This window comes from Niabella drilacis (assembly GCF_900101395.1).
GTDB classification, from domain to species: domain Bacteria; phylum Bacteroidota; class Bacteroidia; order Chitinophagales; family Chitinophagaceae; genus Niabella; species Niabella drilacis.
In genome coordinates this window covers 173014-230684 of record NZ_FMZO01000006.1, presented here as the reverse complement: position 1 = coordinate 230684, position 57671 = coordinate 173014, and the positions used below count along the sequence as shown (strand labels likewise).

Here is a 57671-nt window from a genome sequence, read left to right as displayed (position 1 = left end):
TCTTTTTCTGCCATAGGTAATATATAACGCGGCGGCTGTAAATAACAACGCGCCCACAATATTACCCACTGTTACCGGGATCTGGTTATACAGCCACCAGTCTGCAATGCTTACCGGGGCGCCCAGCAATATACCTTCGGGGATTACAAACATATTTACCACGGCGTGTTCAAAACCCTGTGCAAAGAACATAAATACGGGGATCCAGGCGGCCAGGATCTTGCCAATGACGGAGGAGGAGGTAAGGGCCAGTACCACACCCATTGTAACCATCCAGTTACACAAAATTCCTTTGGTAAAAGCGGTGGCGATCCCGGCGCTGCCCAGCTGTCCGTAACCAATGGTCTTTGCTTCAGCGATCTTTATAATTGCCGGTATCAGTGGTGAAGCATGGGTTTGCCCAAAGCTGGTCACTGATGCCCAGAACAGGAATGCATAGACCAGCGCTCCAAATAGGTTGGCGCCATAAACGATGGCAAGGTTGCGCAGGAGTACGGGCATCGGCAATGTTTTGTGAAAATAGGCTGCCGGCAGCAGGGCGAAGCTTCCGGTAACAAGTTCCAGTCCCATCAATACTACCACCACAAAACAAATGGGAAATAACAGCGCCCCTATAATGGGTACGCCGGTTTGCGTGCTGCCTGTAACAGCAAGGGTGGTACCAATGCCCAGCAGCATACCGGACAGGGTGCCTCTTACAAAAAGATCAGTGGTGTTGAGCCGGCCCTTGTCGGTTCCGGACTGGATCATCAGGGCAATAACTTCTGCGGGTTTCTTGTAATCCATAATTTAAGTTTTTGTTGCGTAAGGGGTGTGCTGTTTATGATTTATAATAAGTGCGTTTAGAATTTATAACCCAGACCAACACCAACGTTCCATTTTCCATCGGCGCTGGCTGTTTTGGCATTATAATACAGGGGCACCTGCAGGGCCAGGTGCTTATAAGAAGCGCTGAGGCCGAAACCGAGGGAGGGTGTGATCGTTGCATTTTTTGAAACATTGGGAGCAACCTTGTCTTCTTTAATACGTAAAGAAGGCAACATGCCCAGGCTGATGCAAAAGGGCTTGTGTGTCCATTTAACGGCCGGCCCTCCAAAGTTTAAAAAAGCGCCCTTGTCAACATAACCGGCAACGGCCATGCCATCCCAAAGGGAAGCGCTGGTTTTGGAAGTGGTTGTTTGTGCAGTAGTGGTTTTTGTCAGCAGCAGGATGGCTGCCAGTGTACAGAGTTTGTTTTTATTGTGGTTCATATGCGATGGGGGTTGATGAATGAGGTGTAAGAATGGAGGCTACATTGATGAAAATATTTCCTTCGTGTACTTTAACGGGATAGGTTTTGATGGCACTGCAGGCTTCATCATTCAGGCACTGCCCGTTTTTGAGCGAGAAGGTTTTTTTGTGAAACGGGCAGGCCACCTTGGGTTCGCCCTGCTGTGAGCCCAGCATGCCCCGGCTTAATGCCATCTGTTTTTTATGGGGGCACAGGTTTTGGGTGGCATACCATTCATTGCGGTGGGTAAAATAATAAAGAGCGATCTGCTCTGTTCCATACTGCACGCACACGCCTCCGTTGTGCGGCATGTCAGTAGCCTTACAGGCATAGATCCAGTTGTTTTTATCCATAAAAAAATGTTTGAAAAAAATTACCACTCTGCGGCTTTCTTTTGCGTGCGCAGGGGTTCAAATAGGACGGTAGGGTCTTTAGCTTCGGGGGCATTGATAAAATGCGTAAAGCGTTTCCGCAGTTCAGGGGTTTCCACGGCCTTTTTCCATTCGCATTCATAATGATCTGCGAGCGTTTGCATCTGCGCTTCCAGTTCGGCGGCAATACCCAGGCTGTCGTGCACGACCACATTGCGCAGGTAGTCGATACCGCCTTCCATTTTATTGAGCCAGGTAGCTGTGCGTGTAAGCGGATCGGCTGTTTTAATATAGAACATCAGGAACCGGTCGATGTACCGGATACAGGTTTCGGAGTCGATATCGGCAGCCAGCAGCAAAGCATGCTGCGGTCTGGAGCCGCCGTTGCCGCAAACATACAGGTTCCAGCCCTTTTCGGTAGCAATAATGCCAAAATCCTTAGACTGGGCTTCCGCACATTCACGGATACAGCCGGATACCGCGGATTTGATCTTGTGCGGGGCTCTCAATCCCTTATACCGGTTCTCAACACGTACGGCAAAACTTACACTGTCGTGCAGGCCAAAACGGCACCAGGTGGAGCCTACACAACTTTTTACGGTACGCAGGGCCTTTCCGTAGGCATGGCCGCTTTCAAAACCTGCGGCGATCAGTTCTTCCCAGATCAGGGGAAGGTCGTTCAGGTGGGCACCAAAAAGATCGATCCGTTGTCCGCCGGTGATTTTAGTATAGAGGTTGTATTTTTTGGCAATGGTTCCAATAACAATAAGCTTTTCAGGTGTGATCTCCCCGCCGGGGATACGCGGTACTACAGAGTACGTACCACCTTTTTGAATATTGGCCAGAAAGCGGTCGTTGGTATCCTGCGAGGTAGCGCTTTCATTTTTGATGACCAGGTCGTTCCAGAGGCTGGCGAGGATAGAGCTGATGGCCGGCCGGCATATCTCGCAGCCATCACCTGTGCCAAGGGTATCCAGCACCTCATCAAATGCATGCAGTTCTTTGATCCGGATGATATCATAGAGTTCCTGCCGGGAGTACGCAAAGTGTTCACAAATGATATTGCGTACAACCTTGCCTTGTTTTTTCATTGTGGCATTGATGATGTCTTTTACCATCGGTGTGCATCCGCCGCAGCCGGAACCGGCGCCGGTACATTTTTTTACCGCATCAAAGGATGTGCAGCCGCTTTGAACAACGGCATCTTCAATGGCCTGCTTTTTTACCCCCTCACAGCTGCAGATCAATGCACTGGCAGGAAGCTCAAAATCGCCCGGATCATCTGGCGTATTGCCGGATGCAATGATCAGGCCTGCCGGAGCGGATGGAATAGTTAATTTGCCGGCACAGATCTGCTGTAACTTATTATAAGCTTCCGCATCGCCAACCAGGATGCCGCCCAATAGCTCCGTTCCGTCGTTGGAAATATTGATGCGTTTATAAATGCCCTTGTGGTTATCGTGGTAAACAATAGAGCGGGCTTCCCCGTGGCCAATAAAGGGGTCGCCAAAGCTGGCCACGTCAATACCGATCAGTTTCAGCTTGGTGCTCATGTCAAATCTCCCGAACGTCCTGGTACCCCCGGTTAGCTGATGTACGACTACTTCCGCCATTTCATAGCCCGGTGCTACCAATCCGTAAACGGTACCTTCATGTACGGCACATTCGCCAATGGCGTAAATGGAGGGATCGCTGGTCTGCATGCGGTCATTAACGGAAATGCCACCCCGGTGACCGGTAGGGAGCCCGATCTTTTTAGCCAGTTCATCGCGGGGCATGATGCCCGCAGAAATGACCAGCATATCTGTGCTGAGGATGCTGCCATCTGTAAACATCAGCCCGGTGATGGTTTCATTACCCAGGATCACAGCGGTATTCTTTTGGGTATGTGTGGTAATGCCCAATGCCTTTAGTTTTTCTGTAAGCACCTGGGAACCGCCATCATCGATCTGGCGTGGCATCAGGCGGGGGGCAAACTCAACAACATGGGTATCGGCAATGCCCAGGTCCAGCATCGCTTTTGCCGCTTCCAGGCCTAACAGACCGCCACCGATAACAACAGCAGATTTTGCAATCTTTGCATGACGCCAGATCAGGTTCAGGTCCTCGATCGTACGGTAAACGAATACGCCATGTTTATCAACCCCCGAGATCTGTGGTACAAAGGCGGCGGAGCCGGTGGCAAATACCAGGTAATCGTAGGAAAATTGTGCTCCTTCAAAAGAAGTGACGGTTTTCTGAGTACGGTCTACATGGATAACGGGGTCTCCAAGATGGAGGTGGACGCTGTTTTCCGCATACCAGCTCATGGGCTTCATACAAAGATCCTGTACCGTTTTACCTGCGAAATATTCGCTCAGGTGTACCCGGTCGTAGGCGGGGAGGGTTTCTTCCCCGAATACCCTAAGTTCGAGGGTCTCAATTTTTTGGGCGACCAGTTTCTCGCAGAATTTTTGGCCCACCATGCCATTTCCAATAACAATAATTTTCATATCCTATTATTTTTTGAGCGAGGATGGCAGGCAATTATCATATATAATAAAAATATAAATATTAATTATTTAATAGTTTATTATAATAATTATGAGCCAAATTTACTAAAAATATATTTTATTTGACAATAAAAATTGAAAAATATTATTTTTACTTTGAAATTAATTATATATCAATATTTGTAATATAAAATATGGCTAAATTAATTCTTGTAGGAGCAGGACCCGGTGACCCCGAGCTGATCACGTTAAAAGCGATCCGGGCACTCCGGGAGGCGGATGTAATATTATATGATGCATTGGCAAACGAGGAACTGTTGGTGTATACCCAAAATGTGGCCATCAGGCAATTTGTGGGCAAACGTTTTGGGTGTCATGCATTGAGTCAGCAGGAGATCAATGATCTTATCATCACATACGGACGGCAGTATAAAAATATTGTACGGCTAAAGGGAGGGGATCCGTTTGTATTTGGCCGTGCACAGGAGGAGATCGATGCGGCTGTTGCAGCGGGAATGGAGGTGGAGGTGATCCCGGGCATTTCCAGTGCACTTGCGGTGCCGGCATCGGAGATGATCCCGTTAACCAGCCGTGGGATCAACGAGAGTTTTTGGGTGGTTACCGGCACTACCCGGTCCGGCGGTATATCAAAAGACCTTTACCTGGCCGCACAGTCTTCTGCTACGGTGGTGATCCTGATGGCCATGAGCAAACTGGAAGCTATCGTGGATCTTTTTATAGCAGCAGGTAAAAGCGAAACAGCCGCTGCCATTATACAGGACGGCACAAGATGGAACTCCAGGATGGTGACCGGCAAAGTGAAAGATATTGCCTGTCGTGCGCAGTACTCTGGATTGGGTAACCCGGCTGTGATCATAATCGGGGAAGTGGTAAACCTGAACCGGGACCTGGCCGGCCGGATAGCAGCGGCCAATCATACAGGTAACCTGGTACACCAGCGCGTTTAATGCAGGCTGATTTATGCCTGCGGAGCGGGCGTCTTTTATTTTTCTAACTTTATCGCATGAAACCGGAAGTAGTAATTGAGTATTGTCCAAAATGTAAATGGCTCTTACGCGCGGCGTATATAGCACAGGAGTTACTCACAACTTTTGAAGAAGAGCTGAAGGGAGTAAGCCTGCAACCCAGTGCGGTCAGTGGCCGTTTTCAGATCAGCCTGAACGGGGAATGTATTTTTGACCGGAAGCGGGATGGCGGTTTTTGTGAAATAAAGGAGTTAAAACAGAGGGTGCGGGATCGCGTGTGCCCGGGTAAGGACCTGGGGCATAGCGACCGCAAAGCGCAGGATGAAACGCATTTTAATACGGAGCTTTAAAGGATGAAATGTGCAAGGTACGTTGCCCGGGAAAAGCGTTTTTTTTTTGCAACGCGCGCTTAATGATGGATCTCTTTTTTGATGGCAGCAAGAAATTCAGGAACACTTTTGACCGGATCGTAAGGTTCGCCCTTGCTGTTGGTATTGTTGGGCCCCGATAATGTTTCGATGGGAATATATCCCCGGTAGCCCGATCTTTTTATAATACCGAGCACCCGCGGTATATCCGTTTTTACGGGGCTTTTTGCTCCAAAGGGACTTTCTTTAAACTGGAAATTAACAGCATAAGGCATTACTTTTTCAACATCGATATAGGGGTCCGGCGTTACAAAACTTCCGATATCCACTACCACACCCAACCACTCTGAATTGACGAGCTTCAGCAGGCGAATGGTTTCGTCCGCGGTTTTCAGGAAGTCTGCATGATTTTGTACGCCAATTAAAATGCCTTTTGTTTTTGCATAGGCCACACATTCCTTTATACAAGCTGCCATATAACCCGCAATGCTGTCCCATTTGTGCTCGTACCCCGGTGGTATATTCCCGGAGAAAATCCGTACAATGGGAGCGCCCAACTGCTGTGCCACATCGATCCAATCCTTCACCAGCTGAACATCGGCCGCGCGTTTTGAGGGATCCGGATGTGCAAAGTCATTTTTAACACCAGTACCACTGATATCCAATCCCAATAAAAAGGCTTTACGTTTGATCCGGTTAATAAATGCAGTCGGTGGTTTTTTGGGGTACCCGGGGAAATAATAACCGGTTATATCGATGGCATCAAAATGCTGCGCTGCTGTAAACTCCAGGAGCGCCTCCATACTCATCCCGGACGTGGTATCTTTAAGATGATCGTTGAGCATTTTTGAAAAAGAGTAGGCATTGAGGCTGGTTTTGACATAGGCATTTCCCGGCCGGTGTTGAACGGGTTGCGTCCATGAAACACCGGCAATAAAAAACAAGGCAAAACAGGATAAGAGGCTTTGCTTCATATGGATCGTTTTTTAATAAAGCGGGGTATACAATGCATTAACCAGGGTCATATAAGCGCATAAAACGGGGAACCTATTTTATGCGCGGCTGCTGAACATTTTAAAAGTATTGACAAATCCTTCGGGGTCATCGGGGCTGATCACAATTTTTTTATGCTGCTCCGTTTCTATAAGCACCGCCGTATCCTTCCGCGTCATAAACCATTTCATCGTACCCAGCTGCCTGTTGCTGAAATTGCCGTAGTACCCGAACATGCCTCCGCTTCCGAATATCCGCCAGGACCAGCGCAACAGTTTTGGATCAATGACCACCGCCGACCGCAGTGTCGTTAACAGGATGTGTTTGTTGCCAAATGGGCGGCAGATGACCAGCTCCTCGTTGCTGAGCTGGTATTTTTTCACAGAAAATCCATAGGGCATCAGTACCGCTAAAAAGCTGACAACCGCCATAAATGAAAGCGACAACCAGGTACCCGCTGCTTTCAGGCTGAACCACATGGAGGTAAGCACCGCCAGCATCAGCACTGCCACAAGCGTTGTAATGGTTTTGGTGGTTCTGTCGTATGATGCGCTGAAGTCCATAGTGCCTGTTTTGATGCTACAATTTAATATTTTAATCCGGCATTTTTTAATAGCGGGCTGGCTCCGATGTTTTAAAACGTTAACAGCAGCGGGTAAAGCAGCATCCGGTAAATGACCTCTGCAAGGATCAATGCTGCTGCAAAAAGCACATAGTGGATGGCTTTCCTGGCATGTACTGCGGTCCGGAATCCGTTTACCAGCAATACAACTGCGTAGACAAAAAATGCAAGCATCAGTAAACTTACCACGGTTGATATCCACAAAGTAGAACCGGGTAATGTTTCTATGCGGTTACCTTTAACCGCCTGCATGATTTGATCCATAGCGGCCTTTATAAATGGAAGCTGCAGGACGAGGATCCCCAGGGTTAATGGGATGCGATGGATCAGCGTGGCATTCAGGATGTCGATAACCCTTGTCCTGGGATTGATGGCCTTACCCAGGCCGGATAATAATATACCGACCAATAACGTACATACAACCGCTTCCGTTATTGCACCGGCCAGGGATACATTTGCCCTGGGCGATACATGATACACGCCGTCGTTGGTTTGTTTGGCCCACCAGAATAATAGTATGGAAAGCAGGAGGCCAATGATTCCGGCGATCGCTAAATCCCTCTCCGGGTAGCGTTCAAAGGGGTTGAAGACAATCTTCCAGTTTTTAGACATCAGGAGGTCATTTTTTTTATTTTTTCAATCATATCATCCATTTTATTGCGCATGGTCGGGTAGCTGATCCCGGCCTGCTTCGACATCTCTTTGATACTGCCGCTGGCCAGGAAAAAATCCATAATAAAGTCCTGCTCTTCCCGGCTCAGCTTCAGGTAAAAGGGCAATTCATAATTACCGCTTACCGCTGTAGCGCAAACCTCGCATTGAAGCTGGCTTACGTTTAATGCATGTTCGCAACTGGGACAATAAATTGGAAGTTTCATTTAATAAAGTTAAATATAATTTTAATAAAATTGATTTTTTATTTAAAAATGATAAATTGTTTGACCCGGACCGGGCTCGGAGTTGGCGAGCGGGGTCCAGTTTAAAAGCGGCGGCTTTTAGCGGGCCATTACAGGGGTAATAATAAAATTACAGGGTGATGGTCTGGCCATCGAATGCGAGGTTCCTGCCTGGCGGCAGGGTGGCTTCAATTTCCTGGTGCAGGCCCATCTGGTGTGAGATATGGGTAAAATAGACCTGTGGTATCTCCAGCTCATCTGCAAGCGCAATGGCTTCCTTTAGAGTGAAGTGGGAGATATGGGGCTCATGGCGCAGGGCGTTCAGCACCAGTATCGCTGATCCGCGTATTTTTTCTTTGGAGGCTTCATCGATCCGGTTGGCATCGGTGATATAGGTAAAGCTGCCAAACCGGAAACCCAGCACGGGCATGCGCATATGCCATACCGGGATGGGTTCGATCTTAAGGCCGCCGGTTTCAAAGACCGTTTGCTCATCAATATAATTCAGTTGGATGGAAGGTACGCCGGCAATACGGCGCTCGCTGAAAGCGTAGTCAAATTCCATTTTAACCCGGTCAAGGGTAGCCTCCGTAGCAAAAAGCTCCATGGGCTTTTGCTGAAAATAATTGAAGGCCCGCACTTCATCCAGACCCGCAATATGGTCTTTATGCGAGTGGGTGAGAAGGACGGCATCCAGCTTTTTTACTGAAGAGCGCAGCAGCTGGGTGCGGAAATCCGGCCCCGTGTCCACCACCAGGGTGGTTTCGGGTGTTGCTACCAGGATGCTCGATCGCAGCCGCTGGTCTTTTGGGTCTTTCGACCGGCAAACCACACAATCGCAGGCCACCATGGGCACGCCGGAGCTGGTTCCGGTGCCAAGAAAAGTGATATGAATGGGTGGATAAGACATGGTAAGTGCTGAATGCTAAAGGCTGAAGGCTAAACGCTGAATGCTGAACGCTTAATGCGCAACGCTTGTGCTTTATTGTTTGCGGATGGCTTTTATTAAGTTAATTAATTTAGCCTTTACTTCATCGATGATCAATCCCAGGCGTTGATATTTTTCGTTGCCGATATACTCCAGGTCATGCGCCAATAGGCCAGTATACTCCAATTCCTGCAAGGATCCGAATGAGTTATCCAGAAAATGTGCGAAATCTTTGTCAGTATTCCGGCCGCAGCCTTCTACAAAGTTCAGCGGAACAGAATAGGCAGCCCGTTTCATCTGTGACATCAGGTCGCGTTGCTCAGCTGCCGGAAAACAAATGAGTATTTCCCGGTATACAAACAATACCAGTTTGTGGGCTTTTTCCCAAACATCGTAATTCCTGTAATTTCTCATAATTGCGTATTTTAAGGTTAACAATTCAGAATAGCGTTCAGCATTCAGCGTTCAGCATTCAGCGTTTAGCCTTCACCCGCTTCCCCGCCCGGTGCTGCATTCTCCACAACCTCCGCATGCAATTTTTTGGCACTGTCATCCAGTAATGCAGGGTCAATATCCAGTTGCGGAATGATCTCCAGCAGAGCATTGATGCGGCCTTCTGTTTGCAAAAATTTATTCAGCACGACAACTTTCTTGTTATCCAGGATGCAGTACCCGCTTTGAAAGGTACCCCTTTCGTAGCGCAGCACGTAGCCGCACTGTTCTGGGATCGCCTCCAGTTTGTTCAGGGTATTTTGTGTGTACTTGATCATGTTTTTACTTCAATACCGGCAAAGATAACCTTCGTTCCGGGAATCTCGTTTCTCGTTTCCGGATTCTCGACTCCGGATTCTCGATTCCGGAACCTTTTCCTAACTTTGACGGCAATTAAAAAAATGGCAAACGTTCGCAAAATCATCAACGACCCGGTTTATGGGTTTATTACCATTGATCATCCGCTGCTACTGGCCATCATATCCCATCCGTTCTACCAGCGTTTACGAAGCATTCATCAAATGGCTTTTGCCCACCTGGTATATCCAGGTGCTGTTCATACACGTTTGCTGCATTCGCTGGGAGCGTATCACCTGATGTGCACGGCGCTTCAGGAGTTAAAGGGAAAGGGTGTAGCCATTACACCGGAGGAGGAGCTGGGTGCCAAAATTGCCATACTGCTGCACGATATCGGCCATGGCCCCTTTTCTCATGCCCTGGAGCACGAACTGATTCCCGGTGTGCACCATGAAAAGCTTTCATTAGCCATTATGCAGGAGCTCAACCTGCAGTTTAACGGTCAATTAGAAACGGCCCTGGCTATTTTTACAGGAACGCATCCCAAACGGTTCCTGCACCAGCTGGTTTCCGGTCAGCTGGATGTAGACCGGATGGACTACCTCAACCGGGATAGTTTTTTTACAGGTGTGGCGGAAGGTGTGATCGGCTACGACCGCATATTAAAAATGCTGGCAGTGCACCGGGATAACCTGGTAGTGGAGGAAAAAGCGATCTACTCCATCGAAAAATTCCTGTTGAGCCGCAGGCTGATGTACTGGCAGGTATACCTGCATAAAACGGTAGTAGCCGCAGAAAAGATGCTGGTGATGATCATCCGCAGGGCAAAGGAGCTGATCGCCGCCGGGATAAGGATAACCGCGGCTACAGAGGCACTCGAACATTTTTTACATCATGGTGCTGCCAATGAGGATAAGCACCAGTTGCTGCTGGATTTTTGCGGTATGGACGACCAGGATATGGCGGCTACTATTAAGAACTGGAGCCGGCACCCGGACAAAGTGCTTTCTTACCTGTGCCAGGCACTGGTAGAGCGCAGGATCATGCACATCCGCCTGCAGGCCCAGCCTTTTGAAGAGGCTTTCCTGTTGCAAACCCGGAAAGAAATGGCCGTGAAAATGAATATAAGTGAGGACGAAGCGGCCTATTTCGTTTTTTGGGGAGAGGCCAGCAATAGCTTATATAACCCTAAGAACGAGGCCATTACCATTCTTTATAAGGATGGCCGTTTAAAGGATATTTCGGAAGTTGACAATGCGCTCATTAACGTAAAAACAACGATGCCTGTTAAAAAATATTACATTTGTTCATTTAGGATTCATTAAAATCATTCGTTTTAGAGTATGACATTTACTGCTTCGCAGATTGCTGCAATGATCAATGGCCGTATTGAGGGAAACCCGGACGCAGCTGTTGGCAACTTTGGAAAAATAGAAGAAGCCCGGGAGGGGCAGCTGAGTTTTCTGGCGAACCCCAAATATGAAGAGTACCTGTACGAAACCAGGGCCAGCATCATTATAGTGAATGAGGCGCTGGAATTAAAAAAAACAGTGGCTGCTACCCTGATCCGTGTTAAAGATGCTTATTCTGCTTTTGCCACCCTTTTGGGAAAGTATCAGGAAATTGCACAGCAGCAGTTAAAAGGGATCCAGGAACCTGCTTATATTTCAAAAACAGCTCATTACGGTGCCGATATTTTTATCGGCGCTTTCGCGTACCTCGGCGAAAATGTGAAGGTAGGCGATCATACCAAGATCCATCCCCAGGCGTATATCGGCGATAATGTGTCTATCGGGGATCACACCATCGTTCATGCCGGCGTCAGGATCCTGCACAGTTGCGTCATCGGCAGTCATGTTACCATACATGCGGGAACGGTGATCGGCAGTGATGGTTTTGGATTTGCGCCGCAGGCGGATGGTACTTTTGCCAAAGTGCCACAGATCGGCAATGTGGTGATCGAGGATCATGTAGAAATCGGCGCCAACGCAACTATCGACCGTGCTACCATCGGCTCTACCATCATCCGGTCCGGAGCCAAACTGGATAACCTGATACAGATCGCACATAATGTGGAGATCGGGAACAGTACCGTGGTAGCAGCGCAGGCCGGTATCAGCGGTAGCACCAAAGTGGGTAAGGGCGTAATGATCGGTGGACAGGTGGGCATCGTGGGGCACCTGCATATCGGTGACGGGGCCCGGATCAATGCCCAAAGCGGGGTAAGCAAGAATATTGAGCCGGGCAAGGCCGTGACCGGATCGCCGGCTTATGACTATACATCGGCACTCCGAAGCCAGGCGCTGAACCGCAGGCTTCCGGATCTTGAAAAACGGATGAAGGAACTGGAAGACGAACTGACCCGCTTGAAGAAATAAGGATAACTACAACATTATTAATGCTTTATAGGATTACTACCGTTCATTATTGCGGCCCATTGATTTTATAAATATATTTGCGCCCACAAATTACTTACATGGATAATCAATTCAACCCCGACAAACAACATACACTGAAACAACCCGTTAGCATCAGCGGAACCGGTTTGCATACCGGTGTGCTGGCGGATGTTACACTGAAACCGGCAAATGCGGGTTTTGGTATTCAGTTTCAACGGGTTGATTTGCCAAACAAACCGGTCATCAAAGCCGATTGTGACCTGGTTACCGACACCAGCCGGGGTACCACGCTGGAGACCAACGGAGCCAAGGTAAGTACCGTGGAGCACCTGCTGGCTGCCCTCGTAGGAATGGGGATCGACAATGTGCTCATCGAGATCAACGGACCGGAAGTGCCCATCAAGGATGGTAGTGCAATGGCGTTTATCGAAATTATTGAAGAGGCCGGGATCGAAGAGCAGGATGCAGCAAAGCTCTGGTACTCCATCGATGAAAATCTGTACCTTACCGATGAGGAAAAGCGCGTGGAAATGGTGATCATGCCGGCGCGCGAATACCAGATCACGACCCTGATCGATTTTAATTCACCGGTACTGGGAACGCAGCATGCCGAACTGAAGACGATGCGGAACTTTAAAGAAAAGGTCTCCAGCTCCCGCACTTTTTGCTTTTTGCATGAGCTGGAAATGTTGCTTCAGCATAACCTGATCAAAGGCGGGGATGTAAACAACGCGATCGTGGTGGTGGATAAGCCCATCGGGGATGAGGAATTGGGCCGCCTGAAAAAGATATTCAATAAGGATGATATAGAAGTAAAAAGCGAGGGCTATTTGAATAACCTGGAACTGCGTTTCCCCAATGAACCCGCACGGCATAAATTGCTGGATATTGTGGGCGACCTGGCGCTGATCGGCTATCCTGTAAAGGGGCGGGTGATCGCCAACCGGCCGGGACACAGCTCCAATGTAGAGTTTGCCCGCCTCATCAAAAAACATATCAAGGCCAATAAGCACCTGAAAGGTGTGCCGCATTATGATGCGAGTGTACCCCCGGTATATGACCTCCAGTATATTGAAAAAACGCTGCCTCACCGTTTCCCCTTCCTGTTGGTGGATAAGATCATTGAGCTTACCGATGAGCGCATTGTAGGGGTTAAGAACGTGACCTTTAACGAATGGTTCTTCCAGGGGCATTTTCCTCAAAACCCGGTAATGCCTGGCGTATTGCAGATTGAGGCCCTGGCGCAATGTGGCGGGATCCTTGCCATCAATCTTGCCGGCGAGGGACAGTACGATACTTATTTCCTCAAAATAGACAACTGTAAATTTAAGCAGATGGTGCGCCCGGGCGATACCATGATCCTGAAAATGGAGCTTACGGCCCCCATCCGCCGGGGTATCTGCGAAATGCGCGGAACAGTATACGTGGGAGGCAAGGTGGCCACTGAGGCCGACCTGGTGGCACAGATCGTAAAGCGCTAAACGCCGGAGACCGTTGAGGTTTCTGGTTAATGCCGTTTACATGCCTGGAGGGCTTGTTTGGGTTTAGAGTTCAAAGTCATTGGTGTCCGGTTAAAAAATTATCCGGTTGTCTCAAACCCTTATCTATATTGAGTTTTAGCTCATTTTTAGCTTTTACGGCTCCTAAGCCTGAAACTCAGTTCCAGCAAGGGCTTTCGTATATTCCCTGGACGCCAATGGTTCAAAGTTCAACGTTGGATCTGGCTTCATGCTCGATATATTCCCACATTTTCACATTCTCAAATTCCCCTGTCGCAAACTGCCTTTTTAAATGTCGTTTTTACACAGCAGATCTCTTTAAACACGATGCTATGTTTGCATCGTGATTGCAACAGATCTTAAACAATTAAAAACGATAAAAATGAAAAAGACAAAGATCCTCTACTGGACATTTACCGGGCTGATCGTATTATTGGACGGTGTGATGCCTGCGCTTACTTCCCATACGGAGCTGGCTAAGCAAGGCATCAGCCACCTGGGCTATCCCGACTATTTCAGGGTATTGCTGACGGTGTTTAAAGTTACAGGCGCATTGCTGCTGGCATTGCCTTTTGTAAAAGGACGTATCAAAGAATGGGCCTATGCCGGTTTTACCTTTAACTTTATCAGTGCCGCCATTTCGCATACGGTGGTGGATGGTTTTGGCGGGCAGACATTGTTTCCTGTGATCATGTTGGGTCTGCTGGCTGCGTCTTACCATTACTATCATAAGCTGAGCAGGATGGCAACAGGGCAGGCTACCCGCGAAAAATTGCTGTACAGCGTTGGCTAAAGCCACCGTTTTTTGTACCGTTATAAATAGGTATCTTCAAAAAATCATAAAAAAAAGCATTATGGAAACAACAAAAGTTACAATAGCAGCAACGATCAATGCGCCGGTAGAAAAAGTATGGGAATGCTGGACCGGTCCGGAACATATAAAAAAATGGAACAGCGCATCGGATGACTGGCATACGCCCCGTGCTGAAAATGACCTGCGGGCAGGTGGCCGTTTTTCATCAAGGATGGAAGCGCGGGACGGTAGCATGGGATTCGATTTTGGAGGAGTGTATGATGAAGTGAAGCAGCATGAGCTGATCCGTTATACCATGGATGACGGACGGCAGGTGCAGGTCCTTTTTTCCGGAGATGGCAGCAGCACTGCTGTTACCGAAACATTTGATGCCGAAACAACAAACCCTGTTGAAATGCAGCAGGCCGGCTGGCAATCCATCCTGAACAATTTTAAACGCTATGCAGAGGCACAGTAAATTGCCGTTTTGCATGCGGGCTGCCTGTTTGCCTGGAACAGACATTATCTGAAAAGCTCCTTTTGTCCTGCTGTTTTTTATCGCTCACCCCGCAAGGGTTTTATTCAATGAACCGCCGGTTTAAAGTGCATGCTTTTCCGGGGCGGGGTAAAAAAGTTTTCAATTCTTTTTGAGCAATAAGCCCTGGGCAACATCACGGATCTGAGCGGGTTCCGATAATGGCGATAAACCAGACGCCCTCTCTTAAGGAAACACCATCGGGGCATTATTGACCATTCTTCATTCCTCCGCCGGTCACCGGTCCTTCAAACGGCTGCAGTCAAACGTCCACAGCGCCCAAAAGTTGCCTGAAATGCAACAGGGGCGCTGCTTTAAGTGCTTTTTGCAGTTATACACATTTGGGGCAAATAATGCCCTGGAAACGGGTATTTTTTCGTAAATTTGTAGACTACGGAAGGAACATATATTAAAAATTTCAATACTATATGAGTGAAGAACTAAAGGATGTTGAAGCCACGGCCTCCCCGGCATATGGAGCAGACAGTATACAGGTTTTAGAGGGGTTGGAAGCGGTGCGGAAACGTCCGGCCATGTATATCGGTGATATCGGTGTAAAAGGGCTGCACCACCTGGTTTACGAGGTGGTGGATAACTCCATAGATGAGGCGCTGGCAGGCTACTGTAAAAATATTGTTGTAACGATCCATGGAGACAATTCCATTTCTGTTGAGGATGACGGTCGCGGTATTCCCACGGGCATTAATCAAAAACAGGGGGTAAGCGCTTTGCAGGTGGCGATGACCATATTGCACGCAGGGGGTAAATTTGATAAGAATACTTATAAAGTATCCGGTGGTTTGCATGGGGTAGGGGTAAGTTGTGTGAATGCGCTGAGTACAAAAATGCACTCCATCGTACATCGCGAGGGAAAAATATTTGAGCAGGAGTACCATATTGGTGTGCCGGATTACCCGGTGCGGGAAATAGGTACTACAGATAAACATGGTACCATCCAGCATTTTTGGCCGGATACTACTATTTTCACCACAACCGAATACAAGCGCGATATACTGGAAGGCCGCCTGCGCGAACTGTCATTCCTGAATAAGAAGATCAGCATCACCCTTATCGACAAAAGGGAGAAGGATGAAGAAGGGAAGGATGTTACAAAAGTGTTTTACAGTGAGGGCGGTATTACGGAATTTGTGGAAATGCTGGATAAGAACGGGGGACGAACCCCGCTGATCCCGAAAGTGCTGTATGTGGAAGGACTTGATGAGAATACCCATGTGGCGGTGGAAGTGGCATTGACCTATAATGATTCGTTCAATGAGCATATTTTTTCCTACGTAAATAATATCAATACCATTGAGGGCGGTACGCATGTTACCGGGTTCCGCCAGGCGCTTACCCGTATTTTTAAGACCTACGGCGATAAAGAGGGCCTGTTTGAAAAAGCAAAAGTGACCATTGATGGAGATGATTTCAGGGAAGGATTAAGTGCCATCATTTCCGTAAAGGTTCCGGAGCCTCAGTTTGAAGGGCAAACGAAGACGAAGCTGGGAAACAGTGAGGTGAGCGGGGTGGTGCAGACCACTGTGGCGCGGGTATTACAGACCTACCTTGAAGAAAACCCCAAGGATGCGAAGAATATCATCAGCAAGGTAATACTGGCTGCACAGGCCCGCATTGCCGCACGCAAAGCCCGCGATCTTGTACAGCGGAAAACAGTGCTGAGCGGCGGCGGGCTGCCGGGTAAGCTGGCAGATTGCTCTGACCGGGACCCGGAACGTTGTGAGTTGTACCTGGTGGAAGGAGACTCCGCAGGTGGTACGGCCAAACAGGGCCGCGACCGGGGATTTCAGGCTATACTGCCCTTAAGAGGTAAGATCCTGAACGTGGAAAAAGCCATGGAGCATAAGATCTATGAAAACGAGGAGATCCGGAATATCTATACAGCGCTTGGCGTAACCGTGGGGACCCCGGAAGATCCTAAGGCGCTGAACCTGGTAAAGCTCCGGTATCACAAACTGATCATCATGACGGATGCCGATGTGGATGGAAGCCACATTGCTACATTGATCCTCACTTTTGTATACCGGTATATGAAAGAACTTGTGGAGCAGGGCTATGTATACCTGGCACAGCCACCGTTGTACCTCGTTAAAAAAGGAAAAGAGTCTGCTTACGCCTATAATGAAGATCAGCGGAAAGCATTGGTAGAACGCCTGGGTGCGGGCAGGGAAGACTCCGTAAACATCCAGCGGTATAAGGGGTTGGGAGAAATGAATGCCGAACAGCTGTGGGAAACCACCATGGATCCCGACCGCAGGACCCTGAAACAGGTAACGATCGAAAGCGCTGCGGAGGCGGATCGTGTTTTCAGTATGCTGATGGGTGATGAGGTAGCTCCGCGTCGCGAGTTTATAGAAAGCAATGCCAAATATGCAAAACTGGATATTTAAGGTATAGATAAAGTTATGAAAGAGGCGGTTGGAAGACCGCCTCTTTTTTGGGCCATCCATAACCGAAATACAGGATGCTGAAAAATGGCCGGCTCGTCTTTTGGAGAGGGGCGGAACTTAAAAGTCGAAAGCGGCCCATAAGCGGAGCATGCGCGGACGAAGGGCATAAGAGGCTGTATATACCACATTGTCGCTGATACGGAGGGTTTCAAAATAAGCCGTACCCGCGATATTGGTGCAGCTTAAGCGGAGCAGTAATTTTGTTTTATCAAAATTATATTGTGCGTAAACATCCATAAACAAACTGGAGGTGACCGGATTCCCCTTTTGTACAAAATGATAATATTGGTTGGTGAAATTAAAGCTCAGCCCTTTTGACGGGTAAATAGTAACGCCGGACTGTTGTTTCCATTGGCGGAGCTGTTGCAGCTGAAAGTTTGCCTGGCCGGACCAGGTGTGGTATTGCAGGTAGCTGGAAGACAGGTCCAGCTTAAGCCATTTTAAAACAGTGGGCGTAATTGAAATACCGGCGCTTTTTGTAAGAGAGCGTGTATCAAATAATTGCTCATTTTGCAATTGTTGCGACTTCGAGGTATTCAGGGCCCCGCTTAAAACAAGGGTAGTGTTCAACGAAAAAATATATTTTCCTACCCGTATGGAGGTACCCCCGGTTTCGCTGTTATTAATGATGGGGAGTGCCTTTACCACCGTCAGGTTATCCCGTATCAGCGTGCTGTACATAAAAAAGTTTTTTGTTGCAGCATATTGTACGTCGAAATCTGCAAACAGCAATTTGATCACTCTTTTATACCCGAACCCCGCACGAATGTTATGGTTGCGGCTCATGAGAAAAGGCGTTTCATAAGATGCAAAATTGCGGTAGCCGGAGATGATCGGGCCGCCATATACCTGTTGAATGCCGGCTGTTTTATAATCTAAGCGGTAATCAAGAAACAGGCTGTGCTCCCGGCCGACCCGGTATTCCCAGTTGACGGATGGCTCATGGGTGAAACGGCTTCCCCGGTCCTTATTGGCCGTCAGCGAGTCGTTGGTATACTGGTAGTGCTGCCATTTGGCCGGCGCACTTAGGGTCAGGTGGATCCTGTCTCCGTTATAGGTAAGCGAAGCCCCGGCAAAGAGTTCGTTTTTTTTCCAGTAAAGCGCGTTGCCAAACCCGGGTGGAACCGTATGCGAGCTGTCGTTTTGCAATAGTGCAACGCGGGAATCCAATTGGTGTTGCTGAAGGTTAATACCGGCATTGAAACCCAGTGTCCAGTTGGCCAATACCTTGTTATAGCCCAATACCGTTCCGTTATTAAAATACTGTAACCGGCGGTACTGAAGGGTTTGCAGGTATGAAAGGCGGTTGTTGAGCAGGTCTGGCAATGCCCCGGGCTCAAACTGAGCCTGCTGTGGATTTTCGGTATAGTTAAATGCATTGCGATAGCTCAGCAGGTGTTTTTTGCGGATCATAAGATAGCCGCTGATCGCATGGCTGAAATCCGTAGTGGTATACTGGCTGGCTTCTGCAATCCTGTTTGGGGTGCGGGTGATCATGTTGCCCGTATTCCGGCTGTGGTTTAAGGCACCGGTGGTGTTGAAGTACGCTTTCGGGCTGTTTACGGTGTAATTCAAATCCAGGTAAAGCGCGCCGGTTTCAAGCTGGTTCTGATTTTGCTCGGTATAGGCAACGCTGTCCCGGCCCGGCAAATAATAGCGGGTCCGGAACATATTGCTGGTTTGCTGATGGTCCTTTATATAAAACCCGTTTAGTTTGATGCCGGTATGAGGGTTTAGTTTATAGAGGTTATTGATGTTCACCATCTTACTGTTATTGAAAAGCGCTCTTGCCGCATCAATCGCTCCGGGTGTCTGTAACCCGGAGATCCCGGACTCTCTTGTATACGTAACGCCTATGTCATTAAGCTTTATTTCATTGATGGCTTTAAATTTTGGCTTAAATGCCATACTCTTACCCTCTGCAGCATAGGCTTTGGGCAGGGCGCCCGTTAGCTCAGCATTATTGATCAGTTTGAGTTTGCTCCGGTTCTTCAGGATGATGTTCACCCCGGCCCTGTCTGAAGGCACAATGCCATTGAGCATTTTAACGTCCTGGTTGTGCTCAATGATCTGCACTTTGTCCACATCAGCCACATTGATATTATCTGTTGCGATGGTATAGCGGTCATCCAGCAGGTTATCTCCCTCGATGTAAAATTTATTGATCATTTTCCCTTTGTATTTGATCACACCGCTCTCATCCATTTCCACCCCCGGAAGTTTCTTGATAATATCGCCCAGCCTGCGATCGGATTTTTCGGTAAAATGGGCAGCATCATAGCTGAGTGTATCTCCTTTTTGAACGAGGGCTGCCTGATTGCTCACCGTTACATTGGGGAGCAGGCTGGCTTCCGCTGGCTGCATCGTAAAATCGATGACCGCAGTATGCGGACCTGTATGCTGCTGGTTCTTCAGAAAGCCCGCGGCAGTAACCTTCACTGCAAGCGAATCTTTTAAATACTCCGGTAATAGCTGGAGGATATACGTACCCGAAGCGTTAGCGGTTGTGAATAATAACCCGGCCTGATCTTTTAGCCGGATCAGCGTTACGGTGGCGCCGGGTACCGCGTTACCCAGGGTATCCCTGACAGTGCCCGATAATTCTCTGGCTGTTTGCCCGGATGCGGCAAAGGCCGGGATCCAGTACAGCAGGAGCAGCAGGACCCTGTTCATACAACGGCGGACCATTTATAAGGAATCGGTTACGAGGTCAATCGGGTTGTTGGCCTTAATGCCTTTCGGCTCTGTTGAGGTCTTCTTTACATTTATGCTTTTGATCTTGGAGACGTCGAAACTGCCGGTAATGCCGGTGGCCCGGCCGGTGGTGGCCCGGCTGCTGCGGGCATCTATAAAACCCTGGGGGTTCCGTTTAAAGGCCTCTTCGGCCCGGGCAAAAGCCGCATTGGTGGTCATTTCTGCATCGGCGGGCAGCCCGATCGGTGTCCGTCCTGTAGTAAGGTTCTCAACACGGTTCAGGCGATAGACCACTTCCATCCGGTCATCATATGCTTCCAGGATAAGACCGGGCAGCCCGTTTAATCTCCGCGGACCAAAACGGTAGGGAAGATCGGTACAGAACCAGGCCGTATAGTGCCGGCCATAGCTGCTGCCTGTCGCTTTCTGGCATACATAGCCCTGGATGGTTTTGGTTGAGTCGATGATCTTCCAGTTGGTGGGCGTGCCGGCATCGGGAATGATAAAAGAAGCACCCACCAGCATCTTGATAGCGTAAACCCGGGATTGCGGATGCCTCTCGGTATAGAACTTATCAGTTGATGTTGCGGCACTTCCGGTAAGTGTTATTTCTACATGATCGGGATCGGGCGCATTTTTAAAAGCCATTGCCATCTGGTTTTTCATAAGCGTATCATTTTGTTTGGCGGTATAACTCGTAAAGTAACTGCTGGTTTTTGCATAATCCAGTTCGAATGTTTCGGTATAAATATAATCACGACGGCTGGTGTCTTTCACATAGTTAAAGTCGTACAGCACGCTGCCCATAACAGGCTGTGGGTTTTTAACCGTGTGTGCGGTGTTCGTGCGCAGCGTTATCTGTGCCGTAGCGGATGTGTGAACCCCGATCAGCAAAAGAATATAAATGCAGGGATGAAGATGTATGTTCCGGGTCATAATGTATTAATTTTTCGCAATTATACGAATATATCGTAGATTTACGTAATTGTAATAGTTTTTTTACCGGCTTTTTGTTGTCCGGAAGATCTGCTGCTTTTATCAGGCCTGGGGTATCCCTAAGAAAATATTTCTGGTGCGAAGGGCGGCGGCAGCTACAGGGGGGCATGGCAGGATTTCATAAGGCGCCTGTGCCCAGGCGGAAAGATTGCTAAGGCGTTGTTTCATAAGCGGCCCCGGAGCAGCATCTTCAGCCCGGAGCAGACGGCCTGCTCCTGCCTTTCCCGGACGGCCTTTTTCGTAAGCGTTCCGGGCTGGCTGGTTTCCGCTGCGTATTCCCGGCAGGTATCCATCACTGGTTACCGCAGTTCCTGCCGTTTTGCAAAATAATGATAAGGATCCGGTTATGCAGTCCTGCAGTTGCCGGTTATTACCAGGGCAATAATAATGGTATCCGTAAACGCCCGGCGCATTGCGGGTGATAGGCGTTTAGCCTTACTGCTGCAATAACCGGATATTATGCTTCTTGGCAAATTGCTGCTGCGCATCCAGGAATTTCCTGTCAAGCGCCACACCTTCCTGTTGGATGGCCTTTACGGCCTCGGCTATTTTTTGACCGGCTTCCGGATCCTGGCCAAACTTTAAAGAAAGGATCTTATGATAGTCTCCCGAGTAGGTCCTTTTCATAAAGGCAAATGCTTTGGAAAGCGCTGCTTTCATGCCAAAATCGTCGCCGTTGAATTGGAGTGCATCCAGCTTCTTTTGCTCTGCTTCGATAGCCTGCAGCGCTGCTGTTAATGCTGCACCCGAGCTGCTGCTGTCGGCAGCTGCAGCAATTTGCTGCTCTGTCTGGTTTATTTTGGCGGCCAGCTCTTTTTGAACCATTACCAGGTTGTTGTTATATTCAACTGCCTGTTTCTGGTTGGTGTTGCAGGACGCGAACAGGGTCATACTCAGGAGGATCAGGGCTATTTTTCTCATAGATAAAAATTTTTACTAAAGATAGCCGCTTTTGCAGGGATCCCGTTATTTTTTTTGAGGGTTCAGGAATGCTTTAATGTACCGGGTGATGTTTTCTTCGTCATTGGTTTTGGGTACCGGCCGGGCGCGTAGGAACCGCCTGTAGTAGTCGGTGGCCCTTGCCCTGTTTTGCAACTGGTTGTCCAATACCCGGCCAGCCTGGAACAGGTCGATCGGCTCTTTAAAAATATAATACGAAGTGTCATATAGGGCAACGGCCTGGTTATAATTTTTAACTGCCAGGGCATTATCTGCCTTTGCCCGGAAGTAGGTGGCGGCCATATCCTGGATATTGAACGCGATGCATTCCGAGAGCAGTGAGTCGCTGATGACGTAATTCTTTTTCATAGAGTAGGCAAGGGCGGCCCCATAGGCGGCGGCTTCACCCGAGATACCCTGCAGCTCCATCCAGTTGTAAAGGCCCAGTACGCTGTCCGGCTGCTTAAGGTTCAGGTAGCTGAAAAGAAGATTGATGTAAACCGAGGGACGATGATCCGGCGACGGATCATGACTGCGCAGCCGCTCGCCCCAGGCTATAACCTCGGTATAGCGTCCGGCACTAAAACAAAGATTGATCTTCTTGCCCATGACCGGCAGGTAGCTGGTATCCTGTTGCAAAAAACGGTCAACAATGGCTTCTGCTTCCTTTTTCCGTTTTGCATTGTCCAGGTAGTTGGCATAGTCATAAACCACTTTGCCTGACTGTGGTTTTAGGGCATAGCTTTTCTGAATATAGGCGATCGCCGAATCGGGCTGTTTGAGCCTCGACCACATAATGGCCGCAGCGTGCCAGTATTTGTATTGCTCCGGAAGTAAGCGGATAAGATTTTGATAATAGGACAGTGCACTGTGCTCATCGCCTTTTATATTGGAAAGTTGCGCCAGGTAAACCTGGGGCGCCGGCAATTGCGGGTTCTTTTGGTAGAGTTTTGCGAATGCGGCTTCTGCTTCGGTAAACTGGTCGTTCAGGTAGTAAACATAACCCAGGTCAAACAGGTATTGCTCGTTTTCAGGGGCCGGTGCGGTATTGAGATAGCGCAATGCCTGCTCATAATCCTGGTTTTTGCAAAATGTTAGCACTTGCAGCGGATCATACCCTCCCTGCGCACAAAGGAGCATTGTGTTTAGGCTTAGTAATGTGATAATGAGCTTTTTAAACATAATCCTGGTTTGTTATAAAGAATATTTCTGTAAATATAACTAATATATTAGTTATAAAAGCGGCATCCGGCAACATATTTAGGAGCCTGTTTAGATAAAAACCCTTAATTTCAGGCTTTCAAATCAAAAATTATTCATTATGGCAGATGCAACTCTTACCGCTTACAATGTGAAAACAAAAGAAAAGAATGTACCGATCCAGGATGCTGTAATCTCCCGTACAGCAAAAGGCGGCTATATTGCAAAAGGACATGACGGAAAAGGCAACAAATTAACGTCTCTTTTAGGAGAGGAGAAGGCATTGGCCGCTATTAAAGCAGGTGTGGCCAAGCAAGACTGGTAGACTTTTACATAATTCTGTATACAACGGAGGCGGATCCCCAAACGGGTTTCGCCTCCGTTCTTTTATGGACCTTGATAACGATGGCGTAAGGAATATTGCTTTACATAAAGAGAGCGGGCGAGCCGGCCGGCTGTGCTCCCTGCTGCTTTTGATGGCGGCAGCGTATCGTATTTGGCGGGCCGGCAGATGCCGGTTTTACTGACCGGGGCGGCTTGGGCCGGTTACCTGGTTTACCGGGGGCCACCGTTATGATGCATTGATAACGTTTGCGTAAATAAAAACTCAGAATCGCTTTTACGCAGCCTGAATTAGACTTAACTTGGCGCTCCTGCGAGGCCATATTCAATATAAACAGGATTGCCGGATGATAAAGAACAGCTTATTTTTTGTTTTGGTGCTGATCAGCCTTCAGCTGAATGCCCAGGTCCAGCCTTACTCGCAAAGGATGGCGCTGACGGCTATGCATCTCTGGCCGGATTCCTTTTCCGCAGTGCCCGGTAAACCGGCCCGGTGGAGCTATGAGCAGGGGGTGATCTTAAAGGGAATAGAAGGTATATGGCTGGCCACCGGTGATCCGCAATGGTTTCGTTACATACAGCATTGTATGGATTATTGGGTAGGCGACGATGGACGTATTAAGGATTATGATCCCGGCAGCTATAACATAGATCATTTAAACAATGGTAAACTGCTATTGACGCTTTTTCGGGTAACCGGGAAAGAGAAATATAAAAAAGCGGCACTAAGATTAAGGGAACAATTACGCACCCACCCTCGCACTCAGAAGGGTGGGTTTTGGCATAAAAAAGTGTATCCTTACCAAATGTGGCTCGATGGCCTGTACATGGGACAGCCTTTTTATGCGGAGTACGCGCAGGTGTTTGGAGAGGACACTATTTTTAATGATGTGACCCGGCAGTTTATGCTGATGGAAAAAAAAGCCCGTGATCCTGCAACCGGGTTGCTCTATCATGGGTATGATGAAGCGCGGCAGGAGCGATGGGCTCATAAACGGACCGGGGTTTCTCCGCATTTCTGGGCGCGTGCATTGGGTTGGTACGGAATGGCACTCGTAGATGCGCTGGACTATTTTCCGGATCAGCATCCCGGCAAAAAGGAACTGATCGCGATCCTGAACCGGCTGGCGGCGGCCGTCGTAAAAGTACAGGATGCGGCAACGGGTATGTGGTACGATATTGCAGACCTTCCGCAACGGAAGCCGAACTATACTGAGTCTTCCGCCACGGCCATGCTGGCCTATACGCTGGCCAAAGGCGCCCGCAGGGGGTATATAGCCCGCGCATACCAGGCAAATGCAAAAAAAGCGTTTGACGGCCTGGTGCGCAATAAGCTCACACAAAGCAATGGTTTTACCAACCTGGAGGGCACCGTTTCTGTATCGGGTCTGGGAGGTAAACCTTACCGGGATGGGAGTTTTGGCTATTATATGCAGGAAAAAGTGGTGCAGAATGATCCCAAAGGAATGGGCGCATTCATATTGGCAGCGAACGAGATCGAAATGATACCCAACCTGGCCCCGGGCGCCGGAAAAACGGTATTGCTGGATAATTACTTTAACAACGAGTGGAAAAAAGGGGCCGGCGGGCAGGAAGAGCGCTGGCATTATACCTGGAACGATCGCTCAAACGGTGGGTATTCCTTCCTGGGCGGCCTGTTTGAGCAGCAGGGTGCGCGTCTGCAATCCCTTCCGGAAGCACCGGCCGCCGGTAATTTAAAAAATGCGGCGGTTTATATCATTGTGGATCCGGATACAGACAAAGAGACGCCGCATCCCCACTATATGAATGAACAAGATGCCACACAGGTTGCGGACTGGGTAAAAAAAGGGGGGGTACTGGCGCTGCTGGCAAACGATGCGGGGAACTGCGATCTTGAGCACCTGAATATCCTTGCCGGGCGCTTTGGCATCCGGTTTAACAAGGATAATTTGCTCATGGTAAAGAACAATGATTACGCGACGGGAAGGGTTGGCATACCACGGGGTAATATAATTTTTAAAAATGCCAAAAATGTTTATCTAAAAGAAATAAGTTCTTTGAATCTTTACAAAAATGTCCTTCCGGTGTTAAAATCAAACGATGTAGCAGTTATGGGCGTTGCCCGGTATGGGAAAGGTGCTATTTTCGCTTTGGGCGACCCCTGGATCTACAACGAATATCTGGATGGCAGAAAACTACCGCTGCAATATGAGAATGTACAGGCGGCAAAGGACTGGGTCAACTGGCTATTAAGAACGGCAAAAACGAATCAGAAAAAATAAGAACAGCAATGCAATTATCCAAGGCGATATTAACATCCGTTAAAAAAGATCCGGCAGTATCGGTTCCCGGAGAGATCCAGCTCGGGCTGCCTGAAAAAGTATTACAGTTTGGCACCGGGGTACTATTGAGAGGGCTGCCCGATTATTTTATTGATAAGGCGAATAAGCAAAATACCTTTAATGGCCGGGTAGTGGTAGTAAAGTCCACAGATACCGGCGGTGCCGACGCCTTTGATACGCAGGACGGTTTGTATACCATCTGTGTACGGGGTATTGAAGACGGCAAACAGGTGAACGAATATATTGTTAACAGTTCCATCAGCAGGGTACTGTCGGCCAAAGGCCAGTGGGAACAGATCCTGGAAGTAGCCCGGAGCCCTGAACTGGAAGTGGTGATCTCCAATACCACAGAGATGGGGATCGTAATGAGCAACGACCGGGTTACCGATACGCCACCCGCATCCTTCCCGGGTAAGCTGCTTGCTGTATTGTACGAACGGTTTAAGGCATTTGGCGGAACAGCGGCAAGCGGCCTGGTCATTATTCCTACGGAGCTCATCATCGACAATGGCCGGCAGCTGAAAGAGATCATCACCCGCCTTGCGGAACAAAATGAACTGGATGCGGCGTTTATCAGCTGGATCAGTGAGGCCAATCATTTTTGCAGTTCCCTCGTTGACCGGATTGTGCCAGGCAGGCTGGCAGGGGAAGACCTGGAGCAAACCCGGGAATGGCTGGGCTACCGGGATGACCTGATGATCATGAGTGAGGTATTCCGGCTTTGGGCTATTGAAGCGGCTGATCCCAAAGTACAGCAGGTGCTGTCCTTTGCACAGGTTGACCCCGGTGTGGTGATCGCCCCGGATATTGAACGTTTCAGGGAGCTGAAACTCCGGTTACTCAACGGTACGCATACGCTTTCCTGCGGGCTGGCCTGCTTAGCCGGTTTTGAAACCGTAAAGGAAGCGATGGCCGACCCGGTCTTTGAGGCCTTTGTTGCCCGGCTCTCCAAAGACGAGCTGGCTACGGTGGTTGTAAGCAGCCAGATATCCTACGAGGAGGCCTGCAAATTTGCAGACTCGGTGATCGAGCGGTTTAAGAATCCCTTTTTAGATCACAAATGGCTCAGCATCAGCTTTGCCTATACCTCAAAAATGCTAATGAGAGATGTACCGCTGATCAAAGGCTTTTACGGAAACGAAAGCAAAGGCCCGGCTGCTATTGCCCTGGGGTTTGCGGCCTACCTGCTTTTTATGAAGAGCAGGAAGGAGGGTGCGCAATATGTGGGTACGGCTAACGGCAAAACCTACGTCCTCAATGACGATAAGGCCGGCATTCTTGCCCGGAAATGGGAAGCGTATCCTGCCACAGACAAACTGGTGGATGCGGTGCTGGCCGATAGCAGCCTGTGGAATGAAGATCTTACCCTGATCCCCGGCTTTGCGGCGGAGGTAAAACAACAATTGCAATTTTTAACAGAAAGCGGTGCACAAGCCGCTTTACAAAATATAATAAAGGAGTAAAAAATGGCCGAGATCGTTTTAAAAGTGCACCCGAAAGATAATGTTATTGTTGCCCTGAAAGACCTGAAAAAAGGGCAGGTGGTTAACTACGGAGGCGAGGATTTTGTACTGCAGGATGATATTACAGCAAAGCATAAGTTTTTTACACACGATCTTCAGACGGGTGATGAGATCATCATGTATGGGGTATTGGTGGGTAAAGCCCAGGAATTTATTCCCAGGGGCGGTTTAATGACCACGGGCAACACGAAGCATGCAGCCGATCCTTTTGAATATCGTCCGTATCAATATCAATGGACGGCTCCGGATGTTTCAAAATTCAGAGATCGTACGTTCAACGGGTATCATCGCAGCGATGGCCGGGTGGGAACCGCCAATTACTGGCTGTTCATGCCCACCGTTTTCTGCGAAAACCGCAACCTGGATGTGATCCGCGAAGCCCTGCACAATGAGCTGGGGTATGCGGTAACCGACAAGTACAAGAAATATGCGCACCACCTGGTGGCTGCTTTTAAGAATAACGAAGATATCTCAAACCTGAGCCTGAATGCACTGCCTTCCGGCGGAAGCAGCAGCACGGACCGGCTTTTTAAAAATGTTGACGGTATCAAGTTCCTGAACCATCAGGGGGGCTGTGGCGGTACGCGCCAGGATGCCGGTACATTAAGTAAGTTGCTGGCGGCCTATGCCGATCATCCCAATGTGGCCGGGATCACCATCCTGAGCCTCGGTTGTCAGAACCTGCAGACAAAACAGCTGCTGGAGGATATTAAGCTGCGAAACCCATCGTTTGATAAGCCCCTCCTCGTATTTGAACAGCAGCAATCGCAAAGCGAAGAGCAACTGGTGGCCGATGCAATAAAGAAAACTTTTGAAGGACTCATCGAGGCCAATAAGATCGAGCGCGCCCCTGCACCCCTTACTGCGCTGACGGTGGGCGTAAAATGCGGTGGCAGCGATGGTTTCAGCGGTATCAGCGCCAATCCTGCCGTAGGTTATACCAGCGATCTGCTGGCGGCCCTGGGGGCAAAGGTGTTGCTGGCCGAGTTCCCCGAGCTGTGCGGTGCCGAGCAGCAGCTGATCGACCGCACCATTGACGAAGCAGCCGCCCGGAAATTCATTCACCTGATGACGACTTATAATGACCAGGCGCTGAGCGTGGGCTCCGGCTTTTTTATGAACCCTTCCCCCGGAAATATCAAGGATGGTCTGATCACCGATGCCATCAAGAGCACCGGGGCTGCAAAAAAAGGAGGAACATCTCCCGTGGTTGATGTGCTGGATTATACCGAGCCTGCCACCAAACCGGGGCTGAGCCTGGTATGTACGCCGGGGAATGATGTGGAAGCCACCACAGGTAAAGCAGCATCCGGCGCCACCCTGATCCTTTTTACAACGGGGTTGGGCACTCCTACCGGCAACCCGGTTTGTCCCACCATCAAGCTTGCCACCAATACGTCCCTGGCCAACCGGATGAGCGATATTATAGACATCAATACCGGTGGTATTATCGACGGTGAAAAGACTATTGAAGAGATGGGTGCAGAAATATTGGAATATTGTATCAAAGCAGCCAGCGGTGAAGTGATACCCAAGGCGGTACAGTTGAACCAGGATGATTTCATCCCCTGGAAAAGAGGCGTGTCGTTGTAACAACAGTGTATTGCATGACAACAGACGTGATTTGAATAACTATTTTAACGATTAACCGATCAGAACGTGAAACAGTTTTTAGACGATAACTTTTTGCTGGAAACGAAAACGGCAGAGCAGCTTTATCATGACTACGCAAAGCAAATGCCGATCATTGACTACCATTGCCATCTTCCGCCCCAGCAGATCGCAGCGGATGCGCAGTTCAGGAATATAACACAGGCCTGGCTGTATGGCGATCATTATAAATGGCGGGCTATGCGTACCAACGGGATCCATGAGGACTTCATAACGGGGAGCGCATCGGATGAAGATAAATTCCTGAAGTGGGCGGAAACCGTTCCTTACACCATGCGCAATCCACTGTATCATTGGACGCACCTGGAGCTGCAGCGCTATTTTGATATCCGGGAAACGCTGGATGCCGGTAATGGCAAACAGGTGTATGATACTGCTTCAGCAATGATCAGCAGCAGCGCATTCAGTGTAAAGAACCTGTTGCGCAAAATGAATGTAAAAGTGGTATGCACCACAGATGATCCCGCGGACTCACTGGAGTTTCATCAGACAATAAAAGCTGATGGCTTTGAAATACCGGTGTACCCCGCTTTCAGGCCGGACAATGCCATGAATGTATCCTCCCCGGAAATCTTTGCAGCGTATGTTGCCCGGCTCGAAGCTGCTTCCAATGTGGAGGTAAAGAACCTGGATTCCTATCTCCGGGCGCTTAAGAGCCGGCATGATTTCTTTGCGGAAATGGGCTGCTCGGTATCGGATCATGGGCTGGAGCATATTCATGCAGCCGATTATACAGAAGCGGGCGTCAGCGCTGCTTTTGATAAGATCCGGGCCGGAAAGCACCTGTCTGCAGAAGAGCAGGAGCAATTCCGTTCGGCGATGCTGGTTTGGTTTGCGGAATGGGATCATGAAAAAGGGTGGGTACAGCAATACCATCTGGGCGCATTGCGGAATAACAATGCCCGCCTGCTCGAAAAACTAGGTCCCGATACAGGCTGGGATTCCATTGGGGATTTTTCCCAGGGAAGAGCCCTTTCCAAATTCCTGAACGGACTGGATAAGAACGACCGGCTGGCCAAAACGATCCTGTACAACCTGAACCCTTCCGATAATGAACTCTTTGCTACGATGACCGGCAATTTTAACGACGGTACGGCAGTGGGAAAAGTACAATGGGGCTCGGGCTGGTGGTTCCTCGATCAGAAGGATGGAATGATCGACCAGATGAATACGCTTTCCAATATGGGGCTGATCAGCCGTTTTGTGGGCATGCTGACAGATTCAAGAAGCTTTCTTTCTTTTCCCAGGCACGAATACTTCCGGAGAATACTGTGTAATTTGTTTGGAAACGATATTGAAAATGGCGAACTTCCCGCCGACATCAGATGGGTAGGTAAGCTCATACAGGATATTTGCTTCAACAATGCAAATGAGTATTTTGGATTTGGAGCAAAGTAGCAAATAATCAATAGTGAACAGGGGATGCCCCGGACCACTAAACGATCAATAATAAACAATTAGCATTAAGATGTTTGATCTTTCAGGTAAAACGGCCCTGATCACGGGCGGGAATAAGGGAATCGGAAAGGGGATGGCCATTGGACTGGCAAAGGCCGGTGCCGATATTATCGTGGCAGCCCGTTCTGTTGAGGCAGGGTCCGGAGTGGAAGCAGAGGTAAAGCAATTGGGCCGCAATTTTAAACATTATAAACTGGATGCGGCAGACCGGGGTAGCGTATACACATTTGTACAGCAGGTACTGGCTGAAAATGAGCGGATCGACGTACTGGTGAACAATGCCGGCACCATTATGCGCAAACCGGCTGCAGAGCACCCGGACGAATACTGGGATAATGTACTGACGATAAACCTCGATACGCCTTTTATACTGGCGCGTGAGTTTGGAAAGCATATGATTGAAAAAGGGTCCGGGAAAATTATTTTTACCTGCTCACTGCTGAGCTTCCAGGGAGGGATCAATGTGCCCGGTTACGCGGCCAGTAAAGGTGCGCTGAGCAGCCTGGTAAAAGCCCTGGCGAATGAATGGGCTTCAAAAGGCGTTAATGTGAACGGTATTGCGCCGGGTTATATCGCAACCGATAATACACAGGCCTTGCGCGAAGATACAGACCGCAGTAGGTCGATCCTGGACCGGATACCGGCCGGCCGATGGGGAATACCGGAAGATTTTGCCGGGCCCGCTGTTTTTTTGGCCTCCGAAGCGGGCAGTTATGTGCACGGGACCATCCTTACAGTAGATGGAGGCTGGATGGGCCGGTAGAACAGGGAACAAGAAATCAGAAATATCAAATTAAAAATCAGTAATGGAAATAAGGTACGAACACAGTCCGCAGGAAACAAAAGGGATGACCACAGAACAGCTGCGGGAAAGTTTTCTGGTAGAAGACCTGATGAAGGCCGACAGGTTGACGTTGGTTTATAGTTTCTATGATCGCCTGATCGTAGGGGGAGTAAAGCCGGTGACAAAGGCTGTGCCGCTGAAAAATGAAGAAGAGCTGAAGGCAGGTTTTTTCCTGCAACGCAGGGAAATGGGGGTTATTAATGTAGGCGGTAAAGGGACCATCACCGTTGATGGCCAGAAATTTTCCCTCGATAAACTGGATTGCCTGTATATCGGGCGCGGTTCCAAAAAAGTAAGTTTCAGCAGCAGCGGGAAAAAAGACCCGGCTGTATTCTACATCTTATCGGCGCCGGCACACCAGGACTATCCCACTACCAAGTATACCAAGGAGCAGGCGGCACCGGTAACATTGGGTGATATTGCCACGTCCAACAAACGCACAATTTATAAATATATTCATGAGGAGGGCATCCAGAGCTGCCAGCTGGTAATGGGGTTAACAGTGCTGGAAACCGGAAGTGTGTGGAACTCCGTTCCGCCGCATACGCATACCCGCAGAACCGAGATCTATTTTTATTTTGATCTGCCGGAAGAACAGCGCCTGTTTCATATGATGGGCCAGCCACAGCAAACCCGTCACATCATTATGAAGAACCAGGAAGCCGTTATTTCTCCGCCCTGGAGCATGCACTTCGGCTGCGGTACCTCCAATTACGGATTCATCTGGGGTATGGCCGGCGAAAACAAACAGTATACGGATATGGATCCGGCACCCATAGCTACCTTGTTATAAAAAGTATCGTGATCATCAACCAGGATATAACAGAAAATCTGTTTCCGGAAGCGAAGCCGGCAGCCCCCTTTTTTGTAAGGAGGGCAACGGTATGGAAAATGACGGGCATAGCCGTTGCACTGACAGTGCTCCTGTATTTTTTAACCACTGCAACAATGGATGAACAGATCACGGATCTTTATGATCGCGCTGCTGGAGCCGGTCAAATGAAAAAGGATCTGTTGTTGTTCCTTATGCTGGGGGTTCCGGTCTTAGGTTTTGCGCTCAGTTTGCCGGTAAGTTTTTTACCCTATAAAAAAGCGCGTTACCCAAAGAAGTACGTTCCTTTTGCAGTGATGGCCATATTGGGGATCCAGTTTTTTTTGATGGCGATACGCCTGATCAATCTTTTAATTCTAACAAACAAAAAATAGAGAATATTATTATGTCGAAGAAAGTTGTTACACTGGGCGAAATCATGTTGCGCTTATCCACTCCGGGTTTTGAGCGTTTTGTTCAGGCAGATTCTTTTGATGTTACCTATGGCGGCGGTGAAGCCAATGTGGCTGTAGCGCTCTCCAACTACGGACTGGATGGCTCTTTTGTTTCAAAAGTTCCGGACAACGCCATTGGTCAGGCGGCCATCAATCATTTGCGCCGCTATGGGGTAAATACCGGTTTTGTAGCACGGGGGGGTGACCGTTTGGGGATCTATTTCCTGGAAACAGGGGCGTCTATGCGGGCTTCGCAGGTGATCTATGACCGTGCCGGTGCCGCCATCGCAGATGCAGATGCAAGCGAATTTGATTTTGATAAAATACTGGAAGGTGCAGACTGGTTTCATACAACCGGCATTACTCCCGCGTTGAGCGACAAAGCAGCCGCTTTGACCGAGGCGGCGCTGAAAGCGGCAAAGGCAAAGGGGATCACCACCAGCATTGATCTGAATTACCGTAAGAAATTGTGGAGCAAAGAAAAAGCCCGTGAAGTGATGAGCGGGCTCTGCAAATACGTGGATGTTTGTATCGGTAATGAAGAAGATGCGGAAACCACACTGGGCTTTAAAGCTGCGGATACCGATATTACAAAAGGAGAACTGAATCTCGAAGGCTACAAAGATGTGATCCGCCAGATGAAAGAAAAGTTCAACTTTAAATACATTGCTTCTTCCCTCCGGGAAAGCTACAGTGCCAGCGATAACGGCTGGAGCGCACTGGTAAGCGACGGTACGGAATTTTATCATACCCGCAAGTACGATGTGCGGATTGTAGACCGTGTGGGAAGCGGAGACAGCTTTGCCAGCGGATTGATCTATGGCCTCGTAACCGGTATGAGCATGGCCGATGCTGCAGAATTTGGCGTAGCGGCATCTGCATTAAAACATACCATTCCGGGAGACCTGAACCATGCCACGTTGAGTGACGTAAAAACGCTGATGAAGGGCGATGCCAGCGGTCGTGTACAGCGCTAAACGCTGCGACGCCCGGGGCTGACAACAGACCTGATTGATGACGACAATAAGAACGATACAACGGTTGCTGCTTTGTTTTATGCTGTGCGTTTTTTGTACAGGGCCGGCAGCGGCGCAGCATCCCGTGCGGCTTGCGATAGCAGGCATCACGCATGGGCATAGCGATTGGATCTATAACCGGAAGCTGAAAGGCGATATCGAGATCGTTGGCATTTACGAAACAAATACGGACCGGATCCGTGAGTTCCGGGAACGGTATCAATTGCCGGCAGCTCTTTTTTTTTCGGATCTGGGCCGGATGCTGGATCAGGTAAAACCTGCCGGCGTTATGGCTTTTGGCCCCATCAATGAACATATTGCGGTGGTACGGTCTGCTGCGCCACGCAGGATACATGTGATGGTGGAAAAGCCGCTGGCCACCAGCTATAAAGATGCCCTGGAAATAGAAAGCCTGGCAAAACGATATGGGATCAGGGTGCTCACGAATTTTGAAACCTCGTGGTATTCCAGCAACCAGTATGTGAAGAGTTGTTACCAGGAAGGAAAACTGGGCCGGCTGCGTAAGGTTTTGGTGAATGACGGTCATGAAGGCCCCTGGGCTATGAACCGGCATTTTGTTTCCTGGCTTACCGATCCGGTAAAGAACGGAGGAGGTGCGCTTACCGATTTTGGCTGTTATGGCGCCAATCTCATGACCTGGTTAATGGATGGGCAGCGTCCCTTGTCGGTAACGGCCATCACCCATCAAAACCGACCGGACCGGTATCCGAAGGTAGAAGACGAGGCCACCATCATCCTGCAGTACCCGGAAACACAGTGTGTGATCCAGGCCTCATGGAGCTGGACTTTCAGCCGCAAGGACCTGGAAGCATACGGCACAAAGGGATATGTTATTGCAGCGGACCGAACAACGGTTAAAAGCCGTTTTGATGGTGCACTGCCCGAAACCACCCGGGTACTGGAGCCCCGTCCGGCGCCGTTTGAAGATCCCTTTGCGGTTTTTGCCGGTGTGATACGAGGGGTATTGAAACAGGAGCCTGATGACTTATACGGGCTCCCGGTAAATATAACAACGGTTGAGATCCTGGATGCGGCCCGGGCATCGGCAAAGAGCGGTAAAACAATATATTTAAAGCCCCGGTTGGCAGCTGCACAAACCGGGAACGCAGAGAACAGATAAAATAAACAAACCTTATGGTAATTGATACGGTAAATAATGCACAACGTTACGAGTTGCTGCATCCATTATTTAAAAAAGCACTGGACTATATCCGGCAAACAGATCTCTTAAACACCCCCGCAGGTACCTACACTATTGAAGAGAACGCGGTAAAGGCGATTGTATCAGAAGCTTCCGGTAAAAAAGCGGAGGTTTCTCTGGAAAAATTTGAGTGTCATAACCAGTTTATCGACATCCAGTATGTGATCAGCGGTATGGAGCAAATGGGCTGGAAGCCGCGCGGGGATTGCCATGCGCCCAACGGGGATTATAACCCTGAAAAAGACGTACAGTTCTACAATGACCGACCCGACACTTTTTTTACATTGAGCCCTGGCCAGTTTGTTATTTTTTTCCCGGAAGATGTGCATGCGCCAATGATCGGTGAGGGCATCATTAAAAAATTAGTAATGAAAATAAAATTATAAGAATGGCCGTACAACAAACAATCGACACGATTATAGCGCAGGGGATGCTGCCCTTATATTTTAATGCGGACGAGGCCGTAAGTACAGAGGTTTTACGCGCCTTATATAAAGCAGGAGTTAAAGCTGTTGAATATACCAATCGGGGAGCAGCGGCGTTTAGTAACTTTAAAAAGCTGGTGGCGGTCCGCGACCAGGAAATGCAGGGGCTGCTGCTGGGTATCGGAACCGTAAAGAACCTGCAGGATACCAAAGAATACCTGGAAGCCGGGGCTGATTTTTTTGTAAGCCCGGGCTTTGTTCCGGAAATCGCGGCGTTTGCTGCCGAAAAAGAAATTTTCTATGCACCGGGTTGTATGACGCCTACAGAGATCATCGCCGCAGAAAATGCGGGGGTACGCTTCATTAAATTGTTCCCGGGTGATATGCTGGGGCCAAAATACCTCGGTACTATTAAAGATATTTTTCCAAAATTATTGTTTATGCCTACCGGCGGGGTAGATGCCACTGAGGAAAGCATTGAAGGCTGGTTTAAAGCCGGTGTTTGTGCGGTGGGTATGGGCAGTAAGCTGGTGAGCAAACAGTTAATGGCCGCCGGGGACTATACCGCCATTGAGCAGATGACAGCGACCGTTCTAAACATGATCCAATCAATAAAAAGTAAATAAGCATGCAAAAAGCCATAGGAAAATACAGGTGGACGATCTGCGGATTGTTATTCTTTGCGACAACGGTCAACTATCTGGACCGGCAGGTACTAAGCTTACTGGCGCCGGAGCTTACACGTGAGTTTGGGTGGAGCAATACCGACTACGGAAATATAACAGCGGTATTCCAGTTTGTATATGCGTTGTCCATGTTATTTGCCGGACGTATCGTAGACAAACTGGGAACGAAATGGGGCTATGCCTGGGCGCTCATCATCTGGTCGGTTGGCGCCATTATGCATGCCGAAGCTGTAAATATCGGTCATGCATCCAATACAGTACTGGGATGGTTTGGCATTGCAGCAGTACCGGTTTCCATCATCGGGTTTATGATGGCCCGGGCAGTACTGGGGTTTGGAGAGGCCGGTAACTTCCCGGCTGCCATTAAAGCAACCGCAGAGTACTTTCCCAAAAAAGAACGCTCCCTGGCTACCGGCATCTTTAATTCCGGTACCAACCTGGGCGCGATCCTGGCCCCGCTGACCGTGCCCTGGATCGCAGGTCACTGGGGCTGGGAGTCTACATTTATTATCATTGGGGCCATTGGCTTTATCTGGCTGCTGTTCTGGTTCTACTATTACGACATTCCGGAAAAGCAAAAGCGGTTGTCGAAAGAAGAGCTGGCCTATATCCAGAGCGATGTGGATGAAAATGTGAACCCCGCTGCGGTGCCAGGTGCCAAGGTGCCCTGGTTCAAACTGTTGGGGTATAAACAAACCTGGTCTTTTGCCATCGGTAAATTCCTGACAGACGGAGTATGGTGGTTTTATTTATTCTGGCTGCCCAAATACCTGGCAGTGCAGTATGGATTAGAAGGTACTGACCTGGCTTTTCCGCTGTTTGTTTTATACAGCATGACGATGGTGGGCAGTATTGGCGGCGGATGGTTCCCTATGTATTTTATCAAAAAGGGATACCATGCTTATGATGGACGGATGCGTGCTATGATCCTGATCGCATTGTTTCCATTGCTGGTGTTGCTCGCTCAGCCCCTGGGGCATATCAGTTACTGGGTACCGGTATTGCTGATCGGTGTCGGAGCCTCTGCGCATCAGGCATGGAGCGCCAATATCTTTACAACCGTTTCGGACATGTTCCCCAAGAAAACGGTAGCTTCCGTTACGGGTATCGGCGGTATGGCCGGGGGGATCGGCGGTGTGGTGGTTTCACTGGTGAGCGGAAAACTGTTTGATTATTATAAGGGGCTGGGGCATATTGAAACCGGCTATTCCATCATCTTTGGCTTTTGCGCTATTGCTTACCTGGTGGCATGGGTCATTATGAAATCATTGGTACCTAAATACAAGCCCATTACGGACCTGTAGTATATAAAAATAAAATCGATCCATAACAGACTCCCGGTTCACTTTCCGGGAGTTTTTTGTTGCAGGTCAGCATTCATTTTTAAGGCTCATTTAATGACTTCACTATCTTTAATGCCTTTTGAGCGCTGGCTTACTGAAACAACTTCCATTCCTTCCTGACGCAAGGTTTGAATGATAAAAGAATGAATATTTTCATCAGCCAAAATGATCATGCAACCGCAATGATAGTTTCGTTAGAAATGACATCCGAAGCATAGGCCAGGACGGCCAAAATATCTTCCTGTTTAAGTGAAGGGTAAGCTTCCAGTAATTGAGGAATCGTAGCGCCTTCTGCCAGTTTTTGTAGGATCAGTTCTACTGTAAGTCTGGTGCCTTTTATGACAGGTTTTCCGAGCATAACCGAAGCGTTAGATTCTATGTATTTCTTATAATCCATTCTATAGATGCTTTTTTGCACTATAAAATTACATAAAATGAATTTATTTGTCGATAAAGCCCTTTCTTGTATCGGGCAAACGCATTTCATTTTAGCAATGATTGATTTAGGGGGAGGATGTGGTTATTGCAATTGTGCCACGTGGATAAACGGGACTCTGCAAGTGCCCTTGGGTTTGATGCTGACAAATTTCACGCGGCGCGCTCCTATAAGTTCCGAAATTACTGATAAACAAGTTTTTACAAATACAGGCACTTACAATTGTTTGAACGTGATATTCCTACTCATTTTCACCTCAATTAGGTACGTTTGCCATGGTTTCTTTTGTATATATGAAGGGCGTAAATTATGATTGATTCCTGATGTTTCCATAACAATATCGGAGGCCGGTTTATCTGCAGGCCGGAATTAACGATAAATATCCTCGATCTCCTTCCTGAACTTTTCGAGGATCACCTTTCGCTTCAGGCTGAGCTTGGGAGTCATTTCACCGGTGTCCACGCTCCACTCCTGCGGAAGCAATGCAAATTTCTTGATCTGCTCGATATGGTTGAAGTTGGTGTTGTGATGATCAATGACCGAGCGGAAGAGGTCCTGCACTTTCGGGTTTTTTGCGATCTCCTCATTGCTGCCGATTTCAATTTTCTGTTCCTGCATCCAGTCCTTTACAGCATAGAAAGAGGGAACGATCAGGGCGCTTACAAACTTTTTATCATTACCCACGACCATGATCTGTTCAATAAACTTGCTTTCCTTCATTTTGTTTTCGATCGGTTGCGGGGCCACATATTTACCGCCACTGGTTTTAAATAGTTCCTTTTTACGATCAGTGATTTTCAGGTAGCGCCCCCCGATCCACTCGCCAATATCACCTGTGCAGAGCCACCCGTCTTTGATCACCTCGGCAGTTAATTCCGGGTGCTTATAGTACCCCTGCATTACGCAGCAGCTTTTGGCAAGTATTTCCCCGTCTTCTGCAAGTTGGACCTCTATTCCTTCAATTGCGGGACCAACGGCTCCTATGTAGTTGTCTTTTTTGCGGTTAACGCAGATCACCGGGCTGTGTTCCGTGGGCCCGTATCCTTCAAAAACAGGGATCCCCGCCGCGTTAAAAATACGCAACAGTTTTTCGGGGGCTGCGGCTCCGCCGGTTATAATGAATTTAATATTTCCACCCAGGGCCTCGCGCCATTTGCTGAACACCAGCTTCCGGGCTATAGTAAGCTTCCAGTTATAAAAAGCCCCCCTGTTGATCCGGTTGTCATAATGGGTACCCATGTTAACGCTCCAGTAAAAAAGGGCTTTTTTTATGCCGGTCAGCTCCTTGCCTTTAAGCATGATCTTTTCGTATACCTTTTCCAGCAGCCGCGGAACGGTCGTAAAACCATCGGGTTTGATCTCCCTCAGGTTATCGGCAATGGTCTCCAGGCTTTCTGCATAATAGATGCCGATGCCGCTGAAAAGATAGATATAGGTGATCGCTTTTTCGAAGATATGATTGAGCGGTAAAAAACTTAATGCCCTGGTCTGGGGCTGGTCTTCAAACGGAAAACTGGCCTTTGAAAAATAGACATTACTTACAATGTTCTCATGGCTCAGCATAACGCCCTTGGGGGTTCCGGTAGTGCCCGAAGTATAAATAATGGTGGCCGTATGCCGGGGACTGATCGTTGCTTTAACAGCGGCCAGCTGTGCTTCGGATGCTTCTGTAAGCGGCACAAAGAGTTCGGAATAATGAGGGGCCCCTTCAACCCGGTCAAAGGTGTAGATGCCCTGCAGGAAGTCGCTTTTGATTGAGCGCACTTTCTCCAGCAATTCCTGGTTGCTTACAAATATGAATTTTGCCTGCGATTCATTGAGGATAAATTCCAGCTCATGCGGGTTGGTGGTTGGGTAAATCGGGATCAGTATGGCGCCCGTTTGCTGTACCGCAAGATCGGTGAATACCCACTCCGGCCGGTTCTGGCTGATGATCGCGATCTTATCACTTTCTTCCGCAGACAGATCTTTGCCGCTGACACCTTTGGCGATAAGCCCCAGCGACAGCTGGTTTACCGTGCTGCCCACTTCTTCTGTGGAAAAAGACTTCCAGGTGCCATTGATCTTTGCATTAAGCATGTCCGGTTTTGGAAACTGCTTTAGCTGATGGGGAATTGCGTCAAACAATCTGTAAGCAGGAAAATTCATTCGTTATAATTTAAAGTTCCAACCTACAATTTAATAAAAATCTGCTAAATAAAAAACCACTTCGATGAGGAAGTGGTTTTTATTATTTCAGACAGAAAGATTATTTCCGGTTCGAATAAACCTGCCCGGCCGGCATTTTAAAGATCCTGGATTTGTGAAATTCCGTAAACTTATCATAAACCGCTTTGTTGCTGCTGGCCCATGTTTCAAAAGCAGACTGGTTATTAGCCGGTCCAAACATCCACTGGTTGTAGGCATCAAAAATACCATCGCGCATCAGCTGCTGATGGTACTCAAATAACCGGTAGGGGAATTTCTTATTGTAGTTGTTGATCCAGTCCAGGACAAAACGGGTGCGGATCATGGCCAGTGTTTCGGGGGTAAGCCCCTGTGCGGTGATACCTGATTGGCGGGCAAAGGTTTCCAGAACCGCTTTGGCAAATTCATTTTTTGTGTTGGACGCCATTTGTGAAAGATTGCCGGAGAACAGGTCTTTATAAGCATCCAGTACCATTTTTTTGATATTGGCGGATTTGGGGTTCAGGCTTTCCATATTGGCATAGATCTCTCCATACAGGATCGCCCAGATCTTTCCTTCGGGCTGCTTAAAATAATAAATGGCAGCGTTGTAATAATTTCCGCTATAGGAGGGCGCCATTTCCATGCCTTTTTCCCACATGCTGATGGCAGCCGATCCGTTTTTCATAACTTCCAGCACTTCGCCATATTCGCTGTAAAGCGGCCCCTGTTTAGGAAACTTTTCAATAGCGTTCTTATAGATCTTTTCCGCTTCCTTGCCGTTATCGGTACCCCGGTAAAGCGTGCCTGCAAGCTGGTAGGTTGCTACATCGGCTTTTTCGGATGCGAGCAGCGGCTTAACAATCTCCAGCCCCTTGGTGTAATCCTTTTTATAATAATAGGCAAGAGCCAGGTCCTTCTGAACATCTATATTGTTCTTATCTGTTTGCGCAGCTTTATTCAACACCAGAACGGCGTTCTCCATATCTCCGGACATCATAAATTTCCGGGCATTTTCGCGCATGGTTGCGATCTGGTCCTGCCCGAATGCCATAACGGTTCCCATTAAAAAAAGGCCCGCGGTAAAGATTTGCTTCATTTTCTATTTTTTAAGTAACTGATTAACAGTGTATTTTACTGCTTTTCTGCATATTTAGCAAAAAATAAGCCGAAAGCGCTCTTACAGGACGTAAAAATAGCGCAAAGGGTGGTAGTTGTGTGCTTTTATTTTTTAATATTCTCCTAAAGGATCGAAGTTCTTATACCGTTCTATAATTGTCATTATGAACGCTTGCAAATGTTTTAAGGCTGTCGCCTTTGATATGTGCGAATATAGTAGACGATCCCCCGTGCACTAAAAAAGCATCTATGCAATCAAGTTCAGGGTTATAACGCATATTCGGATAGTCTTCAGCGTTGACAATGGACACTAATTGTTTTGCCTGGAATCATAAATAAAAAGCCTTTAAACAGATAAACCTGATGTCTGTGGCCATTTGGAAGAATTTCCCCTGTTTCAATAACCGGTATCCCGTTAAACCAGGCGTCTTTCATATAGATGGTTTGGCCCGACTTTCCGTTTACCACATTGTTCTTTAGTGTTAGGTTGTCATTGGGGAGGCCAACGATCCGGTATGTATAGGTCTGGCCATCGGTATGCGTAAAAATGATGATGTCTCCATAATCCGGAGTCTTATTTTTATATGCCTTTGTATCGGCCACAACAAAATCCCCTTGCCGGACCGTCGGTTCATTTGGATCGGAGGGGATTTTAAAGCTTTGTATCCCTATAACCGCGCTGGTGTCATAAAAAAACAATGCTGTAAGTGCAATGGCTATAAGTGCCAGATAGCAGTACCATGTATTATATGGCTTCAGCACATACGCTTTCTGGCGCCGGACATGCTTTATTCCGTCTATAATGATGTATATTCTTAATGCCAGGAGCAAGACCACTAAACTCAATAGTCCATAAAAGAACAGTGCCCGGCCGGTAATGCCGAACAGGAATAGAATGCCAGCCATCCGCACCCCTGATCAAAATTATATATCCGGGCGGTCATCACGGAAGGGTGTATTGCATGTAAAACCGTGCCCTGGCCTGGAAGGTTGAACGTGGGGCCCTGCCCCCTGGGGAATCAACCACTTTAAACGTAAAGCTAAAGCGCTCATTATATTTAGTGATCCTCTTCAAGGGCCAGGCGCTGACCCGGGGCCGTTACAACAAATGTGTCAGCAACCCATCCCGCAACTTGGGCTCAAACCAGGTGCTTTTGGGAGGCATTACCTGGCCGCTGTCTGCAATGTCGAACAACTGTTGAATGGTAACGGGGTAAAGACTAAAGGCCACTTTCATTTCCCCGCTGTTCACCCGTTTCTCCAGTTCGCCGATACCCCGGATGCCGCCCACAAAATCGATGCGCTTGTCGGTACGCTGGTCTTTAATGCCCAATAATTTATCCAGCACATTTTCTGTAAGGATGGATACGTCCAGGATCCCGATCGGATCTTCGGTATAAGTGTCCGGCCGGCATCTCAGCAGGTACCATTTATGCTCGAGGTACATGCCAAACTCGTGCAGCTGTGCTGGTTTTACCGGATGTTCGGAGGCGGTGATCTCAAAGTCTTCATGCAGGGCTGCAATAAAATCACCGGTGGTATACCCGTTGAGGTCGGTTACAACCCGGTTATAATCGAGGATAGACAGTTCGGCTGCCGGAAAAATAACCGTAAGGAACCAGGCGGCTTCGCTGTTTTGGGGCATGGCCTGGCGCACTTTTGCGGCAGAAGCGGCACGATGGTGCCCGTCTGCAATATAGGTGGCCGGAACTTTTTCCTGAAACAGCCGGGTGATCTGTTCCAGCTCAATATCTTCATCCACCACCCAAACCGTATGCTGAACGCCGTCTTCCGCGGTAAAATCGTATTCCGGTTCATGCCGGTTCTTCCAGCTGCTGATGAGGGCATCCAGTTCGGCTACATTATTACAGGCCAGGAATACTTTGCCCGTTTGGGCTCCTGTTGCCTTCATATGATCAATGCGGTCCTGCTCTTTTTCGGGGCGGGTAAGCTCATGTTTTTTAATAAGATTGTTCTCATAGTCAGCCACTGCGGATGCGGCCACCAGCCCGGTTTGACTGCGGCCGTTCATAATAAGCCGGTAAATATAATAACAGGGCCTGGCCTCTTGAAAAAGGAGCTCTTTTTGCCGGAACGCCTGTAAATTTTCGCTGGCCTTTTTATAAACGGCCGGGCTATGGGTATCGGTACCGGGCGGCAGGTCTACTTCTGCTTTTGTGATATGCAAAAACGAGCAGGGGTTGTTTTTAACGGCCTCCCGGGCTTCGGAGCTGTTTAGTACGTCGTAGGGCCTGGAAGCTACCCTGGAAGCGATTGCTTTTTGCGGGCGCAGGGCAGGAAAAGGTTTGATGATCGACATAACGAATTTAAAGCTGATTTATGATTGCTGGTCTTGTCTGCTGTGTTTACGGGGCAGGCTGCTGCTGTTCCATTTCCACCACTCCGCCGGTTACCGTATACTTCATCGCATCGCCGGGGGATATGGCATCGATCAGCTGTACCCGGTTCCTGGGCAAAATATAGAGTTGCCCCGCAAAGTTGTAAGCCTGCGGCACATATACCCCCACCATATCTGCACCCAGGTTCAATTTGGTCATTTCCTCATCTGTAATAAAACCAACGATCCAGATATCCCGGTCAAAGATGTTGGCCAATACCGGCTTGGTGAATTTTTTTTTATCACCGGCAAAAGCACGAAAAAAATCTTTGATGGAGGTATAAAGCAGCTTGATGCCGGGTGTGCGCTCGAGCCAGTGGTCAAAAAAACTGATCACTGCTTCCATAATGAGCGAAGAGCTGATCCAGCCGATGAACAATACAAACAGGATAATGGTCAAAAAGCCCAGTCCGGGTATGACCATGACCGGGCGCAGCAGGTTGTCGACCCAATTGAAAAGCTGGTACAGGATATAGATCGTGATGGTGATAGGAGCCAGGATGATCAGCCCCTGAAGAAAATAACGGAATAATCTCTTTAGCAGGCGATCTTCTTTTTTATGATGCACGGTAGCCATAATATCCGGCAAAAATAAACGTTTTTGACAGTAAGTTCGGTTGAGTAGCGCTTTTAGGCAGTTCACCGGTAAAAAAGAACCGTTCACCGGTATGGGTAATTGAATAACGCCGTGTGAGGATAACTTCGGTTAAGTTTTTCGGGAAAAAACGTTGGAAACTTTAATAGTTCAAAAAGTTTCCATAGTTTCGCCTGGTAAAATGGAAGACGAAAACGAAAATAAGAGCCACATCCGCAACCAGGCATTACAGCTCTTTATGCAGTATGGTGCGCGCAGTGTAAGCATGGATGATATCGCTTCGGCGGTAGGCAGCAGTAAAAAAACGATCTACCAGTATTATACCGATAAGGATCAGCTGGTAGGGGACGCCATCGAGCAGGTATTGATCGATAACGGCACACACTGCAGAACTTTTCACCAGATCTCTGATAACGCCATACAAGAGGGATTCCTGGCCATTGGACAAACCTCTGAACTCTTCAGGAATATGAACCCTGTATTGATACATGATCTTAAAAAGTATCATCCCAGGGCGTATAAAAGATTTGTCGACTACAAGAACGAGTTTCTTTATGAAATAATCGTGGAAAATATAAAACGGGGTATTGCGGAGGGGCTGTACCGCGATGATTTCAACATCGACATCATTGCACAGTTCCGGGTTGGAAGCATTGACGTTATGTTTATGCCGGAATTTTACGGCCGGCTGCAGGAGGGCCTGTTCCAGGTACAGCTGGAACTGTTCTATTTTTTTCTTCATGGAATGGCCACTGCCAAAGGACAGAAATTGATCGAAAAGTATAAAAAACATAAACCAAAAAATAATTCAGATGCAAAAGATTAGGCTGATGGTGATGGCCATCATGGGGCTGATGATAGCGGGCAGTGGCAATGCGCAGGATAGCACCCATTATTTTACATTGCAGCAGGCATTGGAATATGGTCAACAGCACAATGTGCAGGTAAAAAATGCCCTGTTGGACGTTAACTTACAGGAGCAGGTGAACCGGGAAGTTACGGGTAATGCGCTGCCGCAGATCAATGGAAGGGCCGGGGTTACTGATAACGTGAAGATACCAAAAATGTTTTTTCCCAAGGGAATGGACAATTTTTTTGGGGAAAAGGATGCTCCTCCATTAGCAAAAGATACCTATATCTCTAACCTTTTTTCCGCACCATGGAGCGGCATGGCAGGCGTTGCGCTGTCGCAGCTTCTTTTTGACGGGCAGGTGTTTACCGGCCTGCAGGCGCGGAAAACGCTGATCGATTATAAGAAAAAGGCGTCCGAAGTGACCTTTGAGCAGATCCGGTTGAATATCGCCAAAATCTATTACCAGCTGGTAGTCAGCAAAACGCAGATCGCGCTGATTGATTCAAACCTGGCGCTGGTGCAGAAAAACAGGAATGATACCAAAATTATGTATGATAACGGGTTTGCAGAAAAGCTGGATATCGATAAGCTGGATGTGCAACTGGCAAACCTGCGATCACAGAGAAACCAGGTGTCAAATTCTGTTACCAACGGATACCTGGGATTGAAAGTGTTAATGGGAATGCCGGTGAAGGAAGAACTGGTGCTCACCGATGAGCTGACGGATGAAAAGTTAAAAGAGGGCATCATCGAAGCGGTTACCGAGTTTGATTATAGCCAGAGAAAGGATTTTCAGGCGGCATTGCTGGGCGAAAAACTGGGTGCGCTTGATGTGCAAAGATACCGGTACAGTAAAATTCCCACGGTTTCACTTAGTGGCTCATGGGATTACATGACGCAAACCAACAAAATGGCTAAAATGTTTAACGGAACAGCGGAATGGTACCCTGTCAGCGCAATATCGCTTAACATAAACATTCCTATTTTTAATGGGTTTGCCACGAATGCCCGTATTGCCCAGGCCAAAATTAAACTACAGCAAACCCAGAATCAGATCAGTGCGCTTAAATTAACGATTGACCAGGAACGGGAATCTTCGGTAAATACATTTAAATCAGCGATCACCGATATGGATTACCAGAAGCAGAACATGAAGCTGGCAGAAAATGTGTACCAGCAAACGAAGAAAAAATATGAAATGGGTACCGGCAGCCAGATCGAGATCGACAATGCACGGGTACAGCTGCAATCGGCCCAGACCAACTATTACAATGCCCTGTATAATGCCGTTGTGGCAAAAGTGGACTTCCTGAAGGCCATTGGTAAATTTTAACATCCAAACTATTTAATACTATATTTTATGCACAGCGTTTTAAAAACCACATTGACGATCACTGCTTTTGCACTGGTGCTTTACTCCTGCGGAGGCGGAAAGGAGAAAGGAAAGGCTGGCGATCTGAAAGCCAAAATCGAAAAGCTGAAAGCCGAACAGAAAAAGAACAATGATGAGCTGGCCAAACTGGAGGGAGAGCTGGAGAAGCTGGAGCCCAATACGGTTAGAGCAAAATTTGTAACCATACAACCCATCGGAAGCAATGCCTTTGATCATTACATCGATCTGCAGGGTAAGATCGATGCCAAGAACAGTGCCTATGTGGCCCCTAAGGGAATGGGCGGTGTTGTAAGAGCGCTGTATGTAAAGCAAGGTGATCATGTAGGTAAGGGCCAGGTACTGGCAAAGCTGGATGATGCGGTACAACGGCAACAGGTGATTGCCGCCCAGCAGCAGACCGGGCAGATACAGGCCCAGCTGAAACTGGCTCAGACCACGTATGAGCGCCAGAAAAACCTGTGGGCCAATAATATTGGTGCCGAGATCCAGGTGATCCAGGCAAAGACCAATGTGGATGCATTGACCAGCCAGCTGCGGGCTGCCGAGGCGCAGATCCAGCAGGCGAAGGAACAGCTGGACTATACTAATGTGAGAGCCGACATCAGTGGTGTGGCAGACCAGGTGAATGTAAAAGTGGGAGAGGCTTTTGTAGGAATGGCCGGAGCGGTACCGCAGATCTCCATTGTAAATACATCCGTGCTCAGGCTTGTGGTAAATGTGCCGGAAACCTATATTGATCGTGTAAAAGTGGGCGCGCCTTTAAAGATCACACTGCCGGATGCCGGTGGTAAAGAGTTCTCTGCAAAGGCAAGCGTGGTAAGCAAGCTGATCGATCCTACTACCCGTTCGTTTTATGTAGAAGCCATTGTGCCGCAGGATCCCGCCATCCGGGCCAACCAGCTGGCCAAAGTGCAGATCCAGGACTATAGCTCCGGTGATGCTATTACAGTGCCGGTAAATACCCTCCAGTCTGATGAAGAAGGAAAATTTGTACTGGTGGCCGTAAAAGAAGGTAATAACCTGGTGGCCCGCAAAAAAAGAGTGGTAGCAGGAGAGCTGTACCGCGATAAGCTGGAGATCAAATCCGGGCTCACAAACGGCGATCAGCTGATCACGGAAGGTTTCCAGAGCCTGTACGACGGGCAGGTGGTAACCACCCAGGCTTCAAAATAATTTTCCAGTAAGTAATGCATCTGGCGTTATTGCAAATAATTTAAGTTTATGAGTGCTTTAGAAAATTTTACGGAAAAATTCAAGGAATTCTTTCTTACCAGCTGGGCGGTCAAAAACCGTACAACTGTTTACTTGCTGATATTGATGGTTTCGCTGTTTGGGGTGTATAAGTTTATCTCTACTCCCAAGGAAAGCTTCCCGGATGTGGTGATCCCCAATGTATACATATCTACCATTTATGTTGGAAACTCACCCAAGGATATTGAGAACCTGGTAACCCAGCCCATCGAAAAACAATTGAAGGGAATGACGGGCGTGAAGGTTACAAAAGTGACCAGCAGTTCGTTCCAGGACTATTCATCCATTATGGTGGAATTTGGTTCGGATGAAAAAGTAGAAGTAGCGCTGCAAAAGGTAAAGGATGCGATCGATAAGGCCCGGCAGGACCTTCCAACAGACCTTACGCAGGAACCCACCGCGCTGGAAGTGAGCATGTCGGAAATGCCCATCATGTATGTAAACCTGAGCGGCGACATTGACCGGGTACGGCTGAAGGAATATGCCGATAAAATGAAGGATCGTATTGAAGAGCTGCCGCAGATCACCCGGGTAGACCTGGTAGGGGCACCGGAGCGCGAGTTCCAGATAAATGTGGACAATGCAAAAATGCAGGCGGCCGGCATCACGTTTGACGATATTGCCAATGCGGTCAAGTATGAGAATATGGATATCTCCGGCGGCTTGCTGGAGGTGGGCAACATGCGGCGTAACCTGCAATTGAAAGGGCAGTTTAAAACCGCAAGGGATATTGAGGAAGTGATCGTACGCAATAATACCGGTAACCCGATCTACCTGAAGAATATTGCTACGATAAAGGATACGATCAAGGAAACGGATAGCTATGCCCGGCTGGATGGTAAAACCGTATTGACCTTAAATATTGTAAAACGCAGCGGGGAGAACCTTATTGAAACCAGTGATGCCGTAAAAACGATCAGTGAGGATATGAAGAAAACGGTGTTCCCGCAAAACCTGAATGTGACCGTTACCGGGGATCAGAGTATTTCTACCCGCACTTCGTTCAATGACCTGGTTAACTCCATTGTTATCGGGTTCATCCTGGTTTTGATCATCCTGATGTTCTTCATGGGGCTCACCAACGCCTTCTTTGTGGCCTTAAGTGTGCCGCTGAGTATGTTTGTGGCATTTATGTTCATACCCGTGGGAGAAGCCTTCATTGGCACCAATATCACGCTCAATTTTATGGTGCTTTTTGCCTTGTTATTTGGGCTGGGGATCATTGTGGATGATGCTATTGTGGTAATTGAGAATACGCACCGGATCTTTACGGAGGCAAAAGGGCAAATAAGTCCGCAGCGGGCCTCCATGATGGCCGCCGGGGAAGTGTTTGTACCGGTACTGGCAGGAACGCTGACCACCTTGGCGCCCTTTGTGCCGCTTTTGTTCTGGCCGGGGATCATTGGTAAGTTTATGATCTACCTGCCGCTGATGCTGATCTTTACCCTGGCGGCGTCCTTATTTGTTGCCTTCCTTATGAACCCCGTATTTGCGGTAGATTTTATGAATCACCCGGAAAACCCGGAACACAAAAAGAAATCGGATGTATTCCGCTCCAGACCCTTCGTGGTAATGATCATTATCGGGGTGCTTTTTGACCTCATCGGTATACCCATGGGAAAAGGAAGCCTTGCCTTCTTTATCGGTAACCTGTCTCTGTTTATGGCCCTCCTTACGGTGCTGCATACGTATTTCTTCGATGACTGGATCCATAAGTTTCAGAACAAAGCGTTGCCCTGGATCATGGGCCATTATGAAGATCTTCTGAACTGGGCATTAAAAGGCTGGCGGCCTGTTTGGCTGCTGCTGGGAGCGTTTGGTTTGCTGATCCTGTCCTTCATGATGTTTGGTGCATCAGCAGGAGCGGGCCGGACAAAAGTGGTGTTCTTCCCCTCCTCGGATCCCAATTTTATTTATGTATACCTGAAGCTGCCAAGTGGTACGGATGTAAAGTATACGGATTCTATTACGCGCAGCCTGGAAGCCAAGGTAAACCAGGCGCTGGATATGGACCCGGCCAAAGGCAAAAAGAACCCGGTGGTGGAGAGCGTGATCGCTAACGTGGCCGTGGGTGCAGCCGACCCCAACAGCGGAGACAGAAGTACCCGCAGCAACCTGGGACGTATCCAGGTATCATTTGTTGAGTTCGAAAAGCGGCATGGGGTAAGTACAGCGCCCTACCTGACGAAAGTGCGCCAGGCCATTAAAAATATTCCGGGTGCAGAGATCTCCGTGGAGCAGGAAAAGAATGGTCCGCCTACAGACCCGCCCATTAATATTGAAGTGGCCAGCGAGGAATTTGATAACCTGATCCCTACAGCCGTGAACCTAAAGAACTACCTGGATAGTTTGCAGATCCCCGGTGTGGAAGAGCTGAAAATGGATGTGGACCTGAGCAGTCCGGAGGTAACGCTGAAGGTGAACCGGGAGCGGGCTTTGAGTGAGGGCGTTTCTTCTGCCCAGATCGGTATGCAGATCCGGACCGCCCTATTTGGGAACGAAGCCAGCAAGATCAAGAACGGAAAGGATGAATACAAAATATATGTACGCAATACGGAAGTGCAGCGGAAGAACCTGGTAGACCTTTTGAATATGAATGTGGTATTCCGGGATATGGCAACCGGAAAGGTAAAAAGCGTACCGATCAGCTCCGTGGTGGATGTGGATTATACCAATACGCTGGGAAGTGTGCAACGCAAGAACCAGAAGCGGATGATCACCCTGCGCAGTAATGTGCTGGAAGCAGAAGGCTATACGCCCACAGGGGTAAATGCACAGATCAAATCGGCCATTGATAATTTTCATCCGGCCGGCGATGATGTTTCCATTAAGCAAACCGGGGAAGGAGAACAGCAGGCAGAAACCGGGGCCTTCCTTGGAAGAGCGTTGCTGATCGCCCTGGGGCTGATCCTGCTGATACTGGTATGGCAGTTTAACTCCATGAGCAAATCGGTAATCATCTTAACGGAGATCATCTTCAGTATCATCGGAGTGCTGTTAGGGTTTACACTAACCGGTATGGCTGTTTCTGTGGTGATGACGGGTGTGGGGATCCTTGGCCTGGCAGGTATCGTAATCAAGAACGGGATCCTTGTAATTGAGTTTGCGGATGAACTGAGGGCCCGTGGATTAAAAACCCGTGAGGCGGTGATACAGGCCGGTAAAACACGGATCATCCCCGTGTTGCTGACCGCTATGGCGGCGATCATGGCACTGATACCGCTGGCTGTAGGATTTAATATCAACTTTGTGACCATGTTCTCCGAGCTCAATCCGAAGATCTTCTTTGGCGGGGACAATGTGATGTTCTGGAAACCGCTTTCCTGGACTATTATCTTTGGTTTGGCCTTTGCGTTCTTTATGACCCTGGTGATGGTGCCCAGCATGTACCTCATCGCTGAAAGGCTGAAGCGGCCGATGCGTAATACATTTGGAGGCCGTTGGATCTCCTTCCTGGGAATTCCTCCCGCGATCTTCCTGTTTATTCCCCTGATGCTGTATACAATGTTCCGCCAAAAAAGAAAAGTAGCCCGCCGGAGAAACAGGCTGGCAGGGCAAAAGGATACCGTAAACGAAGCATATATCGGCAGCTGGTTCTAAAATCCCATTAACCTTGTAATAAAGCAGATACGGCGACTCAATGGGTCGCCGTATTTTTTTTTATTGCATTGTTCTGCGATACTTGAAGCATTGAAGAACAATGCAATAAAAAAAGCTCCCGGAAGGGAGCTTTCATATCCGTTATGGAATAAAATTAATAACGATCGCGGTATCCGCCGCCGCCTTTGTTATAGCCGCCGCCGCTTTGGCCAAAGCTTCTTTTCTTGTAGCCACCGCCGCCTGAACCGCCTTCTTTAGGACGGCTTTCGTTTACAACAATGTTGCGGCTGTCTACTTCTGTACCATTTAAAGCTTCGATAGCAGCTTTTGCTTCATCATCGTTGGCCATTTCTACAAAACCAAAGCCTTTGCTACGGTTTGTGAATTTGTCCGATACGATCTTGGCAGAAGTTACTTCCCCATAAGGAGCAAATAGGTTTTGCAGATCCTGGTCCTTCAGGTTCCAGCTAAGGTTTCCTACGTAAATGTTCATTTTGTTTGAATTTTAAAAAATAAAAGAGTGCTAAAACAGTACCAAATTCAATGAACATTAAAAATATTCCGAAACTTTTTTACTGAAAGAACACTGTAATCTATATCAAATATAGGCTAATTTCTTGGCTGCCCAATTTTTTTTAAAGGAAATAACAAAAAAAACACACCAGGGGTGTGTTTTTGAAAATGGTAAAAGGATGGTATTACTCGGCAACCACTTCAAATTCAACTTCGGTGCTGTGTCCGCCGCCAAAATCGATCGTAGCTTTATAAGTTCCCAGTTCTTTGATATCTTCAGTAATGTGGATCTTCTTACGGTCAATTTCATAACCTTTTTGCTCGCGGATAGCCCGGCTCAGCTGCAGGTTGGTAACACTTCCGAAGATCTTGCCGCTGGTTCCTGTTTTAGCGCCCAGTTTTAAAGGTGCCGCATTCAGTTTTGCAATAACGCTGTTGATCTCTGCCAGCATCGCTTCTTCTTTCTTGCGGGCCTGTTTCAGGCGCTCTTCCAGCTGCTTTTTGTTGCTGTTGTTGTTTTCAACAGCTAATTTACGGGGGATCAGGTAGTTACGGGCATATCCGTTCTTAACGCTCACAACTTCGTTGGCAGCGCCCAGATTGTCCACATCCTGGATCAGAATTATTTCCATGATATTGTTTGCCTGCAAACCGCAGGCGGGTTTTAGCTCCCGGAGCCCAATCGGTGATTGTGACTGTCTGGCGCAGCAGCGCCATTAGGGATGGTTACTAATTTAAAGTGAACAGGCAATAGGGAATGGTCTGTTCACGATTCCCTATTGCGCATTGCCTATTTTAAAAGATCGGTTACATAAGGTAACAAAGCCATCTGGCGGGCTTTTTTCACCGCGTCGGAAACCCGGCGCTGAAACTTCAGGCTGTTTCCGGTTAAGCGGCGGGGCAGTAATTTACCCTGCTCGTTCAGGAACTTTTTCAGGAACTCTACGTCTTTATAATCTACGTAGCGGATGCCATATTTTTTAAAGCGACAAAACTTCTTAACACGCTTGTCGGTTTTAATGGCGGTCAGGTATTTGATTTCATTCTTTGCCATAACTTAAGCCTCCACTGCTTTTTCGGTTCCTGTTTTAACGCCACTGTTCTTTTTTGCATTATACTCAACGGCGAATTTATCGAGTTTAGTGCAGAGATGACGAAGCACTGCTTCATCACGCAGAAGCTGTATTTTCAGCTTCTCATTGAAGTCGGATGGCGCAGTATATTCCAGTACCCAGTACAAGCCTGTAGTTTTTTTCTGGATCGGATACGCCAGTGATTTCAGTCCCCAGGGGTTTTCGTGTACGATAGAGCCACCTGCTTCAGTTACCATACCGGCAAATTTCTTCTGAGCAGCTTTAAACTCATCTTCACTTAAAACCGGGGTAAAAATCACCATCAATTCATAATTGTTCATTACCCAATTTGTTTTTAAAAAATAATTAAATAAGCCTTAGGTTGCCCTAAGGGGCTGCAAAGATAGGGATTTTCTCATTTCTGAAGGCTGCAGGCTGCAGAACCTGCGGTTTATTTTGGGGGTACTGCTATAGGACGGGCTCCCTACCCGTCTGCCCGCCTTGCGCCGCCCTTGTTTTCCCTGTTGCTGCAAAGAATTTCCGCCTCCGTAGGATCGATTTTATAGATTGAATATGAATTGTTTATGAATTATTCGAAACCAGCAGTATAAAATGTCTTATTCAATTGCCCGCGCTCCTGCCTTAATTCCTTACTTATTTTGCAAAAACTGTAGGTTTTTCTACAGAATATCTCGCATCGCTGCGGGGTAGCAATGTCGATCCGTGCCATAATGGGAGGTTAGAAAATATGGGGTTCCTGGCCCCGGATCTTGTAACCAACGGCGTATGCAGCATTTTTTAAGTACAGCAAAAGGGACTTCGGGGACTGAAGGTTGCAGGAAGCGTAGTATTTTTATGCTGTCAAAACTGTTACAGAAAATGCATAATATTAATATTCCCTCAGGCTGGCCTGTATTTGACGGACAAATAGCTACTTATTGGTTTGAGGAGGGGATATTGGTGTCTTTTTCAAAAGCGGTGAAACGTACCGTGGAGAATATATCGGATAATGTAAATTTTGTAAAGGGGCTAACAGGCGGAGCAAGAGTGCCCGTGTTGATTTATATTACAAAATCACCCATACCGGATAAGGCAACCAGGAGGCTTTCTGCAGAAATGTTGCCGGTAAATTATAAGGCAATGGCCATCATTTCGGAACCGGGACTTGCTCAGCTGATCTTGAAGCTCGTATTCCGGTTAAAGCCATCGCCCATACCAGTTAAAAGCTTTGTCAACGACCGGGAAGCAAAGCAATGGCTGAAGCAGTTTTTATAGCATTCATCCGGACTGCAGGTGCTGAAAATTATGGAACTATGCAGGTCTTATATCTTCCACCCTCAGTTGCAGGCTTTTCTTGCCCTGCCACTCGTTTTCATCCACTTTAAAAACCATATCAAAGGGGCGGCGACTTTCAATAATGGAAAACCTCGCTGCCATATTAAAGCCAATGCCGGTAAATTGTACGCCATTTTGCTGCACTACAAAACGCAAATGCTGTTCCTTAACGATCCGGCTGAAGCCGGTGTCGGTTACATTGCGTGCTATAAAGACCGGGGTCATATTCCCGGGGCCAAAGGGTTCCATTTGCCGGATAATTTTAAAAAGGGCAGGGGTAATGTCTGCAAAGGAAATTTCCGCATCAATCAGGATCTCGGGTATCAACAGCTCCTCCGGGATACGGGCTGCTACTACTTCTTCAAATTTTTCCCGGAACAGTTCGATATTTTCTTTGTTCAGCGTAAGGCCCGCAGCGGCAAAATGTCCTCCATAACCGACCAGGAATTCCCTGCATGCGTGAATGGCTTCATACAGATTGAACCCGGGGATACTCCGGGCACTGCCGGTAGCAAAGTCGCCGTTCTCTGTTAAAACCACGGTAGGGCGGTAGTGATGCTCGATGAGCCTGGAGGCCACAATGCCTACTACTCCCTTATGCCAGTGCGGCCGGTAAACAACGGTTGATTTGCGGGTGCTCCAGGCCGTATTTTCCAGGATGATCTGCAACGCTTCCTCTGTTATGCTGGCGTCGGCCTCCTTGCGATCACTGTTATCATTATGCAGCAGCTCTGCATAGGTAAGCGCCTCTTCATAAGACGGGGCGACAAAGAGCTGAACCGCTTTCCGGGCATCATCCATCCTTCCTGCCGCGTTTACCCGGGGGGCGATCATGAAAACCAGGTTGTGTATATGCATGGGAAGCTGGGTGCCGCTCAGGAAGGCCAGGGCCCGGATACCGGGGTTGGGGGCCTGGTTTACCCGCTGCAACCCGTAAAAGGCCAGGATCCTGTTTTCGCCTGTAATGGGTACAATGTCCGCCGCTATAGCGGTGGCAACCAGGTCCAGGTACTGGTGGGGGAAGGTTTCCGGCAAACCCAATTTTTCGCAGAGCGCCGTTATAAGTTTATAACCCACACCGCAACCGCAAAGTTCTTTGTAGGGATAGGCACAATCCCGCTGTTTGGGATTGAGCACCGCCACAGCGTCCGGGATTACTTCGTCCGGCAGGTGGTGATCACAGATCACAAAATCAATCTGGAGGGTATTGGCATAATGGACCAGGTCGATTGATTTTATGCCGCAATCCAGGGCAATGATCAGTGAGAACCCGTTTTCTTTTGCAAAGTCGATGCCCGCCTTGCTGACACCATAGCCTTCCCGGTACCGGTGCGGGATATAAAAGTCTGCTTTTTCATGCTGTGTTTTTAAAAAACGGTACATCATGGCTACTGAGGTAGTGCCGTCTACATCATAGTCGCCAAAAACCAGTATTTTTTCATGGTCCCGGAACGCCCTTAATATGCGGTCTGCCGCTTTTTCCATATCCTTCATAAGCCAGGGATTGTGGAGCTGGCTAACCTGCGGACGGAAGAACTCTTTTGCTGTTTCAAAGGTCCGGATGCCGCGCTGCACCAGGATCTTGCAAAGGACCTGATTGATCTTCAGATCGCTCTGCAATGAGGAGACCTCATCCTTGTCGGGTTGCAGTATGTTCCAACGCTTATTCATAACAGTAAGGGGGGCGCCATCAGTTCCGGCGGGTATTTTTAGTATTTTCTTTCGGTTACATAGTTAACAAGGTCTATCAGGCCCTGGCGGTATTCATTGGCAGGGCAGGTTGCCAGGATCTCCAAGGCCTCGTCCTTGTAGGCGTACATTTTTTCCTGGGCGTAGCGGATCCCGCCGGTTTCCTTTACAACATTCAGCACCCACTGTACCTTCTGCCTGTCGTTATTATTATTTTTTACAATATTAATGATTTTTTGCCGGGTATCCCTGTCTGTATTATTAAGTGTATAGATCAGGGGCAGCGTCATTTTTTTTTCTTTAATATCGTTGCCCGTCGGCTTTCCCACGTCCTCGCTGGCGTAGTCAAAGAGGTCGTCCTTGATCTGGAAGGCGATCCCTGTTTTTTCGCCAAAAAGCCGGGCCTTTTCCGTAGCTTCTTCATTTTCAGTTACCGACCAGGCGCCTGCACTGCAGGCTGAGGCCAGGAGAGAGGCTGTTTTGTTCCTGATAATTTCGTAGTAAATGCTTTCTTTCAGATTCAGCGAGCGAGCCTTTTCCAGCTGCAGCAGCTCTCCTTCGGCCATTTTTTGAATGGCGTCCGACATAATCCGGAGCATCCGGTAATCCCCGTGCTCCAGCGAAAGGAGCAGGCCGGTGGCAAAAAGATAATCCCCTACGAGTACAGATGCCTTGTTCTTCCAAAGGGCATAAGTAGAAAAGAAACCTCTCCGTTCAAAGGAGTCGTCCACAACATCATCATGCACCAGGGATCCGGTATGGAGGATCTCCACCAGGGAGGCGGCACGGTAGGTAGCCTCGGTGGTGGGGCCAAACACCCTGGCGGAGAGGAAAACAAACATGGGCCGTAATTGTTTACCCTTCCGTTTAACAATATACCGCATAATGCGGTCTAAAAGCGGGGTATTGCTTTTGACCGCTTCGTTAAACCGCTGTTCAAAGTTCTCTAATTCGACTTTTATAAGGGAGGTGGGAAGCTTCATTGTCAATGCATAAATTATGGGCAAAATAAGGCTAAATCCGTCAAATTAGCATGATTTAAAGCACTCATTTTTAATTGAAAATAAACAAGAAAGAGGTAAAAATTTATTATTTTTTTTGGTTAAAAATTTGTTTATTTAAGAAATGGCTCTAAATTTGCTATTCATTTTAGGAAATCGTTTTTAAATCTTAATCCTTAGTTATGACAAGCAAAAAGTACACATTATTGGCAGGTTTAGGCTGCCTGATTGCGTCTACAGGGTTTGCCCAGGTAAGCCCTTCGCATCCGTACACAGCGCCTCATCCGCTGTACGGTACTTATTCTGTTACTGACTCTAATTATTATTCTGGCAAAAGACTGCAACAGCATAATGATTTTATGGTTGGTACAAGCGATTATCCCGCTAAACCGAAAGACATGTGGGAACTCGGTATTAAAGCTGGATCGTTCACTGTAAATGGTGATGTAAACGCCCGTATGGGCAATTCTTTTGGATTTGGTGGTCATATCCGCAAATCTTTAGGTCATGTAATGTCGTTAAGACTGGAGTATGTTTATGGTGTAGCTCAAGGGCTGAACTGGAGACCTTCAACTGGTTATTCAAAAGCTCCGGCTGATAATCCCTGGATTGCTGCCGGTTATGCAGGTGCCCCTGTTAACTATAACTACAAAACAACCGCTCAGGATCTGTCTTTACAGGCATTATTTAACTTAGGAAACATCCGTTTCTATAAAGCACAGACCGGTGCTACTATCTATGCCCTGGCGGGTATTGGTGTAAACACTTTCCGTACATCTGTGAATGCCATGAATGGTTCCAGCAAATACAGCTTCCCTGCACCCGGAACTCAGGACAACGTAGATCGTAAAGATGCTATCAAAGCCGCTAAAGATCTGCTGGATGATTCTT

At 48.2% G+C, this 57671-nt stretch carries 55 protein-coding genes (2 of these 55 only partly in view); 27 read left to right on the top strand and 28 right to left on the bottom strand.

What is annotated here, in order from left to right:
- The 4 genes in view from BLS44_RS12980 to nirB are tightly spaced (at most 56 nt apart) and all read right to left on the bottom strand, a layout consistent with a single transcriptional unit that may run on beyond the window.
- Positions 1-786 carry the 5' portion of a formate/nitrite transporter family protein gene (locus tag BLS44_RS12980; protein WP_090390506.1) on the bottom strand. It extends 72 nt beyond the left edge of the window, so 786 of the gene's 858 nt are visible here — the first part of the coding sequence; its start codon is at positions 784-786; the stop codon falls past the left edge of the window.
- A 56-nt stretch (positions 787-842) separates the two neighbouring features.
- Positions 843-1250: a hypothetical protein gene (locus BLS44_RS12975; RefSeq protein WP_090390505.1), complete on the bottom strand. Its 408-nt coding sequence runs from the start codon at positions 1248-1250 to the stop codon at positions 843-845.
- Positions 1237-1623, bottom strand: coding sequence for a nitrite reductase small subunit NirD (gene nirD / locus BLS44_RS12970; protein WP_090390619.1), 387 nt, complete (start codon positions 1621-1623; stop codon positions 1237-1239). Before nirD ends, BLS44_RS12975 begins: the two co-directional genes overlap by 14 nt.
- Positions 1624-1643: 20 nt before the next feature.
- The gene (nirB, locus tag BLS44_RS12965; RefSeq protein ID WP_090390504.1) at positions 1644-4133 is read right to left on the bottom strand and encodes a nitrite reductase large subunit NirB; all 2490 of its coding nucleotides are present in this window, start codon (positions 4131-4133) and stop codon (positions 1644-1646) included.
- A gap of 194 nt (positions 4134-4327) precedes the next feature.
- Here nirB and cobA point away from each other — a divergent pair, with 194 nt between their 5' ends.
- Positions 4328-5101 (top strand): uroporphyrinogen-III C-methyltransferase, encoded by a 774-nt coding sequence (gene cobA / locus BLS44_RS12960; RefSeq protein WP_090390503.1) that lies wholly within the window; start codon positions 4328-4330, stop codon positions 5099-5101.
- Between the two features lie 56 nt (positions 5102-5157).
- Positions 5158-5469, top strand: a complete 312-nt coding sequence (locus tag BLS44_RS12955) for an Rdx family protein (RefSeq protein ID WP_090390502.1) — start codon at positions 5158-5160, stop codon at positions 5467-5469.
- A gap of 59 nt (positions 5470-5528) precedes the next feature.
- Here the strand turns inward: BLS44_RS12955 and BLS44_RS12950 are convergent, their stop codons facing one another.
- The 7 genes from BLS44_RS12950 to BLS44_RS12920 all read right to left on the bottom strand — a co-directional run bounded on the left by BLS44_RS12950 (position 5529) and on the right by BLS44_RS12920 (position 9696).
- Positions 5529-6461 carry a sugar phosphate isomerase/epimerase family protein gene (locus BLS44_RS12950; RefSeq protein ID WP_090390501.1) on the bottom strand — a complete coding sequence of 311 codons (933 nt, stop codon included), beginning with the start codon at positions 6459-6461 and terminating at the stop codon, positions 5529-5531.
- A 78-nt stretch (positions 6462-6539) separates the two neighbouring features.
- Complete coding sequence (locus BLS44_RS12945) at positions 6540-7043, bottom strand: PH domain-containing protein (protein WP_090390500.1); 504 nt, start codon at positions 7041-7043, stop codon at positions 6540-6542.
- Positions 7044-7114: 71 nt separating this feature from the next.
- On the bottom strand, positions 7115-7714 hold the full coding sequence (locus BLS44_RS12940) for a YIP1 family protein (protein WP_090390499.1): 600 nt from the start codon (positions 7712-7714) through the stop codon (positions 7115-7117).
- A complete protein-coding gene (locus tag BLS44_RS12935) occupies positions 7714-7980 on the bottom strand; it encodes a DUF2089 family protein (RefSeq protein WP_090390498.1) in 267 nt (88 codons plus the stop codon). Before BLS44_RS12935 ends, BLS44_RS12940 begins: the two co-directional genes overlap by 1 nt.
- A 148-nt stretch (positions 7981-8128) precedes the next feature.
- Positions 8129-8908 (bottom strand): MBL fold metallo-hydrolase, encoded by a 780-nt coding sequence (locus tag BLS44_RS12930; RefSeq protein ID WP_090390497.1) that lies wholly within the window; start codon positions 8906-8908, stop codon positions 8129-8131.
- 72 nt (positions 8909-8980) lie between these two features.
- Positions 8981-9340, bottom strand: coding sequence for a four helix bundle protein (locus tag BLS44_RS12925; protein WP_090390496.1), 360 nt, complete (start codon positions 9338-9340; stop codon positions 8981-8983).
- A gap of 65 nt (positions 9341-9405) precedes the next feature.
- Positions 9406-9696, bottom strand: a complete 291-nt coding sequence (locus BLS44_RS12920) for a hypothetical protein (RefSeq protein WP_090390495.1) — start codon at positions 9694-9696, stop codon at positions 9406-9408.
- A 123-nt stretch (positions 9697-9819) separates the two neighbouring features.
- On the opposite strand from BLS44_RS12920, the gene BLS44_RS12915 reads away from it, so the two are divergent.
- From BLS44_RS12915 to gyrB, 6 genes are all read left to right on the top strand, one after another.
- Positions 9820-11040, top strand: a complete 1221-nt coding sequence (locus tag BLS44_RS12915; RefSeq protein ID WP_245729205.1) for an HD domain-containing protein — start codon at positions 9820-9822, stop codon at positions 11038-11040.
- 18 nt (positions 11041-11058) lie between these two features.
- Complete coding sequence (gene lpxD / locus BLS44_RS12910) at positions 11059-12093, top strand: UDP-3-O-(3-hydroxymyristoyl)glucosamine N-acyltransferase (protein ID WP_090390493.1); 1035 nt, start codon at positions 11059-11061, stop codon at positions 12091-12093.
- Between the two features lie 98 nt (positions 12094-12191).
- On the top strand, positions 12192-13595 hold the full coding sequence (locus tag BLS44_RS12905; protein ID WP_090390492.1) for a bifunctional UDP-3-O-[3-hydroxymyristoyl] N-acetylglucosamine deacetylase/3-hydroxyacyl-ACP dehydratase: 1404 nt from the start codon (positions 12192-12194) through the stop codon (positions 13593-13595).
- 400 nt (positions 13596-13995) lie between these two features.
- Entirely contained in the window at positions 13996-14406 is a 411-nt protein-coding gene (locus tag BLS44_RS12900) for a DoxX family protein (RefSeq protein ID WP_090390618.1), read from the top strand.
- A 61-nt stretch (positions 14407-14467) separates the two neighbouring features.
- Positions 14468-14884 carry an SRPBCC family protein gene (locus BLS44_RS12895; protein WP_090390617.1) on the top strand — a complete coding sequence of 139 codons (417 nt, stop codon included), beginning with the start codon at positions 14468-14470 and terminating at the stop codon, positions 14882-14884.
- Positions 14885-15369: 485 nt separating this feature from the next.
- Positions 15370-17349: a DNA topoisomerase (ATP-hydrolyzing) subunit B gene (gene gyrB, locus BLS44_RS12890; protein WP_090390491.1), complete on the top strand. Its 1980-nt coding sequence runs from the start codon at positions 15370-15372 to the stop codon at positions 17347-17349.
- Between the two features lie 117 nt (positions 17350-17466).
- Here the strand turns inward: gyrB and BLS44_RS12885 are convergent, their stop codons facing one another.
- From BLS44_RS12885 to BLS44_RS12870, 4 genes are all read right to left on the bottom strand, one after another.
- A complete protein-coding gene (locus BLS44_RS12885) occupies positions 17467-20082 on the bottom strand; it encodes a carboxypeptidase-like regulatory domain-containing protein (RefSeq protein ID WP_090390490.1) in 2616 nt (871 codons plus the stop codon).
- A 15-nt stretch (positions 20083-20097) separates the two neighbouring features.
- The gene (locus BLS44_RS12880) at positions 20098-21039 is read right to left on the bottom strand and encodes a GLPGLI family protein (RefSeq protein ID WP_090390489.1); all 942 of its coding nucleotides are present in this window, start codon (positions 21037-21039) and stop codon (positions 20098-20100) included.
- Positions 21040-21534: 495 nt separating this feature from the next.
- On the bottom strand, positions 21535-22020 hold the full coding sequence (locus BLS44_RS12875) for an LIC11966 family surface protein (protein ID WP_090390488.1): 486 nt from the start codon (positions 22018-22020) through the stop codon (positions 21535-21537).
- A gap of 45 nt (positions 22021-22065) precedes the next feature.
- On the bottom strand, positions 22066-23220 hold the full coding sequence (locus tag BLS44_RS12870; protein ID WP_090390487.1) for a tetratricopeptide repeat protein: 1155 nt from the start codon (positions 23218-23220) through the stop codon (positions 22066-22068).
- A gap of 139 nt (positions 23221-23359) precedes the next feature.
- On the opposite strand from BLS44_RS12870, the gene BLS44_RS12865 reads away from it, so the two are divergent.
- The 13 genes from BLS44_RS12865 (at position 23360) to BLS44_RS12805 (ending at position 37319) form a co-directional block, all read left to right on the top strand.
- Positions 23360-23563: a hypothetical protein gene (locus tag BLS44_RS12865; protein WP_090390486.1), complete on the top strand. Its 204-nt coding sequence runs from the start codon at positions 23360-23362 to the stop codon at positions 23561-23563.
- Positions 23564-23927: 364 nt separating this feature from the next.
- Positions 23928-25844 carry a glycoside hydrolase family 88 protein gene (locus BLS44_RS12860; RefSeq protein ID WP_090390485.1) on the top strand — a complete coding sequence of 639 codons (1917 nt, stop codon included), beginning with the start codon at positions 23928-23930 and terminating at the stop codon, positions 25842-25844.
- 8 nt (positions 25845-25852) lie between these two features.
- Positions 25853-27367, top strand: coding sequence for a tagaturonate reductase (locus BLS44_RS12855; RefSeq protein WP_090390484.1), 1515 nt, complete (start codon positions 25853-25855; stop codon positions 27365-27367).
- Positions 27368-27370: 3 nt separating this feature from the next.
- Positions 27371-29020, top strand: a complete 1650-nt coding sequence (locus tag BLS44_RS12850; protein ID WP_090390483.1) for a UxaA family hydrolase — start codon at positions 27371-27373, stop codon at positions 29018-29020.
- Positions 29021-29086: 66 nt separating this feature from the next.
- On the top strand, positions 29087-30496 hold the full coding sequence (gene uxaC, locus BLS44_RS12845; protein ID WP_090390482.1) for a glucuronate isomerase: 1410 nt from the start codon (positions 29087-29089) through the stop codon (positions 30494-30496).
- Positions 30497-30566: 70 nt separating this feature from the next.
- Positions 30567-31319 carry an SDR family NAD(P)-dependent oxidoreductase gene (locus BLS44_RS12840; RefSeq protein WP_090390481.1) on the top strand — a complete coding sequence of 251 codons (753 nt, stop codon included), beginning with the start codon at positions 30567-30569 and terminating at the stop codon, positions 31317-31319.
- Positions 31320-31362: 43 nt separating this feature from the next.
- Entirely contained in the window at positions 31363-32193 is an 831-nt protein-coding gene (kduI, locus tag BLS44_RS12835; protein WP_090390480.1) for a 5-dehydro-4-deoxy-D-glucuronate isomerase, read from the top strand.
- Between the two features lie 8 nt (positions 32194-32201).
- Entirely contained in the window at positions 32202-32606 is a 405-nt protein-coding gene (locus tag BLS44_RS12830; RefSeq protein ID WP_090390479.1) for a hypothetical protein, read from the top strand.
- A gap of 11 nt (positions 32607-32617) precedes the next feature.
- On the top strand, positions 32618-33643 hold the full coding sequence (locus tag BLS44_RS12825; protein ID WP_090390478.1) for a sugar kinase: 1026 nt from the start codon (positions 32618-32620) through the stop codon (positions 33641-33643).
- Between the two features lie 37 nt (positions 33644-33680).
- On the top strand, positions 33681-34823 hold the full coding sequence (locus tag BLS44_RS12820) for a Gfo/Idh/MocA family protein (RefSeq protein ID WP_245729204.1): 1143 nt from the start codon (positions 33681-33683) through the stop codon (positions 34821-34823).
- A gap of 14 nt (positions 34824-34837) precedes the next feature.
- Positions 34838-35290, top strand: a complete 453-nt coding sequence (locus BLS44_RS12815; protein WP_090390476.1) for a NanQ anomerase/TabA/YiaL family protein — start codon at positions 34838-34840, stop codon at positions 35288-35290.
- Between the two features lie 2 nt (positions 35291-35292).
- On the top strand, positions 35293-35955 hold the full coding sequence (locus tag BLS44_RS12810; RefSeq protein WP_090390475.1) for a bifunctional 4-hydroxy-2-oxoglutarate aldolase/2-dehydro-3-deoxy-phosphogluconate aldolase: 663 nt from the start codon (positions 35293-35295) through the stop codon (positions 35953-35955).
- A gap of 2 nt (positions 35956-35957) precedes the next feature.
- The gene (locus BLS44_RS12805; protein WP_090390474.1) at positions 35958-37319 is read left to right on the top strand and encodes an MFS transporter; all 1362 of its coding nucleotides are present in this window, start codon (positions 35958-35960) and stop codon (positions 37317-37319) included.
- Positions 37320-37405: 86 nt separating this feature from the next.
- Here the strand turns inward: BLS44_RS12805 and BLS44_RS26550 are convergent, their stop codons facing one another.
- The 7 genes from BLS44_RS26550 to BLS44_RS12775 form a co-directional block, all read right to left on the bottom strand.
- Positions 37406-37531, bottom strand: a complete 126-nt coding sequence (locus tag BLS44_RS26550; RefSeq protein WP_176954406.1) for a DUF5615 family PIN-like protein — start codon at positions 37529-37531, stop codon at positions 37406-37408.
- On the bottom strand, positions 37528-37755 hold the full coding sequence (locus BLS44_RS12800) for a DUF433 domain-containing protein (protein ID WP_090390473.1): 228 nt from the start codon (positions 37753-37755) through the stop codon (positions 37528-37530). The genes BLS44_RS26550 and BLS44_RS12800 overlap by 4 nt, the downstream gene beginning before the upstream one ends.
- Before the next feature lie 408 nt (positions 37756-38163).
- Positions 38164-39942 carry an AMP-dependent synthetase/ligase gene (locus BLS44_RS12795; protein WP_090390472.1) on the bottom strand — a complete coding sequence of 593 codons (1779 nt, stop codon included), beginning with the start codon at positions 39940-39942 and terminating at the stop codon, positions 38164-38166.
- A gap of 100 nt (positions 39943-40042) precedes the next feature.
- Positions 40043-41059: a tetratricopeptide repeat protein gene (locus BLS44_RS12790; RefSeq protein WP_090390471.1), complete on the bottom strand. Its 1017-nt coding sequence runs from the start codon at positions 41057-41059 to the stop codon at positions 40043-40045.
- 311 nt (positions 41060-41370) lie between these two features.
- Positions 41371-41985 (bottom strand): signal peptidase I, encoded by a 615-nt coding sequence (lepB, locus tag BLS44_RS12785; RefSeq protein WP_090390470.1) that lies wholly within the window; start codon positions 41983-41985, stop codon positions 41371-41373.
- 193 nt (positions 41986-42178) lie between these two features.
- Complete coding sequence (locus BLS44_RS12780) at positions 42179-43399, bottom strand: DUF1015 domain-containing protein (protein WP_090390469.1); 1221 nt, start codon at positions 43397-43399, stop codon at positions 42179-42181.
- Positions 43400-43445: 46 nt separating this feature from the next.
- Complete coding sequence (locus BLS44_RS12775) at positions 43446-44066, bottom strand: DUF502 domain-containing protein (RefSeq protein WP_090390468.1); 621 nt, start codon at positions 44064-44066, stop codon at positions 43446-43448.
- Between the two features lie 187 nt (positions 44067-44253).
- Between BLS44_RS12775 and BLS44_RS12770 the strand changes: the two genes are divergently transcribed.
- From BLS44_RS12770 to BLS44_RS12755, 4 genes are read left to right on the top strand one after another with little or no spacing between them, the layout of a single operon-like run.
- Positions 44254-44898 carry a TetR/AcrR family transcriptional regulator gene (locus BLS44_RS12770; RefSeq protein ID WP_090390467.1) on the top strand — a complete coding sequence of 215 codons (645 nt, stop codon included), beginning with the start codon at positions 44254-44256 and terminating at the stop codon, positions 44896-44898.
- A complete protein-coding gene (locus BLS44_RS12765; protein WP_090390466.1) occupies positions 44885-46258 on the top strand; it encodes a TolC family protein in 1374 nt (457 codons plus the stop codon). Before BLS44_RS12770 ends, BLS44_RS12765 begins: the two co-directional genes overlap by 14 nt.
- A 27-nt stretch (positions 46259-46285) precedes the next feature.
- The gene (locus BLS44_RS12760; protein WP_090390465.1) at positions 46286-47491 is read left to right on the top strand and encodes an efflux RND transporter periplasmic adaptor subunit; all 1206 of its coding nucleotides are present in this window, start codon (positions 46286-46288) and stop codon (positions 47489-47491) included.
- A gap of 48 nt (positions 47492-47539) precedes the next feature.
- Positions 47540-51169 carry an efflux RND transporter permease subunit gene (locus BLS44_RS12755; RefSeq protein ID WP_090390464.1) on the top strand — a complete coding sequence of 1210 codons (3630 nt, stop codon included), beginning with the start codon at positions 47540-47542 and terminating at the stop codon, positions 51167-51169.
- A gap of 154 nt (positions 51170-51323) precedes the next feature.
- Here BLS44_RS12755 and BLS44_RS12750 read toward each other — a convergent pair whose 3' ends face one another.
- The 4 genes from BLS44_RS12750 to rpsF all read right to left on the bottom strand — a co-directional run bounded on the left by BLS44_RS12750 (position 51324) and on the right by rpsF (position 53096).
- Entirely contained in the window at positions 51324-51662 is a 339-nt protein-coding gene (locus BLS44_RS12750; RefSeq protein ID WP_090390463.1) for an RNA recognition motif domain-containing protein, read from the bottom strand.
- A 205-nt stretch (positions 51663-51867) separates the two neighbouring features.
- A complete protein-coding gene (gene rplI, locus BLS44_RS12745) occupies positions 51868-52314 on the bottom strand; it encodes a 50S ribosomal protein L9 (protein WP_090390462.1) in 447 nt (148 codons plus the stop codon).
- A gap of 158 nt (positions 52315-52472) precedes the next feature.
- The gene (gene rpsR / locus BLS44_RS12740; protein WP_018629905.1) at positions 52473-52736 is read right to left on the bottom strand and encodes a 30S ribosomal protein S18; all 264 of its coding nucleotides are present in this window, start codon (positions 52734-52736) and stop codon (positions 52473-52475) included.
- Positions 52737-52739: 3 nt separating this feature from the next.
- The gene (rpsF, locus tag BLS44_RS12735; protein WP_090390461.1) at positions 52740-53096 is read right to left on the bottom strand and encodes a 30S ribosomal protein S6; all 357 of its coding nucleotides are present in this window, start codon (positions 53094-53096) and stop codon (positions 52740-52742) included.
- Positions 53097-53634: 538 nt separating this feature from the next.
- On the opposite strand from rpsF, the gene BLS44_RS12730 reads away from it, so the two are divergent.
- The gene (locus tag BLS44_RS12730) at positions 53635-54030 is read left to right on the top strand and encodes a DUF7793 family protein (RefSeq protein ID WP_090390616.1); all 396 of its coding nucleotides are present in this window, start codon (positions 53635-53637) and stop codon (positions 54028-54030) included.
- Between the two features lie 36 nt (positions 54031-54066).
- Here BLS44_RS12730 and recJ read toward each other — a convergent pair whose 3' ends face one another.
- Positions 54067-55761 carry a single-stranded-DNA-specific exonuclease RecJ gene (gene recJ, locus BLS44_RS12725; RefSeq protein ID WP_090390460.1) on the bottom strand — a complete coding sequence of 565 codons (1695 nt, stop codon included), beginning with the start codon at positions 55759-55761 and terminating at the stop codon, positions 54067-54069.
- 38 nt (positions 55762-55799) lie between these two features.
- On the bottom strand, positions 55800-56762 hold the full coding sequence (locus tag BLS44_RS12720; protein WP_090390459.1) for a polyprenyl synthetase family protein: 963 nt from the start codon (positions 56760-56762) through the stop codon (positions 55800-55802).
- 200 nt (positions 56763-56962) lie between these two features.
- Between BLS44_RS12720 and BLS44_RS12715 the strand changes: the two genes are divergently transcribed.
- Positions 56963-57671 carry the 5' end (the start) of an OmpA family protein gene (locus tag BLS44_RS12715; RefSeq protein WP_090390458.1) on the top strand. The gene runs 938 nt beyond the window's last position, so 709 of the gene's 1647 nt are visible here — the first part of the coding sequence; it begins with the start codon at positions 56963-56965; its stop codon lies off the right edge, out of view.

Excerpts from the sequence above, each read along its gene's own strand:
- BLS44_RS12975 (WP_090390505.1), bottom strand. The coding sequence starts at position 1,250 with ATGAACCACAATAAAAACAAACTCTGTACACTGGCAGCCATCCTGCTG.
- nirD (WP_090390619.1), bottom strand. The coding sequence starts at position 1,623 with ATGGATAAAAACAACTGGATCTATGCCTGTAAGGCTACTGACATGCCG.
- nirB (WP_090390504.1), bottom strand. The coding sequence starts at position 4,133 with ATGAAAATTATTGTTATTGGAAATGGCATGGTGGGCCAAAAATTCTGC.
- cobA (WP_090390503.1), top strand. The coding sequence starts at position 4,328 with ATGGCTAAATTAATTCTTGTAGGAGCAGGACCCGGTGACCCCGAGCTG.
- BLS44_RS12955 (WP_090390502.1), top strand. The coding sequence starts at position 5,158 with ATGAAACCGGAAGTAGTAATTGAGTATTGTCCAAAATGTAAATGGCTC.
- BLS44_RS12950 (WP_090390501.1), bottom strand. The coding sequence starts at position 6,461 with ATGAAGCAAAGCCTCTTATCCTGTTTTGCCTTGTTTTTTATTGCCGGT.
- BLS44_RS12945 (WP_090390500.1), bottom strand. The coding sequence starts at position 7,043 with ATGGACTTCAGCGCATCATACGACAGAACCACCAAAACCATTACAACG.
- BLS44_RS12940 (WP_090390499.1), bottom strand. The coding sequence starts at position 7,714 with ATGTCTAAAAACTGGAAGATTGTCTTCAACCCCTTTGAACGCTACCCG.
- BLS44_RS12935 (WP_090390498.1), bottom strand. The coding sequence starts at position 7,980 with ATGAAACTTCCAATTTATTGTCCCAGTTGCGAACATGCATTAAACGTA.
- BLS44_RS12930 (WP_090390497.1), bottom strand. The coding sequence starts at position 8,908 with ATGTCTTATCCACCCATTCATATCACTTTTCTTGGCACCGGAACCAGC.
- BLS44_RS12925 (WP_090390496.1), bottom strand. The coding sequence starts at position 9,340 with ATGAGAAATTACAGGAATTACGATGTTTGGGAAAAAGCCCACAAACTG.
- BLS44_RS12920 (WP_090390495.1), bottom strand. The coding sequence starts at position 9,696 with ATGATCAAGTACACACAAAATACCCTGAACAAACTGGAGGCGATCCCA.
- BLS44_RS12915 (WP_245729205.1), top strand. The coding sequence starts at position 9,820 with ATGGCAAACGTTCGCAAAATCATCAACGACCCGGTTTATGGGTTTATT.
- lpxD (WP_090390493.1), top strand. The coding sequence starts at position 11,059 with ATGACATTTACTGCTTCGCAGATTGCTGCAATGATCAATGGCCGTATT.
- BLS44_RS12905 (WP_090390492.1), top strand. The coding sequence starts at position 12,192 with ATGGATAATCAATTCAACCCCGACAAACAACATACACTGAAACAACCC.
- BLS44_RS12900 (WP_090390618.1), top strand. The coding sequence starts at position 13,996 with ATGAAAAAGACAAAGATCCTCTACTGGACATTTACCGGGCTGATCGTA.
- BLS44_RS12895 (WP_090390617.1), top strand. The coding sequence starts at position 14,468 with ATGGAAACAACAAAAGTTACAATAGCAGCAACGATCAATGCGCCGGTA.
- gyrB (WP_090390491.1), top strand. The coding sequence starts at position 15,370 with ATGAGTGAAGAACTAAAGGATGTTGAAGCCACGGCCTCCCCGGCATAT.
- BLS44_RS12885 (WP_090390490.1), bottom strand. The coding sequence starts at position 20,082 with ATGAACAGGGTCCTGCTGCTCCTGCTGTACTGGATCCCGGCCTTTGCC.
- BLS44_RS12880 (WP_090390489.1), bottom strand. The coding sequence starts at position 21,039 with ATGACCCGGAACATACATCTTCATCCCTGCATTTATATTCTTTTGCTG.
- BLS44_RS12875 (WP_090390488.1), bottom strand. The coding sequence starts at position 22,020 with ATGAGAAAAATAGCCCTGATCCTCCTGAGTATGACCCTGTTCGCGTCC.
- BLS44_RS12870 (WP_090390487.1), bottom strand. The coding sequence starts at position 23,220 with ATGTTTAAAAAGCTCATTATCACATTACTAAGCCTAAACACAATGCTC.
- BLS44_RS12865 (WP_090390486.1), top strand. The coding sequence starts at position 23,360 with ATGGCAGATGCAACTCTTACCGCTTACAATGTGAAAACAAAAGAAAAG.
- BLS44_RS12860 (WP_090390485.1), top strand. The coding sequence starts at position 23,928 with ATGATAAAGAACAGCTTATTTTTTGTTTTGGTGCTGATCAGCCTTCAG.
- BLS44_RS12855 (WP_090390484.1), top strand. The coding sequence starts at position 25,853 with ATGCAATTATCCAAGGCGATATTAACATCCGTTAAAAAAGATCCGGCA.
- BLS44_RS12850 (WP_090390483.1), top strand. The coding sequence starts at position 27,371 with ATGGCCGAGATCGTTTTAAAAGTGCACCCGAAAGATAATGTTATTGTT.
- BLS44_RS12840 (WP_090390481.1), top strand. The coding sequence starts at position 30,567 with ATGTTTGATCTTTCAGGTAAAACGGCCCTGATCACGGGCGGGAATAAG.
- kduI (WP_090390480.1), top strand. The coding sequence starts at position 31,363 with ATGGAAATAAGGTACGAACACAGTCCGCAGGAAACAAAAGGGATGACC.
- BLS44_RS12825 (WP_090390478.1), top strand. The coding sequence starts at position 32,618 with ATGTCGAAGAAAGTTGTTACACTGGGCGAAATCATGTTGCGCTTATCC.
- BLS44_RS12820 (WP_245729204.1), top strand. The coding sequence starts at position 33,681 with ATGACGACAATAAGAACGATACAACGGTTGCTGCTTTGTTTTATGCTG.
- BLS44_RS12815 (WP_090390476.1), top strand. The coding sequence starts at position 34,838 with ATGGTAATTGATACGGTAAATAATGCACAACGTTACGAGTTGCTGCAT.
- BLS44_RS12810 (WP_090390475.1), top strand. The coding sequence starts at position 35,293 with ATGGCCGTACAACAAACAATCGACACGATTATAGCGCAGGGGATGCTG.
- BLS44_RS12805 (WP_090390474.1), top strand. The coding sequence starts at position 35,958 with ATGCAAAAAGCCATAGGAAAATACAGGTGGACGATCTGCGGATTGTTA.
- BLS44_RS26550 (WP_176954406.1), bottom strand. The coding sequence starts at position 37,531 with ATGATCATTTTGGCTGATGAAAATATTCATTCTTTTATCATTCAAACC.
- BLS44_RS12800 (WP_090390473.1), bottom strand. The coding sequence starts at position 37,755 with ATGGATTATAAGAAATACATAGAATCTAACGCTTCGGTTATGCTCGGA.
- BLS44_RS12795 (WP_090390472.1), bottom strand. The coding sequence starts at position 39,942 with ATGAATTTTCCTGCTTACAGATTGTTTGACGCAATTCCCCATCAGCTA.
- BLS44_RS12790 (WP_090390471.1), bottom strand. The coding sequence starts at position 41,059 with ATGAAGCAAATCTTTACCGCGGGCCTTTTTTTAATGGGAACCGTTATG.
- lepB (WP_090390470.1), bottom strand. The coding sequence starts at position 41,985 with ATGGCTGGCATTCTATTCCTGTTCGGCATTACCGGCCGGGCACTGTTC.
- BLS44_RS12780 (WP_090390469.1), bottom strand. The coding sequence starts at position 43,399 with ATGTCGATCATCAAACCTTTTCCTGCCCTGCGCCCGCAAAAAGCAATC.
- BLS44_RS12770 (WP_090390467.1), top strand. The coding sequence starts at position 44,254 with ATGGAAGACGAAAACGAAAATAAGAGCCACATCCGCAACCAGGCATTA.
- BLS44_RS12765 (WP_090390466.1), top strand. The coding sequence starts at position 44,885 with ATGCAAAAGATTAGGCTGATGGTGATGGCCATCATGGGGCTGATGATA.
- BLS44_RS12760 (WP_090390465.1), top strand. The coding sequence starts at position 46,286 with ATGCACAGCGTTTTAAAAACCACATTGACGATCACTGCTTTTGCACTG.
- BLS44_RS12755 (WP_090390464.1), top strand. The coding sequence starts at position 47,540 with ATGAGTGCTTTAGAAAATTTTACGGAAAAATTCAAGGAATTCTTTCTT.
- BLS44_RS12750 (WP_090390463.1), bottom strand. The coding sequence starts at position 51,662 with ATGAACATTTACGTAGGAAACCTTAGCTGGAACCTGAAGGACCAGGAT.
- rplI (WP_090390462.1), bottom strand. The coding sequence starts at position 52,314 with ATGGAAATAATTCTGATCCAGGATGTGGACAATCTGGGCGCTGCCAAC.
- rpsR (WP_018629905.1), bottom strand. The coding sequence starts at position 52,736 with ATGGCAAAGAATGAAATCAAATACCTGACCGCCATTAAAACCGACAAG.
- rpsF (WP_090390461.1), bottom strand. The coding sequence starts at position 53,096 with ATGAACAATTATGAATTGATGGTGATTTTTACCCCGGTTTTAAGTGAA.
- BLS44_RS12730 (WP_090390616.1), top strand. The coding sequence starts at position 53,635 with ATGCATAATATTAATATTCCCTCAGGCTGGCCTGTATTTGACGGACAA.
- recJ (WP_090390460.1), bottom strand. The coding sequence starts at position 55,761 with ATGAATAAGCGTTGGAACATACTGCAACCCGACAAGGATGAGGTCTCC.
- BLS44_RS12720 (WP_090390459.1), bottom strand. The coding sequence starts at position 56,762 with ATGAAGCTTCCCACCTCCCTTATAAAAGTCGAATTAGAGAACTTTGAA.